The following is a 57,671-nucleotide window of genomic DNA, read 5'->3' as shown; positions in this document are numbered from 1 at the left end:
TTCTATTTCTGGCTGCGCCAGACCTACGGCGCTCACGGCGTGATCCACGTCGGCAAGCACGGCAACCTCGAATGGCTGCCGGGCAAAGGCGTGGGCCTGTCGGAGAACTGCTGGCCGGACGCATTGCTCGGGCCGCTGCCGAATATCTACCCGTTTATCGTCAACGATCCGGGCGAGGGTGCCCAGGCCAAACGTCGCACTCAGGCAGTGATCATCGACCACTTGATGCCGCCGCTGACCCGTGCCGAAACCTACGGTCCGCTGCGCAATCTGGAACTGTTGGCGGACGAGTATTACGAAGCTCAGTTGCTCGATCCGCGCCGTGCCCGGGAGTTGCAGCGCGACATCCTCCAGTTAGTGCGTGACACGCAGATTGATCGCGAACTGCAACTCGACGAAGCCCTCGACAGCGATGCCGATGCGGCGATCTGGCTGCCGCGTCTGGATACTTATCTGTGTGACTTGAAGGAATCGCAGATCCGCGATGGCTTGCATGTTTTCGGTGAGTCGCCGACCGGGCGTTTGCGCATCGACACCTTGCTGGCGCTGCTGCGGATTCCGCGTGGCGATGGCAAAGGGGCGCAATCCAGTCTGTTGCGGGCGTTGGCCAAGGCGTTTCAGTTGGGGTTCGATCCGCTGGATTGTGCACTTGCCGACCCCTGGACTGGCCTGCGCCCAATGGAACTGCAATCGCTGAGCGATGAAGTCTGGCGCACGGCGGGAGATACCCGCGAGCGCCTGGAGCTGTTCGCCACCCAGTTGATCTCCCAGTCACTGCCATCCCCCTGTGGGAGCGAGCCTGCTCGCGATAGCGGTGGGTCATTCAAAACGGAATGGCCTGACCTGACGCCATCGCGAGCAGGCTCGCTCCCACAGGAGCCGCGCTGGGTTGAAGTCAGCGCGATCATTGAGAACCTGCGCGAAGTGATCGCCCCGCGTCTGGACGCCTGCGGCCCGGCCGAAATGCACGGCTTGCTTGATGCCCTCAGCGGCCGTTTCGTCCCGGCCGGCCCGAGCGGAGCGCCAAGTCGCGGCCGCCTCGACGTACTGCCCACCGGGCGCAATTTCTATTCGGTCGACGTGCGCAATCTGCCGACCACCACGGCATGGCGCATCGGCTTCCAGTCGGCAACCCTGATTCTCGAACGACACCTGCAGGACCACGGCGATCACCTGCGCCAACTCGGTCTTTCTGTGTGGGGCACCGCGACCATGCGTACCGGCGGCGATGACATTGCCCAGGCCATGGCGCTGATGGGCGTGCGTCCGGTGTGGGCCACCGGCAGTCAGCGGGTCGATGATTTCGAGATTCTGCCGCTGAGGCTGCTCGACCGGCCTCGGGTCGATGTCACGTTGCGGGTCTCCGGATTTTTCCGCGATGCGTTCGCCAATCTGATCCGCCTGTTCGACGCTGCCGTACAAGCCGTGGCGGAACTGGACGAGCCGGACGATCTCAACCCGCTGGCCGCCAAAGTGCGTGCCGAACGTGAGGCGCTGCGCCAGTCCGGGCTGGATGAAGAGGCTGCCCGGCGTCAGGCCGGCTGGCGGATTTTCGGCGCCAAACCCGGCGCTTATGGCGCGGGCGTGCAGGGCGCCATCGATGGTCGACTCTGGCAAACCCGCGAGGATCTGGCCGAGGTCTACCTGAACTGGGGCGCCTACGCTTACGGCGGTTCCGATGAGGGCACCGCCGCCCGCGAGCAATTCGTCCAGCGCCTGAGCCAGGTGCAGGCCGTGCTGCAAAACCAGGACAACCGCGAGCATGACCTGCTCGATTCCAACGACTATTACCAGTTCCAGGGCGGCATGCTCGCCGCCGTGGAAAGCCTGCGCGGCGAAGCAGCGGCCAGTTACCACGGCGATCACAGTCAGCCGGATTTGCCGAAAATCCGCACCTTGAAGGAAGAGCTGAACCGTGTCATCCGCTCAAGGGCGGCGAATCCGAAATGGATCGACGGGGTCAAGCGCCACGGCTATAAAGGCGCGTTCGAACTGGCGGCGACGGTCGATAACCTGTTTGCCTTCGACGCCACCACGCAACTGATCGACGATCACCAGTACGCCTTGCTGGCCGATGCGTATCTGCTGGACCCGGCGACCCGCGACTTTGTGCGCGAGCATAATCCCCACGCGCTGCGCGACATGACCGAACGCATGCTCGAAGCACAGCAGCGCGGGATGTGGCAGGAACCGGGCGCCTACAAAGAGGCCCTGGAAAACCTGCTGCTGGACATAGAAGAAGAGAGCTGAGACTGAACATGACCGACACCCCGCATTTCCCGCTCTCCGCCGTGGTCGGCGCCGATGATCTGAAACTGGCGCTGTACCTCACGGCCATCGATCCGAAGATCGGCGGCGTGCTGATCGAAGGCCCGCGCGGCATGGCAAAGTCGACGCTGGCCCGGGGTCTGGCGGATCTGTTGGCCAGCGGTCAGTTCGTCACCTTGCCGTTGGGCGCCACTGAAGAGCGACTGGTCGGCACGCTGGATCTGGACGCGGCATTGAGCGATGGGCGCGCGCAGTTTTCTCCGGGTGTGCTGGCCAAGGCTGACGGCGGTGTGTTGTACGTCGATGAAGTGAATCTGCTGCCGGATCATCTGGTGGATCTGCTGCTTGATGTGGCTGCCAGCGGCACCAACCTGATCGAGCGTGACGGGATTTCCCATCGGCATTCGGCGAAGTTCGTATTGATCGGCACGATGAACCCGGAAGAGGGTGAGTTGCGTCCGCAATTGCTGGATCGGTTCGGCCTCAACGTCGCCCTGAGCGGTCATACGGCGCCGGCCGAGCGCGGGCAGATCATTCGTCGTCGGCTGGATTTCGACAGCGATCCGCAGGCGTTCTGTGCGCAGTGGGAGGCTGAGCAGCAAGCTCTGCGTCAGCGCTGCGAGAACGCCCGCAAGGTTTTACCGGGTATTCCGCTGGATGATGCGGCGTTGGCGCAGATCACCGAGCGCTGCTTCGCGGCTGGCGTCGACGGTTTGCGCGCCGATCTGGTCTGGTTACGTGCCGCGCGGGCTCATGCGGCGTGGCGCGGCGCCGAGGCCATCGCCGAGCAGGACATCGATGCTGTGGCTGAGTTTGCACTGCGCCATCGTCGCCGCGAACAGTCTTCGACCAGCTCGCAGCCACCGGCGCAATCGCCATCCGGCACTAACGCCGAACCGAGCGAAGGGCAGGGGCAGTGGGGCGAAATGCCGGCCCCAGCCCTCGCCACCGGTGCTCGCCGCGAAGTGCCTGTCTGGCCAAAAAAGCCCTAGGCATTCGCCCCCGATCCGAAGCGGGGGCGAATGCCAGACCCCGCGCCGGACGCCTCGATAACGGTCGCCAGGGCAAGCGTCACGCGGCTCGCAGTGGCTCGGTGAACTGGCCCGGAACCTTGCTCAATGGCCGTCCGAAAACCAGAGCGGATCTGCTGTTTCAACTGCGCACCCGCACGCCCCATGAACTGTGGCTGGTGATCGTCGACGCCTCCGCTTCGACCCGTCGCCATCAGGCATTGAGCGATGCCAAGGGCGTACTCGCGCAACTGTTCGACGACGCTTACCGGCAGCGCGCACGGCTTGCATTGTTGACCGCGAGCGGCGCTGCGCCGAAATGGCAGGTGCAGGGGCTGAAGGCCTCCAGCGGGTTACGCGCGTGGCTCGATGGCTTGGGCGCGGGAGGCGGCACGCCTCTGTTGGCAGCGCTGACGGAAGCCGGGCATTGGCTGGCGGTGCGGCGCAAGCGTTTCCCCGCCGAACAGCACCGGTTGCTGGTGATCACCGATGGCCGATTGAAAGACTGTCCGGAACTGCCCGGGCTCGCGTGCCCGGGCCTGTTGATCGATATCGAGCGCGGGCCGATTCGCCTGGGCCGCGCGAAACAATTGGCGACAGCACTGGACGCCGATTACCGGCATATCGACGAGTTGTTGTCGGTCTGAGAGCTATGCTGCAGTAAGGCCAAATCACAGGGAGTGAATCATGCGCGTACTGGTCGCCAATCCGCAGGACGATTTTCGCGTCAAGGCCTACGCCGGCACCAACGGCGTGCTGCTCGCCATGGACCTCGCCGAACCCCGCCGCAAAGGTCTGCTGGGGTTTGCCATCGAAAAGCAGCAGGGCGACAAGCCGTGGCTGTTCCTGTTCAACAGCCTGACTTTTCCCGGCAAGGTTCACACCTTCCCGCAGTTTCACGCCACGCCGAGCGACAAGGCGCCGCTGCAGAAATTTCGCTGGGCCGATTACGCGGTCAATCCCGGCATGACGATTCACTATCGCGTGCACCTGGCGTATGGCACGCCGGATGTGCCGCAACTCGGTGAAGCGCTGGAACTGACAATCCGCTCCGACGACGGTCATCCCGCCAACCAGGGCGTGATCTTTAACCGTGCCGTGGCCGCCAGTCAGGCGTTTCAGCGCAAATTTCCCGATCTCGACGCACAGATCAGCGCCAACAAAAACATGCCCGTCGAAGCCTGGCCCGATGCGGCGCGTCAGTGGCTGGAGAACGGTCTGCTCGGGCGCCTGCAAGGGTTTATCGAGCGTGCAGTCGACGGCCAGTGGGCACTGGATATCGCGATCTACGAATACCAGTTGCAAGCCATCATCGACACGGTGAACGCGGCGTTCGAACGGGGTGTTCAGGTGCGCGTGCTGTATCACGCCCGACCCGACGACGAAGACACCACGATCAACGAAGCAAGCCTTGCGAAACTGCCGTCGAGCAGCAAGCGCGGGCGGGTCACTCACAACATTTTCCATAACAAGTTCATCGTCCTGAGCCACCTCGACGGAGGCGGCGAGCGCCAGCCAGAAGCCGTACTGTGCGGCAGCACCAACTTCACCGCCAACGGCGTGTACCGCCAGGCCAACGTGGTACATGTGCTGGACGATTCGGCGGTCAGCGCGAGTTACCTGAAAACCTTCGAACAGATCTGGGCCGAGCCGGCGGACGTCGGCACCACTCGCGACTGGATCACCCAACACAACCCGATGAACCCGGCGCAGCCCTTGTTCGCCGGGTTTTCACCGCGTACCGGCGGCGCCGATCTGCGGGAGTTCGTCGATATCATCGAGGGGGCGAAGAAAGACCTGCTATTCGTCACCGCATTCGCCTTGCCCGACGCGATTCTCAACGCGTTGCTCGGCCAGCCCCACGACGACATCCTGCGTTACGGCCTGCAAAACACGGTCAGCCGCATCACCGGGTTTCACGCTGACCGAACTGCCGAATTCGCCGCCACCGCGTTGCTCAACACCGGGCTGGAAGGCTGGCTGCGGGAAAACATGAAAGGCCAGAAGGGCAACCTGCTGGTGCACACCAAAGCGGTGGTCACCGACTTCACCAGCGACAGCCCGACCATCATCAGCGGCAGCCACAACCTCAGTACCTCGGCCAGCAACGGCAATGACGAAAACTACCTGATCATTCGCGGCGACACCGATCTGGCGGACCGTTATGGCCTGGAACTGCTGCGGTTCTACGAGCATTACCGTTTTCGCTACTTCGCGAAGAAACTGGCGTTGAAGCAGGTACAGCCGTTGGCGGCGGATGACAGCTGGACCAACGACTACTACGTCGAGGACGATCTGCGCCAATTGTCTCGCCTGCGATTTGCCGGGCGTTAGCGAGGGCGAGAGGGCTTATACCTTTTCACCGAATTCTTTCTCAGGTTGCTCATATGAGCCGGAGTAGGTCATGGATAACAAAATAGAGAGTTCGATACGGCCTGACGAGAGCTTGCAAAAGCGCGACGAGAACTCGAAAAGACCAGACGAAAGTTCAACTGACTCGCGTCAAACGGATCCGTTACAGGGGCAGCGTTCAAGGCAGCGTATCCCGCCAGAAAATCTTTTTCGGTCATCAGAAACCAAGCAAACCGTACGTGAAAAGTCCAACGCAGCATCAAATGAAACCTCCGTGCAATCAGAGATCCCCCAACAAGACCCACCACTTCAGGTACCCAAAGAGGTAGTGGAGATGGCACGGGCCTTTGAATCAGCCCAGGAAAAGCGGATCAACCCTTCGGCTAGCACATCCATAGCGATTACTCAGAACGATGACCCATGGGCAACTGATCTGGACGATCGCCTGGGTGCAAACGATGAGGCGAAAGCGTTTGCACGCCTGGCCGTTGCCAAGGATTTCACGCCTCCGCTGGCGATTGGATTGTTTGGTAACTGGGGCAGCGGAAAGTCGTTCTTCATGCGGCTGATCTATCAACACATCGAGCGTTTGAGCCAAGGCAAACCGACTGCCCAAGCCCCTGAGTCAGGTTCGGAGGCATTTCATACGGATGTCGTACAGATTCGATTCAATGCCTGGCATTACGCGGAGACCAACCTGTGGGCCAGTCTTGTCAGTCACTTGTTCATCGAACTGGATCGCTGGTACATAAAGCACAATCCCGAGGTACGTGACCCTTTGCTCGAGCATTTGTCGACTTCTCGAATGTTGACGATGGATGCTGCTCAGGAACTGGTACGTCGCCGCCGTGAGCAGCGCGCTGCCGCAGAGCAACTGCTCAAGGCTCGTAATGAACTGGAGGAGGCTCATGCAAAAACAGTTACTTCGCCCTTGCTCTATCTTGAAACATTGAGTGAGATTCTCGGCGCCGATGCTCCAGCCAAAGAGGTTCAAGCGGCAAAAACCGAGATGGCGAACGCTGCCAGATTACTTGGAATCGATACTTTGGCTGATAGCGTCAAGGATTTTCAGAGCATATCCAGTGCATTAGGTAACGAGGCTGGAAAAGCCAGGTTGCTGGCCACCGGTTACAAGTCTCAACTGCTGAATTGGTGGAGCGTAGGGGCATTCGCCACGCTCATTCTGGCGTTGCCATGGCTCGCGACAGGGCTGACATTGCTAAAAAACCAGTTTCCTTCACTGGAAAGTCTGCATGAGGGCTTGATTCTGTCGAGTTTTGCAGTGGTGGCGGTGACGACTCGTCTGCGCTACATCTGGGATACGGCTCGCGCGGCATTGAAACAACTGGAAGCCGGCAAGAAGGCCCTGGATAAAGTCATCAAGAGCGAGCTTGCCGATAAGGAAAAGTCGTTTGAGGCCGCGCGCGAAGGGTTGGCCAGGATGAATGCTTGCGTCGAAGAGGCCAAGGCATTGGTGCAGGTCACCAGCGAGCAATTGGCTTTGGCTAACCACGATTTCTCTCAAGGTACAGGGGCCGGTCGCCTGAAAAAATTTGTTCGTGCCCGCGCGACTGACGGGGCCTACGCGCAGCACTTGGGACTGATCGCTACCGTACGCAAGGACTTCGAAGAGCTGGCCTTTAATGTGGCCGAAGCGGGCAGCCTGAGGGAGTCCGTCGAGGCGGAACGTGAGGCATTTGCTGCGAAAATGAAGGAGTTTCTGAAGGAGAACAAAACGTTGCTGGATGATGAGGACATTGCGAAGTTAGAAGCAACGGCAGAGCAATCTGAAACTGACGTTCAATCATTCAAACGCATTGTGCTCTATATCGATGATCTGGATCGGTGCTCGCCGGATAAAGTTGTAGAAGTCTTGCAGGCGGTGCATCTGTTACTGACGTTCCCGTTGTTCGTGGTGATGGTTGCCGTCGATGTGCGCTGGGTACGCAAGGCATTGCTTCAACATTATCCGGAATTGATGGGTGAAGTCGGAGAACAACAGACAGCATCGGTATCTGACTATCTGGAGAAGATTTTCCAGATTCCCTATTGGATGCGTCCAATGGACAAGGCGTCCAGTGCGCAGTTCTTGAATGGACGGCTGGAAAGAATGAAAGGTGCCGAGTCCGTGAAACCGATAGGCTCGATACTCGATGGCCATGCCAGAGTGAACGTTCCCGACGTTGAAGATGTTACTGCCCAGGCACTGCACATCACGCCAGGTGAGACCGACGCATTGCAAAAGCTTGCGCCCTGCATTGGTCCGTCCCCCCGACGTGCGCTTCGTTTCCTGAACGTCTATCGCTTGATCAAGGCCAGCCTCAAAACTGAAGACATCAAGGCGCTGGACGTCGGTGAATACAAGGTTCTGCTGACTCTGTTGGCGATTGCAATGGGAACTCCGGTTTGTTTTTCACAAGTGCTGAAGTCCCTAGCGAATACGTCGGGCAGTTGCGCGATGAGCGACATCAAATCGCTGACTCTTTACAAACAAACGGATGAATTCCGAGCCGAATACAAACGTTTTGGTGAAATTCTGGATATCTACACAGGGATGGTTTCGAAACAGAAAGGTGGATCGAAGTATCGAGTCGAAAAATACACGGGCATCATCCAACGTTACTCGTTTGATGGCTAATCCATAGCGAATCAGCCGTTCGCCTTAAATGGCTCATCAGTATCAGGCAGACATCGCCTGTCTGTACTGACGGGTCCGGCGGCTGAGGTACAAGCGGTCGCGGATCAGCGCCCAGAGTGCCGACACCTCGGGCTTGGGCTGGCGGCCACGGCTCAGGCGGGCCATCTGGAAGCGCACCACGGCCATGTTCGCCAGCGCGGCCAGCGGTTTGCGTTTCCAGCGGATCGGCGGCAGTTGCGGCTCACTGTTGCGGCCTTCGCGCCAGTGTTTGACCAGGTTCGGCTCGATGGCCAGCGCTGTGGCGATGCCGGCCATGGCGATGCCGCTGTCCAGCACTTGTTCGACCACGGGCAAGCGGCGGATACCGCCGGTGACCATCACCGGCATCCGGGCGACGCTGGCAAGTTCAGTGGCCATTTCCAGAAAGAACGCCTCGCGAGCGAGGGTGCGTCCGTCACGCGCTTCGCCTTGCATCGCTGGCGCTTCGTAGCTGCCGCCGGACAGTTCCAGAAGGTCGATTGGTTGCTCGTTGAGCCATTCGATCACCTGACGCGCGTCGTCGGTGTCGAAGCCGCCGCGCTGGAAGTCCGCCGAATTGAGCTTCACCGCCACGCAAAACTGCGGCGATACCGCTTGGCGGATGGCCTCGATCACCGACAGCAACAGGCGCGCGCGGTTTTCCAGCGAACCACCCCAGCGGTCGGTGCGGCGATTGGTCAGCGGCGAGAGAAACTGACTGAGCAGATAGCCGTGAGCAGCGTGAATCTGCACGCCGGTGAATCCGGCTTTTTCGGCGAGCGCGGCGCTTTTGGCGAAACGTTGAATGACTTCTTCGATATCGTCCTCGGTCATTGGCTTGGGCTCGGAGAACAGTTTCGAGAACGAGCCCATTTCCAGTGCCACCGCTGACGGCGCCAGCGCTTGCTGACCCATGTTGGCGAAGGTCTGACGGCCGGGGTGATTGAGTTGGACCCAGACCTGCGCGCCGCCGCTGCGGGCAATTTCGGCCCATTGGCGGAAACGATCCAGATGCCGCTCGTCTTCGAGCACCACGCCACCGGGGCCGGTCATGGCACGGCGGTCGATCATCACGTTGCCGGTCAGCAGCAACCCGGCGCCGCCTTCGGCCCAGGCCTGATACAAGCGGAACAGTTCGCGGGACGGTGCCTGGTCACGGTCCGCTAGGTTTTCTTCCATGGCGGCTTTGGCGATACGATTGCCGGCGGTCTGACCGTTGGGCAGATTCAAAATCTGGAAGGGCGACATTGCTTGACTCCTCATCAGTGATGGAGAGAGGCTAAGCTTAAAGTTAACTTTAATGTCAAGCGGGCAAATCGAGGCTGAAATGAAAATCGGTGAATTGGCGCAGCAGAGCGGGTTGAGCGCTTCGAGTATTCGTTTTTATGAGGCTCAGGGTCTGATTCCCAAAGTCGAGCGCCAGGGCAATGGCTACCGACGTTACCCGCCACAAGTGCTGCAGACCCTGAATATCATCCGCAGCGCCCAGCAGGCCGGATTCTCCCTTGAAGAGCTCAAACAGTTGTTGCCGGCCGCCGGAACCGGTGAGTTCAAGCACGATGAACTGGTGGCAGGCCTGACGCGCAAAGTCGAGCAGATCGAAGTCATGCAGCAGCATCTGGCCCAGAGCAAGACGCGGTTGCTGGAGGTGATCGAGAACATTCAATCCAAGCCCGAAGGCATGAGCTGCGGTGCCAATGCCGACCGGGTGTTGTCGACGCTTTACCCGTAATAGTCCGGAGATGTGTGCGGCGTACAGATTTTGAAATGATTTCCAGCTGTAGGAAAAGTCATCAGAGCCTGTACGCTTCAAGGCCTTTTTTCATTCAGGATTTGCATGAACACCCTCTCGGAGCCTCCCAGTTCTATTCCAGATACCCCGTTCCCCTCGCGCCACGGCGCGGTCTTGACGCACTCGCAACATCCAGTCTTCCGACTACCGACTATCGTTGTTGGCGCAGCCTTCGAGCTTTCGCGCCGCACTTTGCCGTGTCCGGCAGCCTGAATTCACTGACGAGAGATAGAGACAGATTATGGAATGGTTAGCGGATCCCACGGCATGGTTGGGCTTGTTGACACTCATCGTGCTGGAACTGGTACTGGGTATCGACAACCTGGTGTTCATCGCGATCCTGGCGGACAAACTGCCGCCGCATCAGCGCGACCGCGCACGCATCATCGGCTTGAGCCTGGCGCTGATCATGCGTCTTGGCCTGCTGGCGAGTATTTCCTGGCTGGTTACCCTCACGGCACCGTTGTTCGAAGTGTTCGGCAAGAGCTTCTCCGGCCGTGACCTGATCATGCTGTTCGGTGGTGTGTTCCTGTTGTTCAAGGCGACCATGGAGCTGCACGAGCGGCTGGAAGGCCATATTGGCGAACGTTCGACCAACACCGCTTATGCGCTGTTCTGGCCGATCGTGGCGCAGATCGTCGTGCTCGACGCGGTGTTCTCCCTGGACGCGGTGATTACGGCCGTGGGCATGGTCGATGAACTGGCGGTGATGATGATCGCGGTGGTCGTGTCCATCGGTGTGATGATCGTTGCCAGCAAGCCGCTGACCCGTTTCGTCAACGCCCACCCGACGGTGATCATGCTGTGTCTGGGCTTCCTGATGATGATCGGTTTTGCCCTGACGGCCGAAGGCCTGGGCTTCCACATCCCGAAAGGTTATCTGTACGCGGCCATTGGTTTCTCGATCCTGATCGAGATCTTCAACCAGATCGCCCGCGCCCGTCGCAAGCGCTCGATGCAGGGCTTGCGTCCGATGCGCGAGCGCACGGCCCATGCGGTAATGCGTCTGTTGGGTGGTCGCAAACTGGCGGTGGAAGAGGTCGGCGAGGAGATTTCCGACTTGCTGGATAACGGTGAAGCGCCGAGCGCGGAGCTGTTCGACCGTCGCGAGCGGGTGATGATCAGCGGTGTGCTGCAATTGGCCGAGCGACCGATTCGCGCCTTGATGACGGTACGTGCCGATGTCGATCACATTGATCTGGCGGACGACGCCGAGGCTATTCGTACGCGGTTGATGCATTCGTCCTACTCGCGCTTGCCGTTGATTCGTAACGGTGCGGTCGATGAGCCGCTGGGCTTCGTGCACAAGAAGGAGCTGCTCAAGGAGTATCTGGCCGGCAACGAGCCGAACCTGGAACACCTGGCGCGCAAGACCGTCAATCTGCTGGACAGCTATTCGATCCTCAACGCACTGGAACAAATGCGTGCGGCCTCGACCCACATTGCCTTTGTGGTCAATGAGTTCGGTGATTTTGTCGGTGTGTTGACCATGACCGACATTCTCGAGTCGATTGCCGGCGAACTGCCGGACGCCAGCGAAATCGCCGGCCCCGACGTGGTCGAAGAGCAGGGCGGGTACATCGTCAACGGTGCGTTGAATCTGACCCGCATCCGCGAGCACACCGGTTTTCGCGCCGAGCCGACCGAGGATTACCAGACCCTCGCCGGGCTGGTGATGAGCCTGCTGGATCGCCTGCCGATGAAGGGCGATCGACTGGAACATGAAGGTTGGGGCATGACCGTGATGGCAGTCGAAGAGCGTCGCGTGACGCGGGTGTTGCTGGTGCGTGAGGCCTGACGGCCTCACTGATGAAAAGTGTACCGGTCCTTGCCGGTATGCTTTGACTCGTACAGTGCTTCATCGGCCTTGATCAGGGCCTGGTTTAGGGTGTCGCCATCTTCGACCCGGGCCAGACCGATGCTGATGGTCACCGGGTGCCGGGTCGGCTGTTCACGCACCACCCGGCACAATTCCCCGGCCAGCGCCTCGACATCCTCGCGGCGCACACCAGCCAGATAGATTGCAAACTCCTCACCGCCCAATCGTGCGTACTCGAAACGTGACATCACGGTTTTGATGTCCGCCGCGATGCGCTTGAGCACCTCATCGCCGATGTCGTGGCCGTACACATCATTCACTTTCTTGAAGTTGTCGATGTCGATCATCGCTAGGTAATGGTCGTGCTCGCGCGGCACGGCTTGCAGGGTTTTTCCGGCGCGGGTCATGAACGAGCGACGGTTGGGGATTTCGGTGAGGGTGTCGTTGTAGGCCTGGTCCAGCAACAGCTTGGACATGATGTAGTTGTAGAGCTTGGCCTCGCGCAGCTTCAAAAACGTATAGATCGTCAACCCGCAGAGAAACACGGCGTACGCGATGGTCATCACGCCTTTGAGTTCGAAAAGGCCGACTTCGGTACCAAAAAACGGATTGAGCACCAGCCAGATCACCCCTTGCGAGGTGTAAAACGACCAGCGGCTGATGGGCAGAACCGAAATGCTGTAAAGCATGCTCGAGGCGCCCAGCACCAGCCACGCAGGTTGAAAACTGGCGGGCAGGCCGTCGATCAGCAGTCGCACGCCAACGGTCATGGCAACGACGAACAGGATGTTCAGGATGTCGAAATGGGCGGCTTTTCGCGTGAACAGCAGAATGACCGCCTGAATCGAAAACACCGTCAGAAACACCATCGATCGCCAGGTAAAACCTTGCCCGCCCAGGAAACTGACGATCAGATCGAAGACAATCCAGACACTGATGCTTGCCAGATAAATCAGCAGGCAGAATGTGTGCAGCCGCTCGAATTCATGCTGGATGAACTCGCTCCACAGTTCGGCAGGCGCGGTCTTCTTCAGGACTTCGTCTTCAATGGTTTTGTACATTGCTGCCCGGATGCCTGCGTTGGTTATCGAGGATTACCGAGCCCCACGGACGATAGCGCAGGGAAAACACCGCGTTCCGATGGCAGCCGGTCGAGGTCGAATCCGGGTTGGCCGGTTCGGCACGGAATGGCTCGCCCTCGCGGCTGACCTGCCGGAAGGCTTCGCGCACGATCCCCACGGGGCAGGGCAGTGCACTGGCGTAACCGTTGCGCACCAGCGGTGACAAACGACCGGTGCCTGCGCCGTCCTGCCACCAGACCTGCGCACCCGCCGCCGTCAATTCGCCCAGCCATTGGCCGTTGACCGCCGGGGCCAGCTTGCCGGCACTGAAGGCGCTGACATGCAGCGGCGCATCCAGCCTCGCAGCGAAATCCTTCAACTGACGCTGAAGCGTGGCCCGTCGATCTGCCGCCAGAAAGTGCAGGTCGTCCAGTTCCAGCGGCAGATACCAGCCGCTGACCGGCAGCTTCCAGTCCTGGCGCAGCTTCTGCTGCTGAGCCAGTGACTGACCCAGTTGTGCCTGCCAGTAAGCGCCGAGGCCGGCGCTGTCCAGTTCATCGATGCGCTTGTAGTAGGCCGGGTCCATCGCCAGGCCGAGCACCAGTTGCAGACCTTGTCGTTGAGCGAGTTTCAGGCTGTTGGCGAGCCAGCCATTGGCGCCGCCGAAGTCCGAGTCGCCATAGGCCGTCCACTGCACGATCACGGTTCGCGTGCCTTGTTTCGCGGTGTCTTGCCAGACTTTCTGCCACTGCGCCTGAGTCAGGCCGGCATCGACATTCAGCGGCTGATAGAAGACATGCTCATCGGCCTTGGCGACAGTGGCACTCATCAGTAGGCACAAACACAACATCCATCGAGCCATCAGAAATTCCACTCCACGCCCAGCAGTACACCGTTGCCGCCTTCATACAGATTGCCGCCCAGCGACTGTTGATATTCGGTGCGAACCGTCAGTTTCGAGCGGTAGGCGTTGTAGCGATCCTCGTCGTACCACCATTGCCAGCGCAGACCGACACCGGTGCGCAGGTCCTGGCGCCAGTCGTTGCTCGGGTCCTGGCTGGCAAACTCGAGGAAGCCGTAAGGCATGATCGTCTGGGCTCCGCTGAACGGCAGTTTCCAGGCGTGACCTTGCTGGAAGCGCGACAGCCACTGGTGATCGCCGGCCTTGGTCCACCATGCGGCGTCGAGGTAAAGGAAACGCTCGTCCCATTCGTTTTCGTCGACCCGCCAGTCATTGCGGTACTTGCCCTGATCGAGGAACGAAGCGGTGGCGCGCAGCAGGTAGTCGGTGCTGGTGCGACCGAAGCGATCGTAGTCGTGACCCTGATCCCAGACTTTCACCGGGCTGAATAACTGCCCCAGGCGCATGCCGCCGCTGCCATCGTCGCTGACGCCTGTTTGCTTGTAGATTTCGGCATACAGGTTGACGTTGGCCGTGCCCCACGGCTTGTAGCGCAGGCCGACGCCGGTAGCGAAGGTTTCGCCATAGCTGGAGCGACCTTGGCCTCCGAACAGCATCCGGCCATAAACCGACAGCGTACTGCCGGCCCGACTCGGTTCTTCACCCAACGCGTGATCCCACATCGCGACCTGAACGTTCTGCGAGCGGGTCACCCGTTTGCTGCCTTCGCTGTCATCCGGGCGCAGAAAGTCGTTGGTTGAGACCCCGGCCGGTGACCAGGTGCTGGCAACGGTAAAGCTGTCACGTCGGGACAAGGTTTCATGGGCGCGGCGCTGGCGGTACCGGCGGGCCTCCATGCTGCCGTCTTCGTCATCGGCTGCCACCGGGTTCTGCTCCAGGTCGATCACCCGACGCAGTTCCTTGCGCGCGGAGGCGCTGTCTTCGACTTCGTCGTAGCGCCAGGCCAGGGTTTCGCCCAAGCGGTAATCCTCGGGGAAATCCCGGGTCGCCTGTTGCAGATACGGAATGGCCGTGGCGCGCTCTTCGCGGGTTTCGGCACCGGCCAGACGCATGCCGTAGTCGGCGCGATAACGCGGGTTGTTCGGCTCGCGACGTACCGCTTCGGCCAGCCACGCGGTGCTTTGTGGCAAGTCCCCGGCCTTTTGCGCGGTGACAGATGCGGCGTAGAAATGCCCGGCATCCGGTGCCTGTTGCAGGGCCTGCCGCTGACGTTGCATTGCCTGGGCGTGATCACCCCGTGCGTCGGCGATGGCTGCGCCGAGGGCCCATTCATTGGCGCCGCGAGTGGTGCTCTGTTGCCAGTAGGTTTCGGCGGTCTGGCTGTCGCCGACATTCAGTGCGCTGCGACTGGCTGTCAGACGCGCGTTGTCGCTGAGTTCGGCGGTCGGGATGCTGCGCCAGATCGTCAGTGCACCGGCAGAATCACCGGCCGCTTCCAGGGCATAGGCCAGCGGCAGACGACTGCCGCGATCGCCGAGCTTTTCAGCCTGCTGGTAATAGACGACGGCTTCACCCGGGCGATCAGGCATGGCGCAGCGACCGAGCGCGCGGTAATCGCCAGCCGCTTGCGGGTGGCTGCCGATGGCTTGCTGCACGGCGTCGCACTGGCCGGTCTCCGCGAGTTGCGCGAGCAGTTGGCCGCGCGTGGCACCGTCCACCCGGTTGAGCAGCAGCGCCATGCGCCGCTGTTGCTCTGGTGTCGTTGTTGGCGCAGCGGCATACAAACCGGCCAGGCGCTGCAACGCCGTCGCTGGCAAACGCCCGTCATGGCGATCGAACGCAGATTCCAGCAACTGTTGAGCGTGCGCGTGATCGCCGGCATTTACCGCCAGGTAAGTGGCCTGATTCAGCGAGGAAAGATTGCCTGTTTGCCGGTAATGCAGTTCCCACAGGGTTTCCGCTTCAATCATCCGTCCCATGCGCTGCGTCAGCTCCGCCCGCCGCTTGACGATATCGGGCGTCTGCTTCTGACCGGCCAGCCAGGCGTTGACCTCGGCGCTGCGACCTTGCTCCTGCCAAATGTCGAGCACCTGCGTTTGCCGTCGGCTGTCCCAAGGCTCCGGCAGACGAGTGCTTTGCAATAGATCCGTGGCTTGCAGGCGCTGGGCGAGTACCAGCCAGGTCTGTGGGTCGTCGGTCGGCGTACAGCTGCGCAGTTGTTTGAGCGCCGCTTCCGGATCCTGACGCGACAGCCATTCGGCGGTTTCCAGGCAGGGCCGTTGCAGATCGTTGCTCAGGCGCTGCACGGTGGGCACGTCTTCGGTCTTGCGCGCCAGTTCCCACAGCCGCAGACGCTGCGCCGGATCAGCGAGATCGCTGGCCGGCAACGACTGCATCCAGCGCAGGGCCTGTTGCTCGTGGCCCATGGCGATGGCGCGATCGACCATCGCCAGGCGAATGTTGCGCGCGGCCTCGGGACTCGGCGCCTGTTGCAGCAGTTGCTGCAGCGGCTTTTCATCGAGGCGTTGCACATACGCGTTGGCCAGCCGTTGCCAGCCTTCGGCGTCCAGTTGTTTGCGTGCGGCCAGCGGCGCCAGTTGGTCGATGGTGCCGCTCCAGTCGCGCAGTTGCTCAGACCAGTTGGCGCGGGCCAGGCGCAGGATATTGTCGTCACCCTTGGGCGCCAGTTGTGCCAGCCAGTCATGGGCCTTGGCCGCGCCGCCGAACTTGGCCAGGCTCAGGCTGTAGGCCTGCCAAAGGCGCACGCGGTCATTCAGGTTGCTGGCGGCCATCCAGTCTTCAACTTGCGTGCTGGTTGGCGGATCCTGTTCGATCCAGGTCAGGCGCAGATCGAGCAGGGCGTCGCTGTTGTCCGGCAACGCTTGCAGGGCTTCCTTGTAACGACGTTGCTTGGCCAGGGATTCCACCAGCAGTGCCCGGGCCTCATCGTTTTTCGGGACCTTTTCCAGCAAGTGACGCATCAGCCGTTCGACTTCTTTCCAGTTACCCTTTTTCGCCTCGCGATAGCTGCGGTCCATGTAGGGGTAGCTGCGGAACTGTTCAAAGTCGCTCAGCGGTGCAGCTTGCAGCGGATACGCGGTGCTAAGGCCCAGCAGCAGGCTGCCCATCAGCAAGGTTTGACGATGCACAGGCTTCATGCGACCTCCCGGACGATGCGGTAGGCGGCTTGCTGTTCGCTGGCCTGATCGGCGAGCGCCTGTTCCAGTACTTCCTGGGTGATCATCCCCCGGGAAATCAAATGCTCGCCGAGTGACATGTTCTCGGCATCGAAGTCGATCAGCGCCTGATTGAACAGGGTTGGCGGCACCATGCCGCGCACCTGCAACAGATTGCCCAGCAGCACCTGATGGCGGCTGACCCGTTCCAGCAAGGCTTCATCGTCCTGATGGCGCTCAAGCACTTCGAGCATATGACGCACTTCCTCATTCTGGCGGGGGCTGGCGTACCAGTAACGAATCCCCAATGTGACGCGGCCCTGAGGTGCGAGACGGCTGCGCACCGGGCGTTTCAATTGACGGCTGATGGCGCCCAGCGAGACCTGGCTGACCGGGCCTTCGGAGGCCAGAATCAGGGTGTCGCCTTCTTCGGCCACCGGCAAAATGCCGTAGTGGGAGGCGACCCGGCGCGGTACGGCATCGATCAGGCGTTTGTCGAGCTTGAACGGATTGAGCGGCGCCCATTCCAGATCCAGTTGCTCGGCGAGGGTTTGAACCAGCTGAGTGCTGTCGATGTACTCACGCAGCAACAGTTCGCGGCCGAGTCGACGGCGCACGGGGCTGGTGATCGCCGCTTCCAGCTGTTCTTCGGTAAGCAGGCCTTTTTCCACCAGACGATGGCCGAGCGGAGTACGTTGCGCCTTGGTCAGCGCCGGGAATTCGTGGGTAGTCTTGTCCCAGGCCACGCGTCGTGAATCGCCCATTTCCATGACCTGACGCAGGGCACGCAGGTTGGCGAAGAAGTTGACGAAGTTGCTCCACATCATGCGCGGCGCCGACAGTAGACCTTCAACCAATCCGTAGTAACGAGTGACGAACCAGCCGCGCTGGAACAGGCGGTTGAGCAGCATCAGGCCGTTGAGCCACAACAGCACCGAGAGCAGCGAGCTGTCGGCGAGGATCGAGGGATAGCGCCACGAGTCCGGGGAAATGATCGTCACCGCCCACATCGCCAGCAGCACCAGGAACAGCAGGTTCACCAGAAAGCTCAGCAGGTAGGCGATCAGCCCGCGACGGTCGCGCCACAGGAAGTAGTTGAGCAGGCCCTTGCGGCTCCAGCCGAGGTTCTTGGTGCCCTGGAACACGATGCCGACAATCCACCGCGATTTCTGCCGAATTGCGTGTTGCAAGTCGCGGGGAAAGTGCTCGCGCACGCAGATCACCTGGGAGAATTCGCGGTTCATGCCGAACACCCAGGGTTGCTCCAGCGCCAGTTTCGGATCGCTGACCGAATAACGGGCGAAGATGCATTTCATGCCTTTCTGCTTGAGGCGGAAACCGATGTCGTAGTCCTCGGTGAGACTCTGCACATCGAAGGCAATGCCGTCGCCGTCTTCCAGCAGGGCGCTGATGGCTTTACGGCTGAAGCAGGTGCCAACGCCGGCGCTGGGCACCTGGCCGGTGAGGGCTTCGCGGACGATGACGTCCTTGCCGTGGTTCTCGGCGAACTCGTCGACGTAGTGCCCGGCGGTGAAGCCTTTCCACTCCGGCGCGTAGGGGTAGACCGGAATCTGGATCAGGTCCTTGTTCGGCAACAAATAGTTGTAGAGGCGCAATTCCATCGGCGAAATCACGTCTTCGGCGTCGTGCAGGATGAACCCGGCGAACTGGATTTTCGCCTCGCTCTCGAAGCGCAGGATCGCGTCGATGATGTTGTTCAGGCAGTCGGCCTTGCTGGTCGGGCCGGGTCGGGCGCAAACCACTTTGTGCACGTTGGGGTAGTGCTGGCAAACCGCGTCGACATCAGCTTGGGTTTCGGCGTCGTTGGGGTAGGTGCCGACGAAAATCTGATAGTTCTCGTAGTCGATGGTCGAGGCGGCCAGACGCGCCATTTCGCCGACCACGCCGACTTCGTTCCACGCCGGCACCATGATTGCCAGCGGCTTCTCGGGAATCGAATACAGACGCTCCTCGTCGGCACGCTTGAATTTCTCGTAGATCCGCCAGCGCCGGATGAACTTGCGGCTCCAGTAGACGAGGTCGATGAACAGGTCATCGAGCCCGAGGATGAACATCAGCAGGGCGAGGGTAATCGCCACATATTTGAGACCGAACAGCACATACGCGAAGAAATCGACCCAACCCAGACTCATACCCCTTTACCCGCCGCCGAGCGTGCGCTCAGCCAGGCGTGGAGGCGGGTGGCGATCAGTTCGCTGGCGTGACCGTCGCCATAGGGGAAGTGCACGCGGCTCATGCGCGCGTAGGTGTCCGGGTCGTCCAGCAGTTGTCGGGCTTCCTTGACGATGCGCGCCTTGTCGGTGCCCACCAGCAGCATGGTGCCGCTCTCGAGCACGGACGGCCGCTCGGTGACGTCGCGCAGTACGAGCAGCGGTTTGCCGATCGCCGGGGCTTCCTCCTGGACGCCGCCGGAGTCAGTCAGGATGAAGTGCGCGCGGCCCATCAGCCAGACGAAGTTCGGATAGTCCTGCGGTGGCACCAGATAGATGTTCGGTTTGTCGGCCAGCATGCCGTACACCACCTCCTGCACCAGCGGATTGAGGTGCACCGGATAGACGAATTGCACGTCCGGGTATTGCTCGGCCAGTTCGGCCAGGGCCTGGCAGATATTGCGGAAACCGTCGCCGAGGTTTTCCCGTCGATGGCTGGTGACCAGAATCATCCGGCGCTGGTCATCAATCGCCGCCAGAGGCGAATCGGCATGCGGATGCCAATCGATCTCCTGCTGGTGCTTGCGCATCCACAGCAAGGCATCGATCACGGTGTTGCCGGTGATTTCAATGTTGTCTTCGGGTACGCCTTCGCGCAGCAGATTGGCGGCGGACTTGGAGGTCGGCGGGAAATGCAGGTCGGTAATCACGCCGGTCAGGCGTCGATTCGCTTCCTCGGGCCAGGGTGCGCGCAGGTTGCCGGTACGCAAACCGGCTTCGACGTGACCGATGGGCAACTGGCGATTGAAGGCGGCGAGGGCGGCGATGAAGCTGGTCGTGGTGTCGCCGTGCACCAGGACGATGTCCGGTTTGACCCGCTCGTAGGCCTGATCGAGCTGGGCGAGCAGATGTTGCGACAGACCGTTCAGGGTCTGGCCCTGGGTCATGACTTGCAGGTCTTCGTCGACCGTCAGTTCGAACGCATCCAGCACCTGGGTGAGCATCTCGCGATGCTGGCCGGTCGAGCAGATGTTGAGTGTGATGTCGGGCCACTGACGCAGAACCCGGGCCAGAGGGGCCATTTTGATGGCCTCCGGGCGAGTACCGAAAACCATCATGACATTAAAGGACATTGACCCCTCCTGGGACGAAGCAAGGCCGCGACCAGAGGGCCGGCAGCACTCATCTCTTTCTGAGAAATAAAGAAAAGCAGCCGGATGGGAGCTTGTCCAATCCGGCTTCGAGGCTAGTTGTTACAGATCAATTGGAACGACGGTGCCATTATCTGATGGCTCTTAGGTGGCACTTTCAGGAAAAGTTCCATCGTTTTGCGCGGGGGATGGTGCAGAGGGTGCTGAGGGTGTGGCGAAGCCAGTTCAGGTCATGGGTCGGTTTGCGCGGTGCAACACAGTGTCTGGTTTTGCCAAGGAATTGGGTGAAGTCCTGCAGGAGGGATTCTTCCGAACCGATGCCTTTCAGTTTTTTAACCAGAACGCCTTCCTTGTAGAACAACACCGTCGGCGTGCCCGAGACCTCCGGATTCCGACAACACTGTGCTGTATCGAGCATGAAGATATCCATCCAGGGCCGAAAGGGCTTGGCTATCTCGAGAAAAACGGGGCTGGAAAACACGCAGGCACCGCAGTGCTCGTTGAAGAAATACAGGACGACAAGACGCCTGGCTTTCAAGACCTTCCGGTACGTCGGGGGCAGCGCTGAATATCGAGTCGGTGTCGTCATTGGAGCCTCCTTTATTCGATGTGCGGGACAGTGCGACGTTAGGGGCGCTGCGACCGTTACCGCAACTGTCAGAGTTGACAGGTGCAGCCCGCGCCCAATCGTGCATCGCGCACCAGAATGTGGCCCGGCTACCCGCCATGTGTGGCGCAAAGTAGCGAGGCGCGGAATCACTTTTGGTTACACCGATCCGCGGGTTACCTCCATCTCTTTGATTCAAAACAAATTTCAATCCATTGCAGATTCCCCGCGAATCCTGTGGCACACTTTCTGCTGTCTATTCCGTAGTAACAAACCGTGTTCCGGTATATCGGAATAAACAATCCTCTGGAGTGCTTGCCATGCATCGCCGACCTTCCTTGTTCAAAGCGTGTGTTTTTGTTCTCGCGGCTTCGTCCGCTGTCATGGGTATGGCCCAGGCGGCCGACAGCAAGCTCGACAGCGTCCTGGCTCGTGGAAAGCTGATTGTGGGCACCGGCAGCACCAATGCGCCGTGGCACTTCCAGGGCGCGGACGGCAAGTTGCAGGGCTTTGATATCGACATCGCGCGGATCGTGGCCAAAGGTCTGTTCAATGATCCGAGCAAGGTCGAGTTCGTGGTGCAGTCGTCCGATGCGCGGATTCCCAACCTGCTGACTGACAAAGTCGACATGAGCTGCCAGTTCATCACCGTCACCGCCAGCCGTGCACAGCAAGTGGCGTTCACCCTGCCGTACTACCGCGAAGGCGTCGGCCTGCTGCTGCCGAACAACAGCAAGTACAAGGAAATCGAAGACCTGCAGGCCGGTGGTGATGGCGTGACCGTAGCCGTGTTGCAGAACGTGTACGCCGAGGAGTTGGTGCATCAGGCGCTGCCCAAGGCCAAGGTCGATCAGTACGACAGCGTCGATCTGATGTATCAGGCGGTGAACTCCGGTCGCGCCGATGCCGCCGCCACCGACCAGTCTTCGGTCAAATACCTGATGGTGCAAAACCCTGGCCGCTACCGTAGCCCGACGTATGCCTGGAGCCCGCAGACCTACGCCTGCGCCGTCAAACGTGGCGATCAGGACTGGCTGAACTTCGTCAACACCGCGCTGCATGAAGCCATGACCGGCGTTGAGTTCCCGACCTACGCCGCGTCGTTCAAGCAATGGTTCGGCGTCGATCTGCCATCGCCTGCAATCGGTTTCCCTGTCGAATTCAAATGATCCCGTGAGAGTGGGGCGCCCTGATGCGCCCCGCTCAAGGTACTGCCGACCATGAACTATCAGTTGAACTTTGCCGCCGTGTGGCGCGACTTCGACACCTTGCTGGCGGGGCTCGGTCTGGGTCTTGAACTGGCGCTGGTGTCGATCGCCATCGGCTGCGTGATCGGCCTGCTGATGGCGTTTGCCTTGCTGTCCAGGCATCGCGCCTTGCGGGTGCTGGCATCGGTGTATGTGACGGTGATCCGTAACACGCCGATTCTGGTGTTGATTCTGTTGATCTACTTTGCGTTGCCGAGCCTGGGGATCCGGCTGGACAAGATCCCGTCGTTCATCATCACCCTGTCGCTGTATGCCGGGGCGTACCTGACCGAAGTGTTCCGCGGCGGTTTGTTGAGCATCCCCAAGGGCCAGCGCGAAGCGGGGTTGGCGATTGGTCTCGGCGAGTGGCAGGTGAAGGCCTACGTCACCGTGCCGGTGATGTTGCGCAACGTGCTGCCGGCGTTGTCGAACAACTTCATTTCGCTGTTCAAGGACACCTCGCTGGCCGCCGCGATCGCGGTGCCGGAGCTGACCTATTACGCGCGCAAGATCAACGTCGAGAGCTACCGGGTAATCGAAACCTGGCTGGTGACCACGGCGTTGTATGTCGCGGCCTGTTACCTCATTGCCATGCTGCTGCGTTACCTCGAGCAGCGTCTGGCAATCCGCCGATAGGAGGCTGCGATGTACGAATCCCCCAGTTGGTTGCATGAGTTGTGGATTGCCCGCGAAGCCTTGTGGCAAGGCTTTCTGACCAGCGTGCAGGTGTCGGCGCTGGCGATTTTGTTCGGCACGTTTATCGGCGTATTCGCCGGGCTGGTGCTGACCTACGGCAAGTTCTGGATGCGCGCGCCGTTCCGCTTTTATGTCGACCTGATTCGCGGCACGCCGGTGTTCGTGCTGGTGCTGGCGTGCTTCTACATGGCACCGGCGCTCGGTTGGCAGATCAGCGCGTTTCAGGCCGGTGCACTCGGGCTGACACTGTTTTGCGGCTCGCACGTGGCCGAGATCGTGCGCGGCGCATTGCAGGCATTGCCACGCGGGCAGATGGAAGCTGGCAAAGCCATCGGCCTGACGTTCTATCAGTCCCTCGGTTACGTGCTGTTGCCTCAGGCGTTGCGGCAGATCCTGCCGACCTGGGTCAACTCGTCCACGGAAATCGTCAAGGCCTCGACCTTGCTGTCGGTGATCGGCGTGGCCGAGCTGTTGCTCAGCACCCAGCAGATCATCGCCCGGACGTTCATGACCCTGGAGTTTTACCTGTTCGCCGGTTTTCTGTTCTTCGTCATCAACTACGGCATCGAATTACTCGGCCGGCACATTGAAAAGCGGGTGGCCCTGCCATGACTCAAGCTCAAGTTTCCAACGTCCAGAACGGTCAGCCCCTGCTGGACATCCGTGGCCTGCACAAACAATACGGCGCGGTCGAAGTGCTCAAGGGCGTCGACCTGAGCATGCAGCGCGGCAACGTGGTGACGTTGATCGGCTCCAGTGGCTCGGGCAAGACCACGCTGTTGCGCTGCGTGAACATGCTGGAGGAATTTCAGGGCGGGCAGATCCTGCTCGACGGCGAATCCATCGGCTATGACGAACTCAACGGCAAGCGCGTGCGCCACCCGGAAAAAGTCATTGCCCGTCATCGGGCGATGACCGGCATGGCGTTCCAGCAATTCAACCTGTTCCCGCACCTCACCGCGTTGCAGAACGTCACGCTCGGCTTGCTGAAAGTCAAAAAGATGCACAAGGACGAAGCTGTGGTCCTGGCCGAGAAATGGCTGGAGCGGGTCGGCCTGCTGGAGCGGCGCAATCACTTTCCCGGTCAGTTGTCCGGTGGTCAGCAACAGCGCGTGGCGATTGCCCGGGCGATTGCGATGAACCCGAGCCTGATGCTGTTCGACGAAGTCACCTCGGCCCTCGACCCGGAACTGGTCGGCGAAGTGCTGAACGTGATCAAGGGCCTGGCCGAGGACGGCATGACCATGTTGCTGGTGACCCACGAAATGCGTTTTGCCTTCGAGGTCTCGGACAAGATCGTTTTCATGAATCAGGGGCGCATCGAAGAGCAGGGGCCTCCCAAGGAACTGTTCGAGCGTCCTCAATCGCCGCGGCTGGCGGAATTTCTCAAAAGCACGCGGTTCTGACTTTTCACTTTTTCAATCAGGAGAAACACCCATGAGCATTACTCGTTACGGCACCGGCAGCACCGCCGCTGGCGGCCAGCCTCGTCCATTCGCCCGCGCCGTTGAGGCCGATGGCTGGCTGCACGTTTCCGGGCAGGTGCCGGCGGTGGATGGCGAGATCATTGTGGGCGGCATCGTCGAGCAGACGCACCAGACCATGAAGAACCTGATCGCGATTCTCGAAGAGGCCGGTTATGGCCTGGAAGACGTGGTACGCGCTGGCGTGTGGCTGGACGATCCGCGGGATTTCACCAGTTTCAACAAGGTCTTCGGCGAGTACTTCAAGCCCGAACACGCACCGGCCCGGGCCTGTGTGCAGGCGAGCATGATGGTCGACTGCAAGGTCGAGATCGACTGCATTGCCTACAAGAAGAAGGCTTGAGAGATGTGGCGTCGCTGAGGCCGTAGCCCCCTCACCCTAGCCCTCTCCCCCAGGAGAGGGGACTGATCTCTATCGATGCAGAGTCCAGCGTTTGTCAGCTAGTCATGTATCGATACGGTCAGGCTCCCTCTCCCTCCGGGAGAGGGCGGGGGGTGAGGGCTGCGATCCAACTGACACAACGCCAAGGGCCAGTTACCATCCCGGCATCTTTTATGGGAACAACAGAAATGACCGAAGACACCATCAAGCGCCGGGCACGCGGTCTGGACCGGGCGTTCGATATCCTCGATTTCCTCAAGGAGATCGGCCAGCCACTGCGCCCGAACGACATCGCCAACGGCATCGGCAGCCCGAAATCAACGGTCTACGAACTGGTGGCCTCGTTGCTCGAACGGCGGATTCTGGAGCCGGTGGGCAAGGACGGTCACGTCTATCTCGGTCGTCAGTTGTACTTCCTCGGGCAGGCGCATTTGCGGCATTTCGACCTCAGTCGCGAAGCCGATCACGCCTTGCAGGAGATCGTCAGTCAGACCCGGGAAACCGCGCAGATGTGCCTGCTCAACGGGCGCAAATACACGGTGGCGCTGATGAAGGAGGGCGAGCGGCATTTTCGCATTTCTTCCGATATCGGCGAAAACGCGCCGATCCCGTGGACCGCCTCCGGTCGCCTGCTGCTGGCGCACTTGAGCGATCAGCAGATCAGCGACCTGATCGACCCTGACGACTTCATTCTGCCGGGTGGCGAACGCCTGCCGATGGAGACGTTTCTGGCGGAAATCCGTCAGGCCGGCATCGACGGCTTCTTCTCGTTCGACAGTGTCGCCGACACCTTCACCCATTGCTTCGCCGCCCCGGTCAAAGACCCTCAAGGCGTTGCCATCTGCACCCTGTGCATCGTCGCCCCGCGCGCTGATGCCAAAAACAATTACAACGACTATCGCCGGGTCTTGATCGAGAGCGCCAACAGCCTCGCCCGGCGAATCAACGAATAACCGCGCCCGCCAGCGGGCGCGACTGTGAGGAGTTCGACCATGACGACTGCCAACAACACTGCTGCCGTGGAAAAGGGCGATGCTGCCCTCGGCGCGCAACTGGTGCGTGACATCAGCCTGCCGGCGCTGGTGCTGCACCGCGAAGCGCTGGAACACAACATCCGCTGGATGCAGAAATTCGTCAGCGACAGCGGCGCCGAACTCGCGCCCCACGGCAAGACCAGCATGACCCCGGCGCTGTTTCGTCGTCAGCTCGACGCCGGCGCGTGGGGCATCACCCTGGCCAGCGCCACCCAGACCCGCGCCGCTTACGCTCACGGCGTGCGCCGGGTGTTGATGGCCAACCAATTGGTCGGCACACCGAACATGGCGCTGATTGCCGATCTGTTGGCGGCCGATTCCGGCTTCGATTTCTATTGCATGGTCGATCACCCGGACAACGTCGCCGATCTGGGTGCCTATTTCGCATCGCGCGGTGTGCGTCTGAACGTGATGATCGAATACGGCGTGGTCGGCGGCCGTTGCGGTTGCCGCAGCGAGCAGGAAGTCATCGAACTGGCCAAGGCCATCGGCGCGCAACCGGCGCTGGCCCTGACCGGCATCGAAGGTTACGAAGGCGTGATCCATGGCGATCACGCCGTGACCGGCATCCGTGAATTCGCCGCCTCGCTGGTGCGCCTGGCGGTGCAGTTGCAGGACAGTGGCGCGTTCGCCATTGCCAAGCCGATCATCACCGCGTCGGGTTCGGCCTGGTACGACCTGATCGCCGAATCGTTCGAGGCACAGAATGCGGGCGGGCGTTTCCTCAGCGTGCTGCGTCCCGGCAGTTACGTGGCTCACGACCATGGCATCTATAAAGAGGCGCAGTGCTGCGTACTCGACCGTCGCAGCGATCTGCACGAAGGCCTGCGTCCGGCACTGGAAGTCTGGGCCCACGTGCAGTCGATGCCGGAGCCGGGCTTTGCCGTGATTGCCCTGGGCAAGCGTGACGTGGCGTTCGATGCCGGGATGCCGGTGCCGCTGCTGCGTTACAAGGCCGGTGTTCTTCCGGCGGTGGGCGACGATGTCGGCGCCTGCAAGGTGACGGCGGTGATGGACCAGCACGCGTTCATGACCGTGGCGCCGGGCGTGGAATTGCGCGTTGGCGACATCATTTCCTTTGGCACTTCGCACCCGTGCCTGACCTTCGACAAGTGGCGCGTAGGGCTGCTGGTGGACGAGCAGCTGTCGGTGATCGAAACCATGGAAACCTGCTTCTGATGAACACGCTCAGTCCATTGGGTCCGAACACCCCGCGTATCGCCCTGATCGGCGAATGCATGATCGAACTCCAGCAACGTGCCGATGGCAGCCTGCAACAGAGCTTTGGCGGTGACACGCTGAATACGGCGGTCTATCTGTCCCGCGCCATGGGCGACAAGGCGCAGGTCGATTACGTCACGGCGCTGGGTGACGACAGCTTCAGTGACGCGATGTGCCGCATTTGGGCCGACGAAGGCATTGGTCTGGATCTGGTCCAGCGCTTGCCCGGTCGTTTGCCGGGCCTGTATTGCATCCAGACCGATGCTGCCGGGGAGCGCCGCTTCCTTTACTGGCGCAACGAAGCCGCAGTGCGCGACTGCTTCACTACGCCAGCCGCCGCACCGATTCTGGCGGCGTTGCCGGATTACGACGTGCTGTATTTCAGCGGTATCACGCTGGCGGTACTCGGCGCTCAGGGGCGGAAGAAACTGATTCAGACCTTGATTGAGGCCCGCCAGCGTGATGCGCGGATCGTCTTCGACAACAACTATCGGCCACGCCTGTGGGCTTCAGTGGAGGAGGCGCGGGCCGCTTATCGCAGCGTGTTGCCCCATGTCGATCTGGCGTTGCTGACGGTTGACGACGAGCAGGCGCTGTTCCATTTCGAAGACTGTGACGCGGTGTTTGAAGCGTACGCGCAGATCGGCACGCCGGAAGTGGTGCTCAAGCGCGGGGCGGAAGCGTGTCTGATCCGTTGCGACGGGGAAGCGTTCGAAGTCCCGGCGCAGAAGGTCGAGAAGGTGGTGGACACCACGGCGGCGGGGGATTCGTTCAGTGCGGCGTATCTGGCGAGTCGCTTGTCCGGCGCAAGCCCGACGGAAGCGGCGCAGGCCGGCCATCTGCTAGCGAGCCAGGTTATTCAAGTACCCGGAGCTCTGATTCCGAAGTAATCGGTGAATGGCCGATTGCTGCGCAATCGGTTCGCGGGCAAGCCCGCTCCCACAAGGATGACTGTTGTGAATGCTATCGATGCCACACAGCAGAATCTTGTGGGAGCGGGCTTGCCCGCGAAGAGGCCCTGAAGCCAAACACTTAATCTCGGTAAAACACCTGCACCAGGTGATACCCGAATTTGCTCTTGATCGGCCCGTGCACAGTGCGCAGCGGTTTCTTGAAGATCACCGCGTCGATCGCACCGACCATCTGCCCCGGCCGCACTTCACCCAGATCGCCGCCACGCTTGCCGGACGGGCAGGTCGAAAATTTCTTCGCCAGCACATCGAACGCTTCACCGTTGGCGATGCGTTGCTTGAGTTTTTCAGCCTCTTCGGCGGTCTTCACCAGAATGTGGCGGGCTTGGGCTTTCATCGTGCAATACCTGTAGCGGGGTGACGGCGGGGCGCGGATTATGCCTCAAGTCACGGGTTTTGGCTGATCATCGTGCGGATCTTGCCGGCCAGCTGCTCGATGGAAAACGGTTTGGCGACCATGTCCATGCCGTCTTCGAGAAAGCCCTGGCGCTCGGCGGCTTTCTGCGCGTAACCGGTCATGAACAACACTTTGAGCCCCGGACGATGCTGCCGGGCGATCTCCGCCATTTGCCGGCCGTTCATGCCCGGCAGCCCGACATCGGTCACCAGCAGGTCAACCCGCAGGTCGGACTCCAGCAACGGCAAGGCGCCCTTGGCATCTTCGGCCTCATGGGCGCGATAACCCAACTCCTTGAGCAGGTCCATGACCAGCATGCGCACCGCCGGATCGTCCTCGACCACCACCACGGTTTCGCCGGTGGCGACAGCGGGGGCCTCGGTGACCGTTTCGATGACCGGCCGCTCCGGTTCCAGTGCATACAAACGAGGCAAGTAGAGGCGCACGCAGGTGCCCTGACCCGGCAGGCTGTCGAGGCTGACGTGCCCGCCCGATTGCTGGGCAAAGCCATAAATCATCGACAACCCGAGCCCGGTGCCCTGGCCGATCGGTTTGGTGGTGAAAAACGGATCAAACGCCTTCGAACGTACCGAAGGCGTCATGCCGGTGCCGTTGTCGCTCACCGCGAGCATCAGGTAATCCCCGGCCTTGACCGGTTCAAGGGTGGTGATGTCGTTGCCGTCGAGATAGACGTTGGCCGTTTCGATCAGCAGCTCACCGCCGTCCGGCATGGCATCACGGGCGTTGATCACCAGATTGAGCAGGGCGTTTTCCAGTTGGCTGACATCGGTGCTGACCGACCATACGTTGTCGGCCAGGCGCAACTTGAGCTCGATCGGATCCCCCTTGGTGCGGCGGATCAGGTCCTCCAGCGAGTGGATCAGCTCGTTGACGTCGATGGTCTTGCGATCCAGCGACTGACGCCGGGAGAACGCCAGCAGACGGTGAGTCAGCGCGGCTGCGCGGTTGGCCGAAGACACCGCCGCGTCGGTGAACCGGCCGATCTCATCGGCGCGGCCACTGGCGATGTAGCGCTGCATCAAATCGAGGCTGCCGATGATGCCGGTCAGCATGTTGTTGAAGTCGTGGGCGATGCCGCCAGTGAGCTGGCCGACCGCTTCCATTTTCTGCGCGTGGCGCAAGGCATCTTCGGCGCGTTCGCGCTCGAACATTTCGTTCTGCAAGCGCTGGTTGGCCTGGGCCAGTTGTTCGGTGCGCGCACTGACGCGTTCCTCAAGGGTTTCATTGAGGTTGCGCAGGGCTTCTTCGGTCTTTTTGCGTTCGGTCTCGTCGATCACGAAGATGTAGAAACCGTTCACCGCACCGTCCGCGCCGTGACGCGGCAGGTAATTCATCAAGGCATGCCGCTGGCTGCCGTCGCGGTGCGGCGTGTACAGGCTGAACGAGCAAGGCCGACCGGCCAGCGCTTCGGCGATGTACGGCGCCCGCAGGAAATAAGCCTCTTCGCCGATGACCTCGCGGATCGTGCGACCGTATAACTCTTGAGGCGTGAGCCCGTACCAGTCGAGGTACGCGGCGTTGTTCAGCCGAAAGCGTTCTTCGTGGTCGACATAGCTGATCAGGATCGGCATGGCGTTGATGATGAGTTGCAGCTCAGTCTGGCTTTGACGCAGTGCCTGTTCGGTGTGCTTGCGCTCGGTCAGATCCAGCGCGGCGCCAAGAAAACGCATCGGCCGGCCGTGATGATCCTTGTAGCAGCGCCCGCGGGCGAACACCCAGCGCAGCTCGCCATTGGCTTGCAGCAGGCGGTATTCCTCGGCGTATTCGGTGCCGTGGGTGATGCAGTGCTTGATGCTGCGGGCAATCATCGCGCGGTCTTCGGGGTGCACGCCTTGCAGGTATTCGCTGATCGGCAACTGACCGGCCAGCGCCGGATCGACACCGTGCAACTGGGCGAAATGCGCATCGGCGATGAAGCGGTCTTCGCCGATGTCCCAATCCCAGGTGCCGACCGCATCGGTGGCCGCCAGCGCCAGTTGCAGGCGCTCTTCGCTTTCGCGCTGGGCCTTGAGGCTGTCTTCGGAGCGTTGCTGCAGTTCCAGGGCGATGCGCCGGCGTTCGTTGGTTTCGATGGCGGTGACCAGAATGCCAGCCACTTGCGCGCTTTCGTCGCGGATCGGGCTGTAGGTCAGGTCCAGCCAGAAGTCGGAGTCCTGGCCGTCCCGTTGCAGGGTAAAGCGCCGTTCGCTGTAGGTTCGCACCTGGCCTTGTAGGACCGCGCTGTAAATCGGGTCGGTAAAGTCTCGAAGTTCCGGCCATATCTGGTGCGCCGGTTGTCCGAAAGCGTGCGGATGTTTGCTGCCAGCGAGCAGCGCAAAGCCGTCGTTGTAGATCTGGGTCAGGTGCGGGCCCCACAAAAGCAGCATCGGCATCGGCGAGTGAATCACGATGTCCACCGCGGTGCGCAGGCTCTGTGGCCAGGTGCCAGCGGCGCCCAGCGGGCTGCGGCTCCAGTCGGTGCGGGCAATCAATGCCTGGGCGTCGTTGGTGTTCGGTACAGCGTTCATCACATCAGTCCTGGGCGTCGGTCGGTGAGGCGGCGTCTACTATCCTAGTGCGGTAGACGCTGTAAGGCCCGTCGCGTCACGACGCACGGTCTTAAGTTCATTGAAAGCTTCGCAGGTGCTTTTGGCCATGGAAATCGATGCATTGCTCAAACAACTGGCGAGCCGCCACGGTTCGGATCTGTTCCTGTCCACGGGCGCGCCGCCGAGTGCGCGGTTCGACGGGGTGTTGACGCCCTTGAGCGATCAGCCCTTCAAACCCGGCGAAGTGGCGACTGTCGCCGCCTCCCTGATGGACGCCGAGCAGCGCCGGGAGTTCGACCGGGATCTGGAAATGAACCTGGCGATTTCCCGCACCGGCATCGGCCGCTTCAGGGTCAACATTTTCAAACAGCGCAACGACGTGTCGATCGTGATCCGTAACGTCAAACTCGACATTCCGCGATTCGAAGACTTGAAACTGCCGTCGGTATTGCTCGAATCGGTGATGCTCAAGCAAGGCCTGATCCTGTTCGTCGGCGCCACCGACTCGGGCAAATCCACGTCGCTGGCGGCGCTGATCGACCATCGCAATCGCCACAGCAGCGGGCACATCATCACCATCGAGGATCCGGTGGAATACATCCATCGTCACAAGAAATCGATCATCAACCAGCGCGAAGTCGGGGTCGATACCCGCAGCTTTCACGCTGCGCTGAAAAACACCCTGCGCCAGGCGCCGGACGTGGTGCTGATCGGCGAAATCCGTGATCGCGAGACCATGGAACATGCGCTGGCCTTCGCCGAAACCGGGCATCTGGTGCTGTCGACATTGCACGCCAACAACGCCAATCAGGCGCTGGACCGGATCATCAATTTCTTTCCCGAAGAGCGACGGCCGCAATTGCTGCATGCCTTGGGCAATCACCTCAAGGCGTTCGTCTCCCAGCGTTTGGTGCGAACCCGGGACGGTCAGCGACGCGCCGCCGCCGAGGTGATGCTCGGTACGCCGACGATTGCCGATCTGATCCGGCGCAATGACTTTGGCGAGCTGAAAACCATCATGGAAAAATCGGCGGAACTGGGCATGCAGACCTTTGACGCTGCACTGTTCGCGCTGGTAGCAGAAGGGGTGATCGATGAAGACGAGGCGCTGAAAAATGCAGATTCGGTCAACAACCTGCGTCTGCGTCTGAAGCTGCACGCCGACACCATGCCGTCCCCACCGCCCTCGACCGGCGAGTGGGGACTGATGGACTGACAGGCTTCAGTCGCGAAGTTCGACCCGATTGCGAAACTGCTCAAGCGCTTGCGGATTGGCCAGCGCATCGGTGTTTTTCACCGGTTCACCGTGCACCACATTGCGCACGGCAAGCTCCACCACTTTGCCGCTGATGGTGCGCGGGATGTCAGTGACCGCGACGATCTTCGCCGGCACATGGCGCGGTGTGGTGTTGGCGCGGATCACCTGGCGGATCTGCTGTTGCAGTGCCTCATCCAGCGTTACGCCGTCCTTGAGGCGCACGAACAGCACCACGCGCACGTCATCCTGCCACTGTTGGCCGATGGCGACGCTGTCCAGCACTTGCGGGACTTTCTCCACCTGACGGTAGATTTCCGCCGTGCCGATGCGCACGCCGCCGGGGTTGAGCACGGCATCAGAGCGGCCGTGAATCAGCATTCCGCCGTGGGGTAGCTGTTCGGCGTAGTCACCCTGGGCCCAGACGCCGGGGAACTGGCTGAAATAGGATTTGCGCAACTTCTCGCCGTCGGGATCGTTCCAGAGTCCGATGGGCATTGCCGGGAATGGTCGAGTGCATACCAACTCACCTTTTTCCCCGATCACCGGTTGCCCGGCGTCATTCCACACTTCCACCGCCATGGCCAGGCTCTTGCCCATGATTTCACCCCGGCGGACCGCCGACATAGGGTTGCCGTTGACGAAGCAGGACACGATGTCCGTACCGCCGGACATCGAGGACAGGCACACATCCGGTTTGAAGTCGCGATAGACGAAGTCGTAACTCTGCGGCGACAACGCGGAGCCGGTGCACAGCAGGGTTTTCAGGTGGCTCAGGTCGTAGCTTTCGCGCGGCTTGATGCCGCTGCTTTCCAGGGTCGCGAGGAATTTCGGGCTGGTGCCGAACACGCTGACCTGCTCGTCGTCGAGCAGCTCCAGCAATCGCTCGTTGTCCGGATAAAACGGTGAGCCGTCATACAGCACCACCGCGCTGCCGACCGCCAGTGCCGAGACCAGCCAGTTCCACATCATCCAGCCGCAGGTGGTGTAGTAGAACAGACGGTCGCCGGGGCCCAGGTCGACATGCAGCCCGTGCTCCTTGGCGTGTTGCAGCAACACGCCGCCAGTGCTGTGAACGATGCATTTGGGTACGCCGGTGGTGCCGCTGGAATACAGCACGTACAGCGGATGATCGAAGGGTACCGGGACGAACTGCGGCTCATCGCCCGGCTCATAGAAGTCGTCCCACAACGTGACGTTGGCGGGTGTCCGGTAATCCGTGGCATGGGCGTGGGGGCGCGCGTAAGGCACGATGATCAGCTGTTGCAGAGACGGCAGCTGTTCGAGGATTTCGTTGATCTTGACGGTCTGGTCGATCTCTTTGCCGGCGTAACGGTAACCGGCACAGGTGATGAGTACTTTCGGTTCGATCTGGCCGAAGCGGTCGATCACGCCGTGGGTGCCGAAGTCCGGCGATGAGCACGACCAGATCGCCCCGAGACTGGTGGTCGCGAGCATCGCCACCAGGGTTTGCCAGGTGTTGGGCATGCACGCGGCAACCCGGTCGCCGAGCACAACACCGGCCGCTTGCAGGCTGGCCTGGAAGCCGGCGACCTGTTGGGCCAGTTCGGCCCAGGTCAGCAGTTCACGCTGGCCGTTTTCGCCGATAGCGATCACGGCGATGGCATCGTCGCGGCGACTCAGCAGGTGTTCGGCAAAATTCAGGGTAGCGCCGGGAAACCACTCGGCGCCCGGCATTTTCAGGCCGCCACGCAGAACGGCGTCCGGTTGGGTGTGAAAACTGATGCCGAAGAAATCCACGATCGCTTGCCAGAACGCTTCACGCTGGTCGATGGACCATTGATGCAGGGCCGGGTAGTCGTCGAGCTTCAGGTGGTGGCGCTGATTGATGAAGCGCCGAAAGCCGTCCATGCGGGACCGGGCAATGAGTTTGGCATCGGGCTGCCAGAGAATGTCGGACATGGTTTGCCTCTTATTGTTGGTCAGAAAGCTCCCACTGTGGCGTGGGAGCGATCAGTTACGAACTTACTGCGCCAGCCACCCACCATCGATATTCCACGCCGCGCCACGCACCTGGCTGCCGGCCTCGCTGCACAGAAACAGCACCAGTTCACCCAGATGCGCCGGGGTGACGAACTCCAGCGACGGCTGCTTCTCGGCCAGCAGATCGTGTTGCGCCTGCTGCGGGTCGACACCTTTGGCCGCTCGATCATCAATCTGTTTCTGCACCAGCGGCGTCAGCACCCAGCCCGGGCAGATCGCGTTGCAAGTGACATTGCTGGCGGCGGTTTCCAGGCCGACCACCTTGGTCAGGCCGATCACGCCATGCTTGGCCGCCACATACGCGGCTTTGCCGGTGGAACCGACCAGACCGTGCACCGAAGCGATGTTGATGATCCGCCCCCAACCCTTGGCGCGCATGCCCGGCAAACTCAGGCGAGTGCTGTGAAACACCGATGACAGGTTGATCGCAATGATCGAGTCCCAGCGCTCCACCGGAAACTCTTCCACCGTCGCGACGTGCTGGATGCCCGCGTTGTTGACCAGAATGTCCACGCCGCCGAACTCGCGTTCGGCGTAGGCGATCATGTCGGCGATCTGCGCCGGGTCGCTGACGTCTGCCGGGTGATGGCCGACCTTGCCGCCGAACTGCTCGATTTCGGCGATCACCTTCGACGCATCGCCAAAACCGTTGAGGATCAGGTTGGCCCCAGCCTTGGCCAGCGTCAGGGCGATGCCCAGCCCGATGCCGCTGGTGGAGCCGGTAACCAGTGCGGTCTTGCCAGAAAGAGTCGTCATCAATACCTCACACAATGCCAGTGGCGTAGAAAGTGCCGATCACCACGAAAACCGCCAGGGTCTTGATCAGCGTAATACAGAAAATGTCCTTGTAGGCCTCACGGTGAGTCAGGCCGGTGACGGCGAGCAGGGTAATCACCGCGCCGTTGTGTGGCAGGGTGTCCATGCCGCCGCTGGCCATCGCGGCCACCCGGTGCAGCACTTCCAGCGGAATGTTGGCGGCGTGGGCAGCGCTGATGAATTGTTCGGACATCGCCGCGAGCGCGATGCTCATGCCACCCGAAGCGGAACCGGTGATACCGGCCAGCAGGGTCACGGTGATCGCTTCGTTGACCAGCGGATTGGGAATGCTTTTGAGCCAGTCGGCCAGCACCAGGAAACCCGGCAACGAGGCGATGACCGCGCCGAAACCGTATTCCGACGCGGTGTTCATCGCCGCCAGCAGCGCACCGCTGACTGCGCTTTTGCTGCCTTCGGCGAGCTTGCTTTTGATCGCTTTAAAACCGAACGCCAGCACCATCAGGATGCCGACCAACAGGGCTGCCTGCACCGCCCAGATCGCCGTGAGTTTGGCGATCTCGGTGGTGACCGGTGCGGCCATGCCCGGCAGCGCGAGGCTGTGGGTCTTGCCGTACCACTGCGGAATCCACTGGGTGAACAGCAGGTTCATGATGCCCACCGCCAGCAGCGGCGACAGGGCGATCCACGGGTTCGGCAGTTTCAGGTCTTCGGCGGTTTCCGGTTCGTTGCGCAGTTCGGTGCCGTAGCCTTCACCGGCACGCTGCGCCTTGTTGCGCTGGCGCTGCAGGAACAGCATGCCGGCGCAGAACACGAAAATCGTGCCGATAACACCCAGCCACGGCGCCGCCCACGCGGTGGTGTTGAAGAAGGTGCTGGGGATGATGTTCTGGATTTGCGGCGTGCCGGGCAGGGCGTCCATGGTGAACGAAAACGCGCCGAGGGCGATGGTTGCCGGGATCAGGCGCTTGGGGATGTTGCTCTGGCGGAACATTTCCGCTGCGAACGGGTAGACCGCAAATACCACCACGAACAGAGAAACGCCGCCATAGGTGAGCAGGGCGCAGACCAGCACGATCACCAGCATCGCCTGGCGGGTGCCGAGCAAGCGAATCGCTGCCGCGACGATCGAGCGGGAGAAACCCGACAGCTCAATGAGCTTGCCGAACACGGCGCCGAGCAGGAACACGGGAAAGTAAAGTTTGATGAAACCGACCATCTTCTCCATGAACACCCCGGTGAAAGCAGGGGCAACGGCGGACGGGTCGGTGAGCAGGACGGCACCGAGGGCGGCGATCGGGGCAAAAAGGATAACGCTGTAGCCACGGTAGGCCGCGAGCATCAGCAGCGCGAGGGCTGCCAAGGCGATGATCACACTCATGGTGTGCTCCTTCGATTGTTATTTTTGTGGGTGGAACGGGTGTGGGAAGGGCTATAGCGAGATCTGTGCCAGATGGTTAAATTATTGAAATAAAAGGAATTAATTTGATATTTGGCGGTGGTTTTCGGGGTTTTGTCTCTGTTTGGAGACTTCTATGGCTGTGAGGACGCTTTCGCGGGCAAGCCCGCTCCCACATTCGTATGCATTTCCCTGTGGGAGCGAGCTTGCTCGCGAAGCTTTTGATCTTGTCCCTTTATGGAGAATTGAGTCTCTTTATTGAGACTCTACGATCCCGAGCGCAATCATCTTCTTGTATAGCGTCGAGCGCCCAAGCCCCAACCGCTGAGCAGCCTCGATCACCTTGCCCCCGCATTGCGCGAGGGTGGATTGAATCAATTGCCGGTCAAACCGCTCGCGGGCCTGACTAAAGGTCTCGTTTATTGTTGGTTCTGAAAGAGGCGCCAGCGTTCGCTCAACCGGTGTAAACGTGCCAATCGCCGCACGAATGTCATCCGCCGTCAGCATCAAGTCATCACTGAGCAACGCCGCTCGTTCCAGCACATTGCGCAACTCGCGGATATTCCCCGGCCAAGCGTGCTGACCCAACAGCTCAAGCGCTTCGCGGTTGAGTTCGTGCTGGCTGCGCAACTCCTCAAGAATTGCCTCACTGAGCGCCGGCAGATCGTCCAGCCGTTCCCGCAATGGCGGCACCTGAATCGGCAGCACGTTGAGCCGGTAGTACAAATCCGCGCGAAACTCTCCGCGCTTGATCGCCGCCTCCAGATCCGTCGAGGTGGCTGCAATCACCCGCACATCGCTCTGGATCACGTCGTTGGAGCCTACGGGCTCGAATTCCTTTTCCTGCAACACTCGCAGCAATTTGCTTTGCAGCGGCAGCGGCATGTCGCCAATCTCGTCGAGAAACAGCGTCCCGCCCTGGGCAATCTGCAACTTGCCGGTGCGGCCTTTGCGATCGGCTCCAGTGAAGGCGCCGGGCGCGGTGCCGAAGAACTCGGCTTCGAGCAGCGCTTCGGGAATCGCTGCGCTATTGATGCTGACGAACGCCTTGTGCGCCCGGGGCGATGCACCGTGGATGGCCTGCGCCAGTAACTCCTTGCCGCTGCCGGTCTCGCCCAGCAACAGAACCGGCGACTCGGCACTCGCGCTGCGGCGGGCACGGCGTTTGACTTCCAGGCTGGCAGCGCTGGTGCCGATGAAATGGGCGAAGTTGTATTTGGTCTGCCTTGCACGTAGCAGCGAACGGGTCGAGGCCAACTCCTCCTGCATGCTCAGGTAGCGCTTGAGCATCGGCGACAGCGTGCGCAATTCGTCGAACAGCGCAAAGCCGATGGCGCCGATCACCGCCCCGGCGTCGTCATGGATCGGCAGGCGCATCACCACCAGCGGTTCTTTCGGGGTGTCCTGCATGTCCAGCAGAATCGGCCGCCCGGTGCGTACCACTTCGCGCAGCAGGCTGCCGGGGATCACGCTTTCGCAGGGTTTACCAATGGCCCCGGCGGCGGAGTCGAGCCCGAAGCGTCGCGCATAGCGCTCGTTCATCCAGACGATGTTTGCGTCGCGGTCGACAATCACCGTGCCTTCACTGGATTGCTCGATGATCTCGAACAACGAACGGATCGCCAGCGTGCGGACCCGTTGGTAATCCTTGAGGCTTTCGGTGGTGTTCATGGCGGCGTCCATTGGCGGAAGTCAGGTGGCGCGATTATGCCTATCCCGGATGCGCCGCCGCCAACAGCTCTTTGGTATAGGGATGCTGCGGTGAGTCGAACACGTCATGACTGGCGCCGCTTTCGACCACCTTGCCGTCCTTGATCACGATCATGTCGTGGGCCAGCGCCCGCACCACGGCCAGGTCGTGGCTGATGAACAGGTACGTCAGGCCATGTTTTTCCTGAAGCTGACGGAGCAGGGCGACCACCTGTTTCTGCACAGTGCGATCCAGCGCCGAAGTCGGCTCGTCGAGCAGGATCAGCGCTGGTTTGAGCACCAGTGCCCGGGCGATGGCAATGCGCTGACGCTGGCCACCGGAGAACTCATGGGGATAGCGATGACGGCTTTCGGGGTCGAGCCCGACCTCCTTGAGCACGCGGATCACCTGGTCGTCGCACTCGTCGGCGGTGGACTGGCAATGCACCTCCAGCCCTTCGCTGATGATCTGCGCTACCGACATGCGCGGGCTGAGGCTGCCGAACGGATCCTGGAACACCACCTGCATCTGTCGGCGCCACGGCCGCATCTGCTTCTGGTCGAGACCGTCGAGTGCCGTGCCCTGGAAGCGAATGCTGCCCTTGGAGTCGAGCAGGCGCAGGATCGCCTGACCGAGGGTCGACTTGCCCGAGCCGGACTCGCCGACGATGCCCAGCGTCTTGCCGCGCTGGATGTTCAGGCTGATGCCATCCACCGCGCGCAGGTATTGCTTGCGCTGGAACAGCCCGCCGCCGACGGTGAAATCAACCTGCAGGTCATCGACTTCCAACACGTTCTCGCGTTCGTCCCGGGGCAGTGCTTCGCCTTCCGGTTCAGCGTTGAGCAACACGCAGCTGTAAGGGTGTTTCGGCTCGGTGAACAGGGTTTCGCACGGCGCCTGCTCGACGATCTCACCGGCCTTCATCACGCACACCCGTTGGGCGATGCTGCGCACCAGATTGAGGTCGTGGCTGATCAGCAGCAGCGACATGCCCAGGCGCCGTTGCAGGGACTTGAGCAGCAACAGGATCTTGCGCTGTACGGTCACATCGAGGGCTGTGGTTGGCTCGTCGGCGATCAGCAGTTCGGGCTCGCAGGCCAGGGCCATCGCGATCATCACCCGCTGGCGTTGACCGCCGGACAGCTGATGCGGATAAGCCTTCAACCGTTCTTTCGGTTTCTGGATGCCCACCAGTTCGAGCAGTTCGAGGATCCGCGCCTGAGCTTCCTTGCCGCCGAGGCCACGGTGCAGCAACAGGGTTTCGCCGATCTGCTTTTCAATCGTGTGCAACGGATTGAGCGAGGTCATCGGCTCCTGGAAAATCATGGCGATGCGGTTACCCCGTAGGTCGCGCAGGGTCTTGGGATCGGCGCCGACCAGTTCCTGCCCACGATAGCGGATGCTGCCGGTGGTCCGGGCATCGCATTCGGGGAGCAGTTGCAGGATCGAGTGGGCCGTCACCGATTTGCCCGAGCCCGATTCGCCGACCAGTGCCAGGCACTCGCCGGGGCGGATGTCCAGGCACAGGTTGCGAACCACGGCCTGGCCATGGAAGGCGACGCTGAGGTCACGGATTTCGATCAGATTGTCAGTCATATCAAGGTTCCGTTCATGAGCGCGGGTCAAAGGCATCGCGCAGCGCTTCGCCGATGAATACCAACAGGGAAAGAATCAGCGCCAGGGTGAAAAACGCGGTCAACCCGAGCCACGGCGCTTGCAGGTTCTGTTTGCCCTGACCGATCAACTCGCCCAGCGATGCGCTGCCGGCGGGCATGCCGAAACCGAGGAAGTCCAGCGCGGTCAAGGTCGAAATCGCCCCGGTCAGAATAAAGGGCAGATAGCTCAGGGTTGCGTTCATCGCGTTGGGCAGGATGTGCCGGACAATAACCTTGCGATCGCTCAAGCCCAAAGCCCGGGCAGCCTTGACGTACTCCAGGTTACGGCCGCGCAGAAACTCGGCGCGTACCACGTCCACCAGCGCCAGCCAGGAAAACAGCGCCATGATCCCCAGCAGCCACCAGAAGTTCGGCTCGACAAATCCCGAAAGGATGATCAGCAGGTAAAGCACCGGCAATCCCGACCAGACCTCCAGCAAGCGCTGGCCGAGCAGATCGACCCAGCCGCCGTAATAACCCTGCAGGGCACCGGCTGCGATACCGATCAGGGCGCTGACGAAGGTCAGCATCAGGGCGAACAGGATCGACACCCGCGCGCCGAAGATCACCCGAGCCAGTACGTCGCGTGCCTGGTCGTCGGTGCCCAGCCAGTTGACTGAAGTCGGCGGGCTCGGCGCCGGTTTGTTGAGGTCGTAGTTCGGGGTGTCGTCACTGAACGGAATCGGCGGAAACAGCAGCCAGCCACCGTCCTTGCGGATCAGCTTCTGCACGTAATCGCTGCGGTAGTCGGCCTGGAACGGCAGTTGTCCGCCGAACTCCTGCTCGGTGTGGCGTTTGAACACAGGGAAGTACCACTGGCCCTGATAACTGACGACCAATGGCTTGTCGTTGGCGATCAGTTCGCCGCCGAGGCTAAGCAGGAACAGTCCGATAAACAGCCACAGCGACCACCAGCCCCGGCGGTTTTTCTTGAAGCGTTCGAAACGGCGACGGCCCAGAGGCGAGAGCTTGAACATCAGGCGTTCCTCGCGGCGAAGTCGATGCGCGGGTCGACCAGCGTGTAGCACAGGTCGCCGATCAGTTTTATCAGGAGGCCGAACAGGGTGAAGATGAACAGCGATCCGAACACCACCGGATAGTCCCGGGACACCGCCGCTTCGTAACTCATGCGCCCAAGGCCGTCGAGGGAGAAGATCACTTCGATCAGCAATGAGCCGGCAAAGAATACGCTGATGAACGCCTGGGGAATGCCCGACACCACCAGCAGCATTGCGTTGCGGAACACGTGTCCGTAGAGCACACGGTTTTCGCTCAGGCCTTTGGCGCGCGCGGTGACCACGTACTGGCGGGTTATTTCATTGAGGAACGAGTTTTTGGTGAGGATGGTCAGGGTGGCGAAACCGCCGATGACCAACGCCGTGACCGGCAGCACCAGATGCCAGAAGTAGTCGGTGATCTTGCCCAGCGTCGACAGGGATTCGAAGTTGTCGGACACCAGCCCGCGCACCGGAAACCAGTTCAGCGAGGTGCCGCCGGCGAACACCACGATCAGGAACATCGCGAACAGGAATGCCGGCATGGCGTAGCCGATGATGATCGCCGTGCTGCTCCAGATATCAAAATGGCTGCCGTGGTGCACGGCTTTGCGGATGCCCAGCGGGATCGACACCAGATAAGTGATCAGCGTCGCCCACAGCCCGAGGGAAATGGTCACGGGCATTTTCTGCAGGATCAGGTCGGTGACCGTGGCGCCACGGAAGAAGCTTTTGCCGAAATCCAGCTGCGCGTAGTTCTTGAGCATCAGCCACAGACGTTCATGGGCGGGTTTGTCGAAGCCGTACTGTTTTTCGATGTCCTTGATCAGTTGCGGATCGAGGCCACGGCTGGCGCGGGACGTGCCGCTCATGGTCTCGCTCGCACCGCCGCCGACACTGGCGCCGCCGATGCCTTGCAAGTGGGCGATGGCCTGTTCCACCGGACCACCCGGCGCGGCCTGGATGATCACGAAGTTGACCAGCAGAATGATCACCAGCGTCGGGATGATCAGCAGCAGGCGCCGCAGTATGTAAGCCCACATCAGTGCGGCCCTCCGGGTCTGCCACGGCTGATTTTCTCGGCCGTCATCTGCTGGTTGGTCAGCGGCGTGCTGCTGATTTCCCACCAGCTCTCGATCGCCTCGTCATTGCTCGCCTGCACGGTGGGAATGCCGAAACGGTTCCACCACACGGTCGACGTGCCCGGCGGGTAATAGTTGGGAATCCAGTAGTAGTTCCATTGCAGCACCCGGTCCAGCGCATGGGCGTAACGCAGCATGTCGGCCTGGGTCGAGGCGCGGATCAGGCCGTTGATCAAGGTGTCGACCGCCGGGTTCTTCAGCACCATGTAATTGTTGGCGCCCGGGTCGTTGGCCGATGCCGAACCGAAGTAGTTCAACAGTTCGCCGCCGGGGGAGGTGGTGACCGGGTAGCCGGTGACGATCATGTCGTAGTCACGACTCATCAGGCGATTGACGTACTGCGAGGAGTCGATGCGACGGATGTCGAGGTTGATGCCGATCTGCTTTAGCGTGCGCTTGTACGGCAGCAGCAGGCGGTCCATGCCGTTCTGGCTGACCAGGAAGGTGAAGCTCAACGGCTCGCCACGGTCGTTGACCAACTGGTCGCCATCGGGTTTCCAGCCGGCCTGTTCCAGCAGCTCCAGCGCTTGCAGTTGTTTGTCGCGGATGATGCCGCTGCCATCAGTCTTCGGTGCTTCGAACACCTGGGTGAATACCTCGTCGGGAATCTGTCCGCGCAAGGGTTCGAGAATCTTCAGTTCGGCGGCGTCCGGCAGTTTGCGGGCGGCCAGATCAGTGTTGGAAAAGTAACTCTGCTGGCGGATGTACATGTTGCGCATCATCTGCCGGTTGCTCCATTCGAAATCCCAGAGCATGGCCAGTGCCTGACGAACGCGGCGATCCTGGAATATCGGCTTTTGCAGATTGAACACGAAGCCCTGGGCCGACTGCGGCGCTTCGGTGGCCAGGTGAGCCTTTTGCAGACGACCGTCGCTCAGGGCCGGGCTCTCGTAACCGATGGAGTAGCCGGTGGCGGAGAATTCACGGTTGTAGTCATAGGCGCCGCCGCGCAGGACCTGGCGGGCGACGTCGGTGTCGCCGAAGTACTCGATACTGAAGTGATCGAAGTTGTACAGGCCACGGCTGACCGGCAGGTCCTTGCCCCACCAGTCGGGATTGCGTTCAAAGGTGATGCTGCGTCCGGAGTCGACCTTGCCGACTCGATACGGGCCGCTGCCAAGCGGCGGTTCATAGCCGCCACCGCCGGCGAAATCGCGGGTCTTCCACCAATGCTCGGGAAACACCGGCAGGGTCGCGATGTCCAGCGGCAAGGTGCGGTTTTCGTTGCTCTTGAAATCGAAACGCACGGTGAGCGGGGCTTCGACTTCGACGCCTTTGACGTCTGCGAACTGGGTGCGATAGCGCAGGCTGCCCTGGGTCATCAGCAAGTCATAGGTGTAGCGCACGTCTTCGGCGGTGATCGGCTTGCCGTCAGCGAAGCGGGCCTTGGGATTGATGAAGAAACGCAACGACAGGCCGTCATCCGAGCGTTCCATTTTCTGCGCCACGAGGCCGTATACGGTGTAGGGCTCGTCGAGCGAGCGCTGGGCGAGCGGGGAGTACAGCAGGCCGTCGATCTGGCTGACGCCGATGCCTTTGTCGATATAAGGCAGGACGTGGTCGAAATGGCCGATTTCGATGGCCGAGCGGCGCATCGTCCCGCCTTTGGGCGCCCGGACGTTGGTGTAATCGAAGTGACTGAAACCGGGCGGGTACTTTGCCGGTTCGCCATAGACGGTCATCGCATGCTGCGGTGCGGCGTCCACACCGGTGATCCCCAGCAGCAGGGTCACGGCAGTGAACATCAATGTCGGGAAAGCCAGTCGCATTGTCAGCCTTAAAGCCGGGTAATCGATAAGCGCAATTTGTACGCGAGCGGCGCGCCGTTCGCCAGCGGTGTGGTGTAACCAAAACAAAACGGCCCGCCATCAGGCGGGCCGTTGCACAGCAGGTCGGGCTGGAATCAGTCCTGACGGCTTGTGACTTCCAGCAGGTGGTAGCCGAACTGGGTCTTCACCGGGCCTTGCACGACGTTGATCGGCGCGCTGAATACCACGGTGTCGAACTCCTTGACCATCTGGCCAGGACCGAACGAACCCAGGTCGCCGCCCTGACGGCTGGACGGGCAGGTGGAGTTGGCCTTGGCCACTTCGGCGAAATCAGCGCCACCTTCGATCTGGGCCTTGAGTTCGTTGCACTTGGCTTCGCTGGAAACCAGGATGTGGCGGGCAGTGGCTTTAGCCATGGGGAAACTCTCCAATCAAATCAGTAAAGGGGGGAGCCTACCGGATTCAGTGGCCGATTTCTCGGCAAAGTTCCATTCGCTCGTCTGATACCGGTCGCTACAGATTAGCTGCTTGCAGGCGCAACGCGTGTTCGACATAGAGCTCGACAGGATCGTTTTCCGTGGTGCGCTGACCGATGCCCCGACGCAGGCTGCGCAAATGGTCGAGCGGATAATCGGAGCGGATCACGGTGCCGAGGTGAGAACTGAAGCGGCCGACAAAACCGTCGTTCTGCGCGGGTTCTGTAATGAAATATTCCGACAGGGCGAGGCAGATGCCCTGTACCGGGTCGAGGGCCTGCACGGTCAGCTCCGGCACAACACCACTCCACGAATAATAGCGAACGCCATCGACCCGCTCGGCACCCTGGCCACCCCAGGTTTCGGGAAGACCCTGCGGGTATTTGTCATTGAATTGGCCGACACCTTCCGTCGTCAGCGCATTGAGTGCTGCCAGTGCATGGCGAGGCAGTGTTTTGTGCCCGCTGAGCAGAGATAAAAAGTTGGAAAACAACGTAGCTACGTTCTGGGCCACGGTCTCCGGCAGCCGTCCGGGGATCAATGCCTTGCGCAGGAAGTCAGCCAGCTCGGAACCGTGATTGGGACCGCTGACCGAGGTCACGGAAGCGACCTTGTGTGGCGCAAGCGCCGCAGCATACCGAGCCGTCAGTGCGCCCTGGCTGTGTCCGATCAGGTTGACTTTTGTCGCGCCTGTGCCTCGGAGCACGGAGTCGATCTGCGAAAGCAATTGGTCGCCTCGCACTTCGTTGTCATGAACCGCCGACAAGTGCGGCACGAATACCTGCACGCCGGCGGCCTTGAGTGCCTGCTTGACGTCATGGAACAGTTCGAAAGGGCCTATGCGCTCGAATCCGAACAGACCATGCACCAACAGTACGGGATAGAGAGTTGTGGCATTTCGTTGCATTTTTCGTCCTTGATCGCAGAGATTCATCGATGTTGTCTGCGTGCCACTCTAAAACAGTCGTTGCGCAGGCGATGCCTGAAGAGTCTTTCTAGTGGGGTGGAAACTGGATCAGTGTGCGTATGAAATTTCACTTTTGAATGAAATCCGGTTCTGAATATTTAGAGGGGTCTAGCCTCGGCGAATGTGTTTTCCCCATTTTTGCCTACTCCATCCAGTGCCTTTAGCTCTGTCTCGCCGGGTGCCCGGCTGACATCGTGGAGGCGATGAAACGCGTTAAATAGAGGCTCTTTGACGCAGCCCGCCGGCGTGTCATTTCCAGGGAATGGAGCAGCGAATGAACATGACGGATGAACGGGTAACGGCTTCGCAAGTGCGAGGCATGGGGATGGATGCTGAACGGGTCGGGGTCTTCGGACATTGTCGGACACGCGAACACGCTTTATCGCTGCCCGAACCCGCAATCGATTCGCTGGAGGGTGCAGTTCTTGATCCCTCTCTGAATCGGGTAGTCGTGCGGATCGCCCCCTATCCAGGAATGGCCTGTGGGGACAGGATCGTGTTGAGCTGGTGCGGCCACGATATCGAAGGTATGCCGTATCAACATGAAATCACGCGATTTGTCAGCGAAGCCCAGTTGGGCAGGGAGATCGTTCTGGTCGCTCGGGGCAATCACATCGCGGCGCTGGACGGAGGTTCGCTGGAGGTGTTCTGGACATTGACCAGTGCCTCGCATCCGGAGCCACTGATTTCCTTGCGCAGGCAACTGGATGTCGGAGATGTTCGTTACAGCCTCATGCCGGTCACCCTCGAGGACGCTGTCGGGGGCAGTCTCGACCCCGCGCGCGTCATCGACGGGACCTCGGTCACGCTTCAGCCTTATGCCGGAATGTGTGTCGGCGACCGGGTGCGGTTGATCTGGGAGGGGCCGGTGCATGACAAATCACTTCGAGACACGCTGATAGTCGAGTCCTTTGCTGTCGGTCGGCCTCTGGTGCTGGGGATCGCACCTGAATTCATCACGCCGCATCTCGGCGGGGAAGTGGTGATTCGATACAGTGTCGAACAGCAAAGCGGCGCGATTCGCGAATCAGGTGTGACGCGAATCAGCATTGCTCCTCTTGAAAGGGATGTATTGGCGGCACCCCAGGTGCTCGAAGCCGATGACGGGGTACTCGATGTGCAGGATGCAATCGACGGCGTCAGTGTATTGATCAGTGATGCGCGGGTAGAGGAGGGGGAGCTGGTTTATCTCAAGTGCGACGGCGAGTCATTCTTTCACCGCGATGACCGCGAAATAATCAGCGGAATGGCCATGCAACCTTTGGTCTTCATCGTGCCGTATCGATTCTGGCGCGAACATGTGGACACCCTTGTGCAAGTGTCCTATTCGGTCGAGAGGCTTGATGATGTGAGTCAGATGTCCAGCGTGACCCTGCTGCGAGTAGTGCAGGGCTGATGTGTCGACGTTGAGCATTGGCTGGCCCTCCGGGTGAATGACACACACACCGGAGGGCGGTTTGACTGTCAGGCCTGTTGTCGAATGCGGTGTGCGGCATCCAGCAGCAGGCGTTCTGTTGCATCGAATCCGAGACAGCCATCGGTCACCGAAACGCCATAACGCAGCGACTCGCTCAGGGGCTGGCATCCCTCGAACAGATGCGACTCGAGCATCATGCCGATCAATGAACGATTGCCTTGCAGTCGTTGTTCCAGCACCTCGTTGAACACGCCCGGCTGGCGGAGCGGGTCCTTGCCACTGTTGGCATGGCTGCAATCGACCATGATCCGGCTCGGAATTTTCAGGCGGTTCAACTCGGTGTTGATGACGGCAACGCTTTCGCGGTCGTAGTTTGGCCCTTGGTGGCCACCACGCAGCACCAGGTGGGTGTCCGGGTTGCCCGGGGTCTGGATGATCGCCGGGTGGCCCTGGCTGTCAACGCCGAAGTGGCGATGGGCGTGCGCTGCCGAACGCATTGCGTCAACCGCGACGGTCACACCGCCATCGGTGCCGTTCTTGAAGCCGACCGGCATGCTCAGCCCGCTGGCCATTTCCCGGTGGATCTGTGATTCGGTCGTGCGGGCGCCAATGGCGACCCAGCTCAGCAAGTCATCGAAGTACCCGGCAGCCATGGGCTGCAGCAGTTCGGTGGCAATCGGGAGCCCGAGGCGGATCATTTCCAGCATCAGTTCTCGCGACAGCGTGAGGCCGGCAGCCATGTCGTCGCTGCCATTCAGATGCGGATCGTAGGCGAGGCCTTTCCAGCCGACGGTGGTGCGAGGTTTTTCGACGTAGGCACGCATCACGAGCAGCATGTCATCACGGACTTCTTCAGCCAGGCGCGAAAGTTTGCTGGCGTATTCAAGCGCGGACTCGGGGTCGTGAATCGAGCAGGGGCCGACAATCACCAGCAAGCGCGGGTCATGGCCATCGAGAATCGCGCGGACCGCCTGGCGGTGGGCGACGACTTGCTGGTTCAGCGCATTGCTCAGGGGCAATTGCTGTTTGAGTTGCAGCGAACTTGGCAGACGCAGGGTCAATGCTTCGTTGGCAGGGTTCAGGGTGGACAGTGGCAGAGCAGAAACGGACGAGTTCATATTCGGTCTTCCTGGGCGGATGGCGGGGGCTTCCCGCTCACTCGGCCCTACTGGGGTGTTCGACAATTGGCCGGATTGGCTACGTGTGTTGGCTTGCCACCTGTGGGTGACCGATCGGAGGCGGCAGGCTGTCCCGAGCGGAGGCTGGTAAATCGCCAGGCGGTAAAACTGTCGTAACGGTAATAAGTGGCGTAGTTCATTGGTTGAATCCTCAAAGTGTCTGGTGTGTTGCTGAAAAAATCAGGGCCTGAAAAAACAAAACCCCCGGTCGGGAGGCCGACCGGGGGTTGAGAAATCTCTGGTAGGCGACCCGTTCAAATGGGCGCCGTGTGGGTATCAGGCGCGCCAGTGGCTAAACCAATACCCAAAATAAAAGCTTGCAGGAGCAGCGCAGACGCCGTTCACCCGGGCAGCCGCAACCGAGCGCGAGGCGCTGGCGGTACGAAGCTGTGAGAGGGTGTTGAACATGAGCTGTCTCCAAAGAATGCGCCGAGCTTACTAGAGGCGGCTGCGCGTCAGCAATCAGAAATTGCTATCGAACGCACAAGAGGGCTTCTATGGGTTGAGCGCCCGCCAAGGTGTGACACACTCTGCTTTCTGAACGTGTGCTCAAGGAAGGGGCATGAACTTGAAGAAGATCGAGGCAGGAATGAGTTTTGAGTTGCGCCAGGCAACGTCCGCCGACCTGTCGTTTGTACGAGAGCTGACTTGCCGAAACATGCTCCGCTACTACATTCACTATGACTTGTTGTGGCAGGACGAGGCGTTTGATGTTGCCTGGGCCGGGCGCGAAAACTGGTTGATCCTTCGTGAAGGCGAATTGACGGGTTATTGCAGTCTTAGTCGAGATGCTCGGGCCGTGTATATCCGCGAATTGCAGATTGTCGAAAGCGCTCAAGGCCAGGGCGCGGGATCCTGGGCGATCGATCAGGTTGTTGCGATGGCTCGGCTGGAGCGTCGCCCGGCGTTGCGCCTGACGGTGTTCAAAAACAATCCGGCGCAAAACCTGTATCGAAGAAAAGGAATGTTTGTGCAGGGCGAGGACGAGTGTTTCCTGCGAATGCAGCTCGATTTCAGTACACCTGTGCTCTGAAACCCACGGCTGGCAAGCCCTCGATGAAGAATTGAAACTTTTTATATGTCGCTTGCCGCTAGGTCTGCCCGGCACTTTTTGCTAAGGTGTCCGGCATCCCAATAAGACCATATCGCGAGGTGTCTGCTTGATTAGGGTGCTAGTGGTCGACGACCATGATCTCGTTCGTACAGGCATTACACGGATGCTGGCCGATATCGATGGCCTGCAGGTGGTAGGCCAGGCCGAGTCCGGGGAAGAATCCCTCATCAAGGCTCGTGAGTTGAAGCCCGACGTGGTGCTGATGGACGTCAAGATGCCAGGCATCGGCGGCCTCGAAGCCACGCGCAAACTGTTGCGAAGTCATCCTGACATCAAAGTGGTCGCGGTCACCGTGTGTGAGGAAGATCCGTTTCCTACACGGTTGTTGCAGGCCGGTGCGGCGGGGTATCTGACCAAGGGCGCAGGGTTGCCGGAAATGGTTCAGGCCATTCGCCTGGTGTTTGCCGGCCAGCGCTATATCAGCCCGCAGATTGCCCAGCAGTTGGCCATCAAATCCTTTCAGCCGACCAATGATTCGCCGTTCGATGCGTTGTCGGAGCGGGAAATCCAGATTGCGTTGATGATTGTCGGCTGTCAGAAGGTTCAGATCATTTCCGACAAATTGTGCCTGTCGCCGAAAACCGTTAACACCTACCGCTACCGCATTTTCGAGAAGCTATCGATCAGCAGCGATGTCGAGCTGACGCTGCTGGCGGTTCGACACGGCATGGTTGATGCCAGCCTCTGACCATGACTGAAGCATTCGATTCGGGCGCCTTTCTCTCGACCGTCAGCGGGCGCCCCGGCGTGTATCGCATGTTCGACAGCGATGCGCGTCTGCTGTACGTCGGCAAGGCCAAGAACCTCAAGAAGCGTCTGGCCAGCTACTTCCGCAAGACAGGCCTGGCACCGAAAACCGCGGCTCTGGTCGGGCGTATCGCCCAGGTCGAAACCACCATCACCTCCAACGAGACAGAGGCGTTGCTGCTCGAGCAAACCCTGATCAAGGAGTGGCGGCCGCCGTACAACATCCTGTTGCGCGACGATAAATCCTATCCCTATGTCTTTTTGTCTGACGGGCAATTCCCGCGCCTGAGCATTCATCGCGGGGCCAAGAAGGCCAAGGGCAAGTATTTCGGTCCCTATCCGAGTGCCGGGGCGATTCGCGAAAGCCTCAGCCTTCTGCAGAAGACGTTCTTCGTGCGTCAGTGCGAGGACAGCTACTACAAGAACCGGACCCGGCCGTGCCTGCAATATCAGATCAAGCGTTGCAAGGCGCCTTGTGTCGGGCTGGTCGAGCCTGAGGTTTACGCCGAGGATGTGCGTCACTCGGTGATGTTCCTCGAAGGACGCAGCCACGCGTTGACCAATGAGCTGTCGACGGCGATGGAAGAGGCTGCAATCAACCTCGAATTCGAACGCGCCGCCGAACTGCGCGACCAGATTGCCTTGCTGCGCCGGGTGCAGGATCAGCAGAGCATGGAAGGCGGAACGGGTGATATCGATGTGATCGCCGCGTTCGTCAATCCGGGCGGTGCCTGTGTCCACCTGATCAGCGTGCGGGGAGGGCGGGTGCTTGGCAGCAAGAACTTCTTCCCACAAGTCGGGATTGAAGAGGAAGTGGCCGAGGTCATGGCCGCTTTCCTCGGGCAATACTTCATCAGTAGCCCTGAACGCGATTTGCCGAGCGAACTGATCGTCAACGTCGTGCACGAAGACTTCCCTGCGCTGATCGAGGCCATTCAGGCGCTGCGCGGACGTGAGCTGACCATCAGCCATCGGGTACGCGGTACACGGGCGCGCTGGCAGCAACTGGCCGTGACCAATGCCGAACAGGCGCTGGGTGCGCGGCTGGCCAACCGTCAGCACGTTGCCGCGCGTTTCGAGGCACTGGCAGAAGTGTTGAACCTCGATGAGCCGCCACAACGGCTGGAGTGCTATGACATCAGCCACTCCAGCGGTGAAGCTACGGTGGCTTCCTGCGTGGTGTTCGGCCCGGAAGGGGCGATCAAGTCGGATTATCGTCGTTACAACATTGAAGGCGTGACCGCTGGCGACGATTACGCCGCCATGCACCAGGCCCTGACCCGACGCTTCAGCAAGCTGAAGGAAGGCGAGGGCAAGTTGCCCGACATCCTGTTGGTGGACGGCGGCAAAGGGCAGCTGTCGATGGCGCGTGATGTGCTCAACGAACTGGCTGTTCCGGATCTGATCTTGCTGGGGGTCGCCAAGGGGGCCACGCGCAAGGCGGGATTCGAGACTTTGTATCTGAATGATGCGGCAAACGAGTTCACCTTGCGGGGTGATTCGCCGGCGCTGCATCTGATCCAGCAGATTCGTGACGAAGCCCACCGCTTTGCGATTACCGGCCACCGTGCACGGCGCGGCAAGACCCGCCGCACGTCGACGCTGGAAGGCGTTGCGGGCGTCGGGCCGACCCGGCGTCGGGACTTGTTGAAACATTTTGGTGGATTGCAGGAGCTGTCTCGTGCAAGCATCGAAGAGATCGCCAAAGCACCGGGGATCAGCAAAAAGCTAGCAGAGTCGATTTATGCAAACCTGCATAGTGAGTAGAATGCCCATTCACCTCGTAGCCAGTTGTGCCGATGAATATCCCTAATCTGATTACCGTTCTCCGCGTCCTGCTTATCCCGATCTTCATTCTGTTGTTCTATCTGCCTTACCAATGGAGCTATCTGGCCTCAAGTTCGGTATTCGCCTTTGCGGCGGCAACGGACTGGCTGGACGGCTATCTCGCGCGACGACTGGAGCAAAGCACGCCGTTTGGTGCGTTCCTGGATCCTGTCGCTGACAAACTGATGGTCGCTGTTGCCTTGGTGTTGCTGGTGCAAGAGCATGGCAATCTTTGGCTCACTCTCCCGGCTGCTGTCATCATCGGTCGCGAGATCGTTGTCTCGGCATTGCGTGAGTGGATGGCCGAACTTGGTGCCCGGGCCCATGTGGCCGTGTCGAATCTGGGCAAGTGGAAAACTGCTGCGCAGATGCTTGCACTGGTGATCCTCCTGGCTAACCCCAAGGTTTTCAGTTTCTGGGTTTTCATCGGTTATGCGTTGCTGATGGTGTCGGCAGGCCTGACCCTGTGGTCGATGGTTCAATACCTTCGCGCTGCCTGGCCGCATCTGAAGACCGATGTTGAAAAGAAATAAAACTTTTTTGAATCAAAGGGTTGACGGCGCTTCTGATTTCTATAGAATGCGCCACACCAAGCGGGAATAGCTCAGTTGGTAGAGCACGACCTTGCCAAGGTCGGGGTCGCGAGTTCGAGTCTCGTTTCCCGCTCCAAGTTTGTACAACGTTTGTTGTTGCGCTACTGACAGCAAATGTTTTGAGGCCGAGTAGCAAAATGGTTATGCAGCGGATTGCAAATCCGCCTACGCCGGTTCGATTCCGACCTCGGCCTCCACTCTTAAAAACCCCGTAGATTAATGATCTACGGGGTTTTTTATTGCCTGCAAAAAAGTGGGGTGTTCCGCAATTATTCACGGGTGTTCCGCAACCCGCGCGTCATTTAGGGAATCTAGGTTTGCTTGCTGATAGCTGCAACGACGAGCTGAGCCCTGTGGTACGACTTCCGCGACAGGTGTTTTTCTGCTGGCGTCGTGCCATATTGATGCTTTAGGTGAGAGGAGCAGGCACGGATCATGAAAGTATTTGTTAGCTGGTCTGGCCGTCGGAGCAAGGTTGTGGCCGAGCTTCTAAGTGACTGGATCAAATGCGTCCTACAGGCGTCACAGCCGTGGATTTCGACGCGCGATATTGATAAGGGCGCAATATGGTTTTCTGAGATCTCTGATCAGCTTAGGGAAACGGCAGCCGGTATTGTGTGTTTGACTCAGGAAAATAAAAACAAGCCATGGATTCTTTTTGAGACGGGTGCTTTGGCGAAGGGGCTGAGCACCAATCGAGTCTGCACGTTTCTAATTGATTTATCTCCCTCCGACATTGAAGACCCCTTGGCCCAGTTCAATCACACTATGCCTGATCGCACCTCAATGTGGGGTTTAATCAGTTCGTTGAATGGTTGCCTTGAGGGTGCGCGCTTAGACGAGCGGATATTAAGACAAGTATTCGATACTTACTGGCCAAATTTCGAAAAAACATTCGCAGAAGCTTTGGTTAAAACTCCACAGGAAGTTGATGTGGAACCGAGATCTGGAGACAGCATCCTAAGTGAAATTCTCGCGAATACCAGGATGCTGTCGAGTAGAGTGAGAGAATTGGAAAGCCGGGTCTCTATAAGCCCTGAACCAGTGATTGAAACTGGTCCCATGAACAATAAGTTGTACATTCATCACTTGGTAAAAAATACCAGTGTTCCGATACAACAGGTCATTGAAGTCGCCAAGACATTGGGCGTGCCCTACGCAGAAGTTGAAGAGTGGTTGAATATTTACCGAGTTGTTAAGCTTGATGGCAAGGGTAAGATAGTAGTCGAGCGTCCCCCTAAGTCAGGTACGTAGTTAGGTTCTACTCTGAAACTAAAAAACAAGAAATAAAAGTGAGCCCTATTTAGTAGGGTTCACGATCTCTCCAACGCGACGATAAACTTTCTTCGTAATCTTCTGTTGAATGCCCGAGCAATCGGCTTGCGGCCTTGATATCCTCAATTTCGCTGCCGGCCTTTGGGCGTATATCCCTGAACTGAAACTTCCTAATTGTGATGGTTAGCTCGGAGTTACCTTCGGTCGCGGCTTTTATCGCAGCCTGCTCTCGGGCTTCGTCCCAGCGGTTGCGCAGCATGTTGTAGCTCATGCGCAGACCCGCTTGGTTGGTGATTAATATCGAGGTCTTGATGCCAGCCTGAACCCGGCGATCGAGAAGACCGTTGATGAAGACACACAGGTCGGTTTCATTGGCTCCATTGTACAGGCGAATCCGCAGGCGCTTTTCTGTCTTGCCCTGACCAACCATCAGGTAATCATTGTTGAGATCGTTGATCGAAGCTTTGAGCACGTCGGCGGCTCGCTGGCCTGTCAGATATGCCAAATCCATTGCGTCTCTGAGATCTTGCCCCGCTTGTTCGTACACCGCTTTCCAAACGATATCCCCGGCATAAAAATCCCTGGGCGTTTCCTTGTTCCGGCGCCTGACGGCTCAGTAAAGATTAACAATGATGAATGCCAAGAGTTGTTGTTGCTAGTGGAGGCTGGTAAGAAAATATCTGTTGACGATAATGGGGTTGTTTTGGCAAGGACTAAGTATCGCCATCGCTTATAACGAGAGAAGAGGTTGAGACTCTGCGCCTCCTTGCGTACGCTGACCCTATAACTGGTTCTGATCGTTATTTTTCTGAGGCAACCAGAATGCAGTTGATGGGGGATGCTGGATGGGAGCAGATCCGTGAACAAGGGATTTTTCGGTACAACGAAATTCAAAAAGAATTCGCATGGCCGATATAGATCCACGTGACAAATTCTGTCTACGTCGATAGGATGTGCGGAAAAAATCTGAAGGACTAGGAATGACAATTCAAGAGAGGGATTTTTCAGTAGGAATTGACTTCGCAAGAGCGCTTGCGTGCCTTCTAGTAGTTGTGGTTCACATCTCTGCTACGGATTTTTACGCCTTTGGGCCGAGATGGTGGCCCGCTAATTTCTACGACTCAATCGCCAGAATCGCCGTGCCAGTATTTTTCCTTATATCGGGTGCGCTAGTTCTCATACGTGATGAACCAATCTGTACATTCTATAAAAAGCGAATCGGCAGGGTACTCCCACCATTGATTGTTTGGTCTGTAGTATACGCAGCTGCGTATCCAGCGCCAGATGTTGCTGCGGCTGATTCTATTCTAAATATTATCAAAGGGGTTTCTTCAGGGCATCTGTGGTATTTTTACGCCATCATCGGTTTATACTTGAGTGCCCCCTTTCTTGGTAAGATTTACAGGGCCTCGAGTCTTTTTGAGAAGCGAATATTTTTATTGTTTTGGATATTTGCTAATTGTGTTATTCCGTTGTTTCGACCGCTGCTTGATTTTTACTATGATCCGCGAGCAATTTACCATCTTGAAATGTTTGTAGGGTATTTCGGATTTTTATTTATGGGGGCATACATATTCGAAAGATCATCCATTAAATCGTCGGCTGTAGAAGCTATTGTCTGTTTTATTGTTTTCGTATTGGGTTGCGCCATGACGATGTGGCTTACTTATCGGTTTTCATTTAAGGCAGGTCAGCCTGTTCAGACGTTTTATGGGTATCTATCATTTTTCGTTGTGGTTGCGGCGGCAGCATTTTTTAAGCTATCTCTAATGATAACGGCTGTTCCAAGAGGTATTGGGGGAGTTATAGCGTTGGTCTCGAGTTGTTCGTTAGGGGTATACTGTATCCACCCGCTTGTAATTGATGGTGCTGAGTATTTGTTCTCCCTGGAAAGTAATGTAGGGTCTACCTGGTTCAAGATACCCGTCATTGCATCGGTTGTTTTTATAATTTCTGTTATTTTGGTGCATCTCGCTCGGAAAATAAGGTTCATGCAGCGAATTATTTAATATCGAATAAATTTTAAAGCCCTGGAAATCCGGGGTTTTTTTTGCCTGGAGAAAAGCATGCCTATCACCGCGCAGCAGCTTCTGCTGATCCTCCCAAACGCCCGCAGCCAAGCGGGCGTTTTTGTTTTCGCACTGAACACCGCCATGCAGCATTACCAAATCGTCGGAACAAAGCGGATCGCTGCGTTCATAGCCCAGATTGGCCATGAGTCTGGCCAATTGCGCTATGTGCGGCACAGCGCGCCTACGAAGGTCGGAAAGACCTCGGCAATACGCAGCCAGGCGACGGCTCCAAGTTTCGCGGCAGGGGATTGATCCAGATTACCGGTCGGGCGAATTACGCGGCGTGCGGTGAGGCGCTGGGTCTCGACCTGATCAATCGGCCGGAACTGCTGGAGCTGCCTCAGCACGCCACCGGCAGCCTGGTGGTGGACAACGCACGGACTCAACACTCTGGCGGATTCTGGTGACAATGCAAGTATCGGCAGCATCATCAATACGGGCCGACGCGGACGCACTCCAAACGGCGCTGATGAGCGACAAGCTTTGTACGAGAAAGCGCTGAATGTTCTCGTCTGATCATGCCGTCTTTGGCATGAAACCGACGACATGGTAGTCGCTCCAACCTGCCTCACCTTTCTCACTGGGTTTCACACCTGGTTCAGCTACAAGCACATACCCCCAGGCTGAAGCGTCGATATGCGGCCGGTAAATTCTCAGTGCGAATTGGTCGAGGCCTTTCTCGTTCAGGATGATGCTGATACCCCGGTTATCGATCTTGATATTTGTATTGCCGATGGTGAATTCAGCAGGCGCTTGTTTGGCATTGGCACCGAGCGCCGCGCCGATCCCTGCGATAGTAATTTCCCTTTCTGTAGGCATTTCCAACTCCATTGGTTATCGGTTCCGGATCTCTTGTATAGCAGAGGATTAGCGTGTGTTCAGTTACATGAAGCTTTTAGGCGTCATCGCAATGATCAGTCTCGGCTTCGGCAGTGCCTGGCAGTTTCAGGACTGGCGTTACGGCAAGCAGTTGGCGGAGCAGTCCCAGCTGCACACTGAAACCCTGAATCAGCTGACCTTGGCGGCGGCCACCGCGCAGCAGGCCGAGTAGGACAAGCGGCTGGCCCTCGAGCAGCGGCTGTCGGCCAGTGACAAAACCCACTCCGAGAAAATGACCAATGCCCAAAAAGACCAGGCTCTTCTGCGCGATCGTCTTGCCACTTCTGATCTGCGGTTGTCAGTCCTCCTCGACGCAGGTTCAACTGGTGGCTGTTCAGTGCCTTCCACCGCCAGCGCCGGCGGCGTGGATCATGCAACCGTACGAGTCGAACTTGACCCAGCGCATGCTCAACGAATTGTCGCCATCACCGACCAGGGTGACCGGGCATTGATCGCTTTGCAGGCGTGCCAGGATTACGTGCGGTCGCGGCGGCCAGTTCAGTGCGTAGCTGATCGCGCGCCGTCGCCGCAGCGGCGTGCATTTCAACCAGTTTGAATATCTGCTCCCTAGCCTGGCGAAGCTGCAGGTTGAGTTCCTCGAATTCATTTTCGTAGAGCGCGAGCTGATGGCGGCAGGTTTCGAGCGGCGTCGGACAGCCGAGCCAATCGTCGGTGTCTTCGATAAATGGGAGGGTCATGGATTCGCCTTTTTGCTGTATGTACATACAGCAATCTGGGTGGGATGCTTCACGCGAGTGGCACCCGACGAGCAGCGATTTTAGTTCCGCAACCTATAACCGGGCCCTTGAGCCGCGCGGGTTGCAGCGCGTTAAAAATCAGTAGCTTGCGGAACACAAATAGTGCTAACCTATTGAAATACGTAGCTTTATAGCTGGATTGCAAATCCGCCTACGCCGGTTCGATTCCGACTTCGGCCTCCACTATAAACAAGCTCCGTAGATCCATGATTTACGGAGCTTTTTTATTTGCGTTGCACTGAAAGATTTAGTCTTTGAAACGGCAACTGCAAACTTGCTTCACCGGGAAGTGATGTATATATTTCCCCCTCTGCCGCCGACGCTCAGTGCCTGTCAGGACTGTGAATCGCCATCAGAGCCAAGCAACACCGCGCTACCGCCCGAATGGCGAAACTGGTAGACGCATGGGACTTAAAATCCCCCGCTCGTAAGGGCGTGCCGGTTCGATTCCGGCTTCGGGCACCATGAATATCAAAGGCCTGCATGAGATACCTCATGAAGGCCTTTCTGTTTTTTCCGCAATGAAAAATTCCTTTCCGCCAATCATTTAGCGGTATCACCTGCTTTTCCTTTCGATTTCAGACGTGTTGTCAGGTCATTGCGAGCGAAGTGAGCTAGTGTTTATTTCTCGCTAAACCTGACACAGGGCAATGATGATGAAGCGACTGCTAATGGGCGTTTTGCTGATATTTTCCGGCCTTGCTCAAGCAGGAATTCCACTGCTGAACGCGACATGCCCTGGAAATATCGAGGTCCACGCTGACAAGGGCGGCCCCATC

The 57,671-nt window shown here is 59.6% G+C and carries 46 protein-coding genes, 3 tRNA genes and 2 pseudogenes (2 of these 51 running past the window's edge); 29 read left to right on the top strand and 22 right to left on the bottom strand.

All coding sequences use genetic code 11. The features are described 5' to 3' along the window. The 5 genes from cobN to ABTV87_RS15825 form a co-directional block, all read left to right on the top strand. Positions 1 to 2,250: the 3' portion of a cobaltochelatase subunit CobN gene (gene cobN, locus ABTV87_RS15845; protein WP_433897886.1), read on the top strand. 1,599 nt of this gene lie to the left of the window's left edge; only the last 2,250 of its 3,849 coding nucleotides appear in the window; its start codon lies off the left edge, out of view; it ends in the stop codon at positions 2,248 to 2,250. Between the two features lie 8 nt (positions 2,251 to 2,258). Next, a complete protein-coding gene (locus ABTV87_RS15840) occupies positions 2,259 to 3,260 on the top strand; it encodes an ATP-binding protein (protein WP_433897885.1) in 1,002 nt (333 codons plus the stop codon). Then, positions 3,242 to 3,925 (top strand): vWA domain-containing protein, encoded by a 684-nt coding sequence (locus ABTV87_RS15835; protein WP_258713611.1) that lies wholly within the window; start codon positions 3,242 to 3,244, stop codon positions 3,923 to 3,925. Before ABTV87_RS15840 ends, ABTV87_RS15835 begins: the two co-directional genes overlap by 19 nt. A 40-nt stretch (positions 3,926 to 3,965) precedes the next feature. Continuing rightward, positions 3,966 to 5,612 (top strand): phospholipase D-like domain-containing protein, encoded by a 1,647-nt coding sequence (locus tag ABTV87_RS15830; protein ID WP_433897884.1) that lies wholly within the window; start codon positions 3,966 to 3,968, stop codon positions 5,610 to 5,612. Positions 5,613 to 5,682: 70 nt separating this feature from the next. Continuing rightward, the gene (locus ABTV87_RS15825; protein ID WP_258711827.1) at positions 5,683 to 8,268 is read left to right on the top strand and encodes a KAP family NTPase; all 2,586 of its coding nucleotides are present in this window, start codon (positions 5,683 to 5,685) and stop codon (positions 8,266 to 8,268) included. 42 nt (positions 8,269 to 8,310) lie between these two features. Here ABTV87_RS15825 and ABTV87_RS15820 read toward each other — a convergent pair whose 3' ends face one another. Continuing rightward, the gene (locus ABTV87_RS15820; RefSeq protein ID WP_433897883.1) at positions 8,311 to 9,534 is read right to left on the bottom strand and encodes an NADH:flavin oxidoreductase/NADH oxidase family protein; all 1,224 of its coding nucleotides are present in this window, start codon (positions 9,532 to 9,534) and stop codon (positions 8,311 to 8,313) included. A 79-nt stretch (positions 9,535 to 9,613) separates the two neighbouring features. Here ABTV87_RS15820 and ABTV87_RS15815 point away from each other — a divergent pair, with 79 nt between their 5' ends. Both ABTV87_RS15815 and ABTV87_RS15810 read left to right on the top strand, forming a co-directional pair. Further along, positions 9,614 to 10,018 (top strand): MerR family transcriptional regulator, encoded by a 405-nt coding sequence (locus ABTV87_RS15815; RefSeq protein WP_433897882.1) that lies wholly within the window; start codon positions 9,614 to 9,616, stop codon positions 10,016 to 10,018. Between the two features lie 301 nt (positions 10,019 to 10,319). Beyond that, positions 10,320 to 11,876 carry a TerC family protein gene (locus ABTV87_RS15810; RefSeq protein ID WP_007960262.1) on the top strand — a complete coding sequence of 519 codons (1,557 nt, stop codon included), beginning with the start codon at positions 10,320 to 10,322 and terminating at the stop codon, positions 11,874 to 11,876. Positions 11,877 to 11,881: 5 nt separating this feature from the next. Here the strand turns inward: ABTV87_RS15810 and ABTV87_RS15805 are convergent, their stop codons facing one another. The 6 genes from ABTV87_RS15805 to ABTV87_RS15780 all read right to left on the bottom strand — a co-directional run bounded on the left by ABTV87_RS15805 (position 11,882) and on the right by ABTV87_RS15780 (position 20,907). Continuing rightward, entirely contained in the window at positions 11,882 to 12,958 is a 1,077-nt protein-coding gene (locus tag ABTV87_RS15805; RefSeq protein WP_007960261.1) for a GGDEF domain-containing protein, read from the bottom strand. Continuing rightward, entirely contained in the window at positions 12,942 to 13,820 is an 879-nt protein-coding gene (locus tag ABTV87_RS15800; RefSeq protein ID WP_433897881.1) for a DUF4434 family protein, read from the bottom strand. The genes ABTV87_RS15805 and ABTV87_RS15800 overlap by 17 nt, the downstream gene beginning before the upstream one ends. Next, positions 13,820 to 16,978, bottom strand: coding sequence for an NfrA family protein (locus ABTV87_RS15795; RefSeq protein WP_433897880.1), 3,159 nt, complete (start codon positions 16,976 to 16,978; stop codon positions 13,820 to 13,822). The genes ABTV87_RS15800 and ABTV87_RS15795 overlap by 1 nt, the downstream gene beginning before the upstream one ends. Beyond that, the gene (nrfB, locus tag ABTV87_RS15790; protein WP_433897879.1) at positions 16,975 to 19,149 is read right to left on the bottom strand and encodes a cyclic di-3',5'-guanylate-activated glycosyltransferase NrfB; all 2,175 of its coding nucleotides are present in this window, start codon (positions 19,147 to 19,149) and stop codon (positions 16,975 to 16,977) included. The genes ABTV87_RS15795 and nrfB overlap by 4 nt, the downstream gene beginning before the upstream one ends. Then, positions 19,146 to 20,300: a non-hydrolyzing UDP-N-acetylglucosamine 2-epimerase gene (wecB, locus tag ABTV87_RS15785; protein WP_433897878.1), complete on the bottom strand. Its 1,155-nt coding sequence runs from the start codon at positions 20,298 to 20,300 to the stop codon at positions 19,146 to 19,148. Before wecB ends, nrfB begins: the two co-directional genes overlap by 4 nt. 175 nt (positions 20,301 to 20,475) lie before the next feature. Beyond that, positions 20,476 to 20,907, bottom strand: coding sequence for a thioredoxin family protein (locus ABTV87_RS15780; protein WP_433897877.1), 432 nt, complete (start codon positions 20,905 to 20,907; stop codon positions 20,476 to 20,478). 338 nt (positions 20,908 to 21,245) lie between these two features. On the opposite strand from ABTV87_RS15780, the gene ABTV87_RS15775 reads away from it, so the two are divergent. The 8 genes from ABTV87_RS15775 (at position 21,246) to ABTV87_RS15740 (ending at position 27,879) form a co-directional block, all read left to right on the top strand. After that, entirely contained in the window at positions 21,246 to 22,094 is an 849-nt protein-coding gene (locus ABTV87_RS15775; RefSeq protein WP_085603277.1) for a transporter substrate-binding domain-containing protein, read from the top strand. A gap of 51 nt (positions 22,095 to 22,145) precedes the next feature. Further along, entirely contained in the window at positions 22,146 to 22,808 is a 663-nt protein-coding gene (locus ABTV87_RS15770; protein ID WP_007960243.1) for an amino acid ABC transporter permease, read from the top strand. Positions 22,809 to 22,817: 9 nt separating this feature from the next. Then, positions 22,818 to 23,480, top strand: a complete 663-nt coding sequence (locus ABTV87_RS15765) for an amino acid ABC transporter permease (protein ID WP_102686074.1) — start codon at positions 22,818 to 22,820, stop codon at positions 23,478 to 23,480. Then, entirely contained in the window at positions 23,477 to 24,274 is a 798-nt protein-coding gene (locus ABTV87_RS15760) for an amino acid ABC transporter ATP-binding protein (protein ID WP_007960239.1), read from the top strand. The genes ABTV87_RS15765 and ABTV87_RS15760 overlap by 4 nt, the downstream gene beginning before the upstream one ends. Positions 24,275 to 24,305: 31 nt before the next feature. Beyond that, positions 24,306 to 24,695 (top strand): RidA family protein, encoded by a 390-nt coding sequence (locus ABTV87_RS15755; RefSeq protein WP_039768794.1) that lies wholly within the window; start codon positions 24,306 to 24,308, stop codon positions 24,693 to 24,695. A gap of 227 nt (positions 24,696 to 24,922) precedes the next feature. Continuing rightward, positions 24,923 to 25,687 (top strand): IclR family transcriptional regulator, encoded by a 765-nt coding sequence (locus ABTV87_RS15750; RefSeq protein ID WP_085603279.1) that lies wholly within the window; start codon positions 24,923 to 24,925, stop codon positions 25,685 to 25,687. A gap of 39 nt (positions 25,688 to 25,726) precedes the next feature. After that, positions 25,727 to 26,947, top strand: a complete 1,221-nt coding sequence (locus tag ABTV87_RS15745) for an amino acid deaminase (RefSeq protein WP_085603281.1) — start codon at positions 25,727 to 25,729, stop codon at positions 26,945 to 26,947. Then, a complete protein-coding gene (locus ABTV87_RS15740) occupies positions 26,947 to 27,879 on the top strand; it encodes a sugar kinase (RefSeq protein ID WP_085603283.1) in 933 nt (310 codons plus the stop codon). The genes ABTV87_RS15745 and ABTV87_RS15740 overlap by 1 nt, the downstream gene beginning before the upstream one ends. Before the next feature lie 142 nt (positions 27,880 to 28,021). Here ABTV87_RS15740 and ABTV87_RS15735 read toward each other — a convergent pair whose 3' ends face one another. After that, positions 28,022 to 28,297 (bottom strand): peptidylprolyl isomerase, encoded by a 276-nt coding sequence (locus ABTV87_RS15735; protein ID WP_007952044.1) that lies wholly within the window; start codon positions 28,295 to 28,297, stop codon positions 28,022 to 28,024. A 50-nt stretch (positions 28,298 to 28,347) separates the two neighbouring features. Continuing rightward, positions 28,348 to 30,885, bottom strand: a complete 2,538-nt coding sequence (locus ABTV87_RS15730; RefSeq protein WP_433897876.1) for a PAS domain-containing protein — start codon at positions 30,883 to 30,885, stop codon at positions 28,348 to 28,350. Between the two features lie 127 nt (positions 30,886 to 31,012). On the opposite strand from ABTV87_RS15730, the gene ABTV87_RS15725 reads away from it, so the two are divergent. Next, positions 31,013 to 32,122 (top strand): PilT/PilU family type 4a pilus ATPase, encoded by a 1,110-nt coding sequence (locus ABTV87_RS15725; RefSeq protein ID WP_433897875.1) that lies wholly within the window; start codon positions 31,013 to 31,015, stop codon positions 32,120 to 32,122. 6 nt (positions 32,123 to 32,128) lie between these two features. Here the strand turns inward: ABTV87_RS15725 and ABTV87_RS15720 are convergent, their stop codons facing one another. The 10 genes from ABTV87_RS15720 to ABTV87_RS15675 form a co-directional block, all read right to left on the bottom strand. Continuing rightward, positions 32,129 to 34,084: an acetoacetate--CoA ligase gene (locus tag ABTV87_RS15720; RefSeq protein ID WP_433897874.1), complete on the bottom strand. Its 1,956-nt coding sequence runs from the start codon at positions 34,082 to 34,084 to the stop codon at positions 32,129 to 32,131. 63 nt (positions 34,085 to 34,147) lie between these two features. Further along, entirely contained in the window at positions 34,148 to 34,921 is a 774-nt protein-coding gene (hbdH, locus tag ABTV87_RS15715; RefSeq protein ID WP_433897873.1) for a 3-hydroxybutyrate dehydrogenase, read from the bottom strand. 7 nt (positions 34,922 to 34,928) lie between these two features. Next, positions 34,929 to 36,320 (bottom strand): GntP family permease, encoded by a 1,392-nt coding sequence (locus tag ABTV87_RS15710; RefSeq protein ID WP_007952055.1) that lies wholly within the window; start codon positions 36,318 to 36,320, stop codon positions 34,929 to 34,931. Positions 36,321 to 36,593: 273 nt separating this feature from the next. Next, on the bottom strand, positions 36,594 to 38,009 hold the full coding sequence (locus ABTV87_RS15705) for a sigma-54 interaction domain-containing protein (protein ID WP_221535042.1): 1,416 nt from the start codon (positions 38,007 to 38,009) through the stop codon (positions 36,594 to 36,596). A 40-nt stretch (positions 38,010 to 38,049) separates the two neighbouring features. Continuing rightward, positions 38,050 to 39,624: an ABC transporter ATP-binding protein gene (locus tag ABTV87_RS15700; protein WP_433897872.1), complete on the bottom strand. Its 1,575-nt coding sequence runs from the start codon at positions 39,622 to 39,624 to the stop codon at positions 38,050 to 38,052. A gap of 13 nt (positions 39,625 to 39,637) precedes the next feature. Next, complete coding sequence (locus ABTV87_RS15695) at positions 39,638 to 40,660, bottom strand: ABC transporter permease (RefSeq protein WP_007952058.1); 1,023 nt, start codon at positions 40,658 to 40,660, stop codon at positions 39,638 to 39,640. After that, positions 40,660 to 41,721 carry a microcin C ABC transporter permease YejB gene (locus tag ABTV87_RS15690; RefSeq protein ID WP_007952064.1) on the bottom strand — a complete coding sequence of 354 codons (1,062 nt, stop codon included), beginning with the start codon at positions 41,719 to 41,721 and terminating at the stop codon, positions 40,660 to 40,662. Before ABTV87_RS15690 ends, ABTV87_RS15695 begins: the two co-directional genes overlap by 1 nt. Continuing rightward, entirely contained in the window at positions 41,721 to 43,589 is a 1,869-nt protein-coding gene (locus ABTV87_RS15685) for an extracellular solute-binding protein (protein WP_433897871.1), read from the bottom strand. Before ABTV87_RS15685 ends, ABTV87_RS15690 begins: the two co-directional genes overlap by 1 nt. 134 nt (positions 43,590 to 43,723) lie before the next feature. Beyond that, the gene (locus ABTV87_RS15680; protein WP_007952068.1) at positions 43,724 to 44,005 is read right to left on the bottom strand and encodes a peptidylprolyl isomerase; all 282 of its coding nucleotides are present in this window, start codon (positions 44,003 to 44,005) and stop codon (positions 43,724 to 43,726) included. A 97-nt stretch (positions 44,006 to 44,102) separates the two neighbouring features. Next, on the bottom strand, positions 44,103 to 44,972 hold the full coding sequence (locus ABTV87_RS15675; protein ID WP_221535039.1) for an esterase/lipase family protein: 870 nt from the start codon (positions 44,970 to 44,972) through the stop codon (positions 44,103 to 44,105). Positions 44,973 to 45,306: 334 nt separating this feature from the next. On the opposite strand from ABTV87_RS15675, the gene ABTV87_RS15670 reads away from it, so the two are divergent. Continuing rightward, complete coding sequence (locus tag ABTV87_RS15670; RefSeq protein ID WP_433897870.1) at positions 45,307 to 46,428, top strand: hypothetical protein; 1,122 nt, start codon at positions 45,307 to 45,309, stop codon at positions 46,426 to 46,428. Between the two features lie 68 nt (positions 46,429 to 46,496). Here the strand turns inward: ABTV87_RS15670 and ABTV87_RS15665 are convergent, their stop codons facing one another. Beyond that, positions 46,497 to 47,567 carry a 3-deoxy-7-phosphoheptulonate synthase gene (locus ABTV87_RS15665; protein ID WP_085603308.1) on the bottom strand — a complete coding sequence of 357 codons (1,071 nt, stop codon included), beginning with the start codon at positions 47,565 to 47,567 and terminating at the stop codon, positions 46,497 to 46,499. Positions 47,568 to 48,216: 649 nt separating this feature from the next. Between ABTV87_RS15665 and ABTV87_RS15660 the strand changes: the two genes are divergently transcribed. From ABTV87_RS15660 to ABTV87_RS15630, 7 genes are all read left to right on the top strand, one after another. Next, a complete protein-coding gene (locus ABTV87_RS15660; RefSeq protein ID WP_262159666.1) occupies positions 48,217 to 48,660 on the top strand; it encodes a GNAT family N-acetyltransferase in 444 nt (147 codons plus the stop codon). A 127-nt stretch (positions 48,661 to 48,787) separates the two neighbouring features. Further along, complete coding sequence (gacA, locus tag ABTV87_RS15655; protein WP_032829778.1) at positions 48,788 to 49,429, top strand: response regulator transcription factor GacA; 642 nt, start codon at positions 48,788 to 48,790, stop codon at positions 49,427 to 49,429. Positions 49,430 to 49,431: 2 nt separating this feature from the next. Beyond that, a complete protein-coding gene (gene uvrC, locus ABTV87_RS15650; RefSeq protein WP_085603310.1) occupies positions 49,432 to 51,255 on the top strand; it encodes an excinuclease ABC subunit UvrC in 1,824 nt (607 codons plus the stop codon). 32 nt (positions 51,256 to 51,287) lie between these two features. Next, positions 51,288 to 51,848, top strand: coding sequence for a CDP-diacylglycerol--glycerol-3-phosphate 3-phosphatidyltransferase (gene pgsA, locus ABTV87_RS15645; protein WP_085603312.1), 561 nt, complete (start codon positions 51,288 to 51,290; stop codon positions 51,846 to 51,848). A 60-nt stretch (positions 51,849 to 51,908) separates the two neighbouring features. Further along, positions 51,909 to 51,984, top strand: a tRNA-Gly gene (locus ABTV87_RS15640). Positions 51,985 to 52,031: 47 nt separating this feature from the next. Then, positions 52,032 to 52,105 (top strand) — tRNA-Cys (locus tag ABTV87_RS15635). A 238-nt stretch (positions 52,106 to 52,343) separates the two neighbouring features. Continuing rightward, positions 52,344 to 53,162 (top strand): toll/interleukin-1 receptor domain-containing protein, encoded by an 819-nt coding sequence (locus ABTV87_RS15630; protein WP_085603314.1) that lies wholly within the window; start codon positions 52,344 to 52,346, stop codon positions 53,160 to 53,162. A 49-nt stretch (positions 53,163 to 53,211) separates the two neighbouring features. Here ABTV87_RS15630 and ABTV87_RS15625 read toward each other — a convergent pair whose 3' ends face one another. After that, positions 53,212 to 53,694, bottom strand: a complete 483-nt coding sequence (locus tag ABTV87_RS15625) for a tyrosine-type recombinase/integrase (RefSeq protein ID WP_433897869.1) — start codon at positions 53,692 to 53,694, stop codon at positions 53,212 to 53,214. A 469-nt stretch (positions 53,695 to 54,163) separates the two neighbouring features. Here ABTV87_RS15625 and ABTV87_RS15620 point away from each other — a divergent pair, with 469 nt between their 5' ends. Both ABTV87_RS15620 and ABTV87_RS15615 read left to right on the top strand, forming a co-directional pair. Continuing rightward, positions 54,164 to 55,192: an acyltransferase gene (locus ABTV87_RS15620; protein ID WP_433897868.1), complete on the top strand. Its 1,029-nt coding sequence runs from the start codon at positions 54,164 to 54,166 to the stop codon at positions 55,190 to 55,192. A gap of 57 nt (positions 55,193 to 55,249) precedes the next feature. Further along, a pseudogene (locus ABTV87_RS15615) lies at positions 55,250 to 55,771 on the top strand (glycoside hydrolase family 19 protein). Here the strand turns inward: ABTV87_RS15615 and ABTV87_RS15610 are convergent. Beyond that, a complete protein-coding gene (locus ABTV87_RS15610) occupies positions 55,772 to 56,074 on the bottom strand; it encodes a hypothetical protein (protein ID WP_085603319.1) in 303 nt (100 codons plus the stop codon). 67 nt (positions 56,075 to 56,141) lie between these two features. Here ABTV87_RS15610 and ABTV87_RS15605 point away from each other — a divergent pair. The 3 genes and pseudogenes from ABTV87_RS15605 to ABTV87_RS15595 form a co-directional block, all read left to right on the top strand. Continuing rightward, a pseudogene (locus ABTV87_RS15605) lies at positions 56,142 to 56,690 on the top strand (lysis system i-spanin subunit Rz). A gap of 580 nt (positions 56,691 to 57,270) precedes the next feature. Beyond that, a tRNA-Leu gene (locus ABTV87_RS15600) sits at positions 57,271 to 57,357 on the top strand. A 191-nt stretch (positions 57,358 to 57,548) separates the two neighbouring features. Continuing rightward, on the top strand, positions 57,549 to 57,671 hold the start of the coding sequence (locus ABTV87_RS15595; RefSeq protein ID WP_085605137.1) for a hypothetical protein. It continues 171 nt past the right edge of the window; 123 of the gene's 294 nt are visible here — the first part of the coding sequence; it begins with the start codon at positions 57,549 to 57,551; its stop codon lies off the right edge, out of view.

Source organism: Pseudomonas sp. PSE1(2024) (assembly GCF_050990555.1).
GTDB lineage: Bacteria > Pseudomonadota > Gammaproteobacteria > Pseudomonadales > Pseudomonadaceae > Aquipseudomonas > Aquipseudomonas aphyarum.
The sequence above is the reverse complement of the archived record's forward strand: the minus strand, read 5'-3'. Positions and strand labels throughout refer to the sequence as shown.

Bases quoted from the DNA above. Each gene is read 5' to 3' on its own strand.
- ABTV87_RS15840 (WP_433897885.1), top strand. From the start codon at position 2,259: ATGACCGACACCCCGCATTTCCCGCTCTCCGCCGTGGTCGGCGCCGAT.
- ABTV87_RS15830 (WP_433897884.1), top strand. From the start codon at position 3,966: ATGCGCGTACTGGTCGCCAATCCGCAGGACGATTTTCGCGTCAAGGCC.
- ABTV87_RS15825 (WP_258711827.1), top strand. From the start codon at position 5,683: ATGGATAACAAAATAGAGAGTTCGATACGGCCTGACGAGAGCTTGCAA.
- ABTV87_RS15820 (WP_433897883.1), bottom strand. From the start codon at position 9,534: ATGTCGCCCTTCCAGATTTTGAATCTGCCCAACGGTCAGACCGCCGGC.
- ABTV87_RS15815 (WP_433897882.1), top strand. From the start codon at position 9,614: ATGAAAATCGGTGAATTGGCGCAGCAGAGCGGGTTGAGCGCTTCGAGT.
- ABTV87_RS15810 (WP_007960262.1), top strand. From the start codon at position 10,320: ATGGAATGGTTAGCGGATCCCACGGCATGGTTGGGCTTGTTGACACTC.
- ABTV87_RS15805 (WP_007960261.1), bottom strand. From the start codon at position 12,958: ATGTACAAAACCATTGAAGACGAAGTCCTGAAGAAGACCGCGCCTGCC.
- ABTV87_RS15800 (WP_433897881.1), bottom strand. From the start codon at position 13,820: ATGGCTCGATGGATGTTGTGTTTGTGCCTACTGATGAGTGCCACTGTC.
- ABTV87_RS15795 (WP_433897880.1), bottom strand. From the start codon at position 16,978: ATGAAGCCTGTGCATCGTCAAACCTTGCTGATGGGCAGCCTGCTGCTG.
- nrfB (WP_433897879.1), bottom strand. From the start codon at position 19,149: ATGAGTCTGGGTTGGGTCGATTTCTTCGCGTATGTGCTGTTCGGTCTC.
- wecB (WP_433897878.1), bottom strand. From the start codon at position 20,300: ATGTCCTTTAATGTCATGATGGTTTTCGGTACTCGCCCGGAGGCCATC.
- ABTV87_RS15780 (WP_433897877.1), bottom strand. From the start codon at position 20,907: ATGACGACACCGACTCGATATTCAGCGCTGCCCCCGACGTACCGGAAG.
- ABTV87_RS15775 (WP_085603277.1), top strand. From the start codon at position 21,246: ATGCATCGCCGACCTTCCTTGTTCAAAGCGTGTGTTTTTGTTCTCGCG.
- ABTV87_RS15770 (WP_007960243.1), top strand. From the start codon at position 22,146: ATGAACTATCAGTTGAACTTTGCCGCCGTGTGGCGCGACTTCGACACC.
- ABTV87_RS15765 (WP_102686074.1), top strand. From the start codon at position 22,818: ATGTACGAATCCCCCAGTTGGTTGCATGAGTTGTGGATTGCCCGCGAA.
- ABTV87_RS15760 (WP_007960239.1), top strand. From the start codon at position 23,477: ATGACTCAAGCTCAAGTTTCCAACGTCCAGAACGGTCAGCCCCTGCTG.
- ABTV87_RS15755 (WP_039768794.1), top strand. From the start codon at position 24,306: ATGAGCATTACTCGTTACGGCACCGGCAGCACCGCCGCTGGCGGCCAG.
- ABTV87_RS15750 (WP_085603279.1), top strand. From the start codon at position 24,923: ATGACCGAAGACACCATCAAGCGCCGGGCACGCGGTCTGGACCGGGCG.
- ABTV87_RS15745 (WP_085603281.1), top strand. From the start codon at position 25,727: ATGACGACTGCCAACAACACTGCTGCCGTGGAAAAGGGCGATGCTGCC.
- ABTV87_RS15740 (WP_085603283.1), top strand. From the start codon at position 26,947: ATGAACACGCTCAGTCCATTGGGTCCGAACACCCCGCGTATCGCCCTG.
- ABTV87_RS15735 (WP_007952044.1), bottom strand. From the start codon at position 28,297: ATGAAAGCCCAAGCCCGCCACATTCTGGTGAAGACCGCCGAAGAGGCT.
- ABTV87_RS15730 (WP_433897876.1), bottom strand. From the start codon at position 30,885: ATGAACGCTGTACCGAACACCAACGACGCCCAGGCATTGATTGCCCGC.
- ABTV87_RS15725 (WP_433897875.1), top strand. From the start codon at position 31,013: ATGGAAATCGATGCATTGCTCAAACAACTGGCGAGCCGCCACGGTTCG.
- ABTV87_RS15720 (WP_433897874.1), bottom strand. From the start codon at position 34,084: ATGTCCGACATTCTCTGGCAGCCCGATGCCAAACTCATTGCCCGGTCC.
- hbdH (WP_433897873.1), bottom strand. From the start codon at position 34,921: ATGACGACTCTTTCTGGCAAGACCGCACTGGTTACCGGCTCCACCAGC.
- ABTV87_RS15710 (WP_007952055.1), bottom strand. From the start codon at position 36,320: ATGAGTGTGATCATCGCCTTGGCAGCCCTCGCGCTGCTGATGCTCGCG.
- ABTV87_RS15705 (WP_221535042.1), bottom strand. From the start codon at position 38,009: ATGAACACCACCGAAAGCCTCAAGGATTACCAACGGGTCCGCACGCTG.
- ABTV87_RS15700 (WP_433897872.1), bottom strand. From the start codon at position 39,624: ATGACTGACAATCTGATCGAAATCCGTGACCTCAGCGTCGCCTTCCAT.
- ABTV87_RS15695 (WP_007952058.1), bottom strand. From the start codon at position 40,660: ATGTTCAAGCTCTCGCCTCTGGGCCGTCGCCGTTTCGAACGCTTCAAG.
- ABTV87_RS15690 (WP_007952064.1), bottom strand. From the start codon at position 41,721: ATGTGGGCTTACATACTGCGGCGCCTGCTGCTGATCATCCCGACGCTG.
- ABTV87_RS15685 (WP_433897871.1), bottom strand. From the start codon at position 43,589: ATGCGACTGGCTTTCCCGACATTGATGTTCACTGCCGTGACCCTGCTG.
- ABTV87_RS15680 (WP_007952068.1), bottom strand. From the start codon at position 44,005: ATGGCTAAAGCCACTGCCCGCCACATCCTGGTTTCCAGCGAAGCCAAG.
- ABTV87_RS15675 (WP_221535039.1), bottom strand. From the start codon at position 44,972: ATGCAACGAAATGCCACAACTCTCTATCCCGTACTGTTGGTGCATGGT.
- ABTV87_RS15670 (WP_433897870.1), top strand. From the start codon at position 45,307: ATGAACATGACGGATGAACGGGTAACGGCTTCGCAAGTGCGAGGCATG.
- ABTV87_RS15665 (WP_085603308.1), bottom strand. From the start codon at position 47,567: ATGAACTCGTCCGTTTCTGCTCTGCCACTGTCCACCCTGAACCCTGCC.
- ABTV87_RS15660 (WP_262159666.1), top strand. From the start codon at position 48,217: ATGAGTTTTGAGTTGCGCCAGGCAACGTCCGCCGACCTGTCGTTTGTA.
- uvrC (WP_085603310.1), top strand. From the start codon at position 49,432: ATGACTGAAGCATTCGATTCGGGCGCCTTTCTCTCGACCGTCAGCGGG.
- pgsA (WP_085603312.1), top strand. From the start codon at position 51,288: ATGAATATCCCTAATCTGATTACCGTTCTCCGCGTCCTGCTTATCCCG.
- ABTV87_RS15630 (WP_085603314.1), top strand. From the start codon at position 52,344: ATGAAAGTATTTGTTAGCTGGTCTGGCCGTCGGAGCAAGGTTGTGGCC.
- ABTV87_RS15625 (WP_433897869.1), bottom strand. From the start codon at position 53,694: ATGGATTTGGCATATCTGACAGGCCAGCGAGCCGCCGACGTGCTCAAA.
- ABTV87_RS15620 (WP_433897868.1), top strand. From the start codon at position 54,164: ATGACAATTCAAGAGAGGGATTTTTCAGTAGGAATTGACTTCGCAAGA.
- ABTV87_RS15610 (WP_085603319.1), bottom strand. From the start codon at position 56,074: ATGCCTACAGAAAGGGAAATTACTATCGCAGGGATCGGCGCGGCGCTC.